The organism is Pseudomonas sp. VI4.1, assembly GCF_002029345.1.
Classification (GTDB): Bacteria; Pseudomonadota; Gammaproteobacteria; order Pseudomonadales; family Pseudomonadaceae; genus Aquipseudomonas.
Genome location: NZ_MULM01000178.1, coordinates 57,672 through 114,723, shown reverse-complemented (window position 1 = coordinate 114,723; position 57,052 = coordinate 57,672). Strand labels below are relative to the sequence as shown.

Genomic DNA, 57,052 nt, shown 5'->3' with positions numbered 1-57,052 from the left:
CGGCGGAGGCCATGCCGACGTCGAACTGCACCAGCGCCTGGTTGTAGATCAGGTAGGCGAGGTTGGTCGAGGCGTAGCCGGGGCCGCCATTGGTGGTGGTGAAGATTTCGGCGAACACCGAGAGCAGGAAGATGGTTTCGATCATCACCACCACCGCGATCGGGCGGGCCAGGTGCGGCAGGGTCAGGTGCCAGAAAATCGCGATCGGACCGGCCCCATCGAGGCGCGCGGCTTCCTTCTGCTCCTGGTCGAGGGACTGCATGGCGGTCATCAGGATCAGGATCGCAAAGGGCAGCCATTGCCACGACACAATGATGATGATCGACAGCAGCGGGTAATGCGCCAGCCAGTCCACCGGCTGCGCGCCGAACAGTTTCCAGACGTAGGCGAGAATCCCCGACACCGGGTGGAAGATCAGGTTCTTCCAGATCAGCGCACCGACGGTGGGCATGATGAAGAACGGCGAGATCAGCAGCACCCGCACGATGCCGCGGCCGAGAAACTCGCTGGCCTCCAGCAAGGCACTGATCAACACGCCGAACACCACGCTGATCAGCAGCACGCTGCCCACCAGCAACAGGGTGTTGGTGGCGCCGGGCATGAACCCGGAATCGCTGAGGAAGTAGCTGAAGTTTTCCAGGCCGACGAACTGGTTTTCACCGGGGTAGAGCAGGTTGTAGCGGATCAGCGAAAAATACACGGTCATGCCCAGCGGCACGATCATCCACAGCAGCAACAGCGCCACCGAGGGGCTGACCAGGAACCAGCCGGGGTTGGCCAAGCGGCTTTTACGCACGGGTTGGGGGAGGTCGATATGAGCTTTGGCAGTTGAAGTATTCATGGCGATAACACCGATTAATGCAGACCTGTGAAGATCAAACTGTGGGAGCGAGCTTGCTCGCGAAAGCGGTATTGCAGTCGCTGAAGATGCTTCGGATTTACCGGCCTCATCGCGAGCCAGCTCGCTCCTACAAGGGGGCGGGGGTTATTTGGGATAACCGGCGCGCTTCATTTCACGTTCGGTGGTTGACTGGGCGGCGGTCAGGGCCTGGTCGACCGTGGTCTGGCCGATCAGCGCCGCGGAGAACAATTTGCCGACCTGGGTGCCCACCGCCTGGAATTCAGGAATGGTCACCAACTGAATGCCGATGTACGGCACCGGTTTGGCGCTCGGCTTGCTCGGGTCCGCCGCTTTCAGCGATTCCAGGGTTACCCTGGCGAATGGCGCAGCCTGCAGATAGGCCTCGCTGTAGGTCGAGGCCCGGGTGCCTGGCGGCACGTTGGCGATGCCGTCTTTTTCCGCGACCAACGCCCCGTACTCCTTGGAAGTGGCCCAGGCGCTGAAGGTTTTTGCGGCGTCCTTGGCCTTGGAACTGGTGGGAATCGCCAGCGCCCAGGAGTACAACCAGGCCGAGCCCTTGTCGGTGGTTTCGTGCGGTGCGTAGGTGAAGCCGACCTGTTCGCTGACCTTGCTCTGGCTCTTGTCGGTGACGAAGGAGCCGGCCACGCTGGCATCGACCCAGATTGCGCACTTGCCGCTGTTGAACAGCGCCAGGTTTTCGTTGAAACCGTTACTCGAAGCACCCGGCGGGCCGGATTTCTTCATGGTGTCGACGTAGAAATTCAGCGCGTTCTTCCATTCCGGACCGGTGAATTCCGGCTTCCACTGCTCATCGAACCAGCGTGCACCATAAGCATTGGCGACGGTGCTGATGAGCGCCATGTTCTCGCCCCAGCCGGCCTTGCCGCGCAGGCAGATGCCGTACTGTTCCTTGTCCTTGTTGGTGAGCTTGCTGGCGAACTCGCCGATCTGGGTCCAGGTCGGGCGTTCGGGCATGGTCAACCCGGCGTCCTTGAACAGGTCGGTGCGGTAATAGGTGATGGAGCTTTCGGCGTAGAACGGTAGGGCATAAAGCGTGCCCTTGACTGACAGGCCTTCGCGCACCGAAGGGAATACATCGTCGAGGGCGTAGCTGGCCGGCAAGTCCTTCATTGGCTCCAGCCAACCCTTGGCGCCCCAGAGGGCCGCTTCGTACATGCCGATGGTCAACACGTCGAACTGGCCACCCTGGGTGGCGATGTCGGTGGTCAGGCGCTGGCGCAGGACGTTTTCTTCCAGTACCACCCAATTGAGCTTGATGTCCGGATGCTCGGCCTCGAAGGTTTTCGAGAGCTTTTGCATGCGGATCATGTCGCTGTTGTTGACGGTGGCGATGGTCAGGGTCTGGGCGCCGAGGCTGACGCTGCTGAGGGTCATGCAGGTGAGGGCTAGCAGAGCTTTTACAGAAGGTTGCATCGTGCACTCCTTTTCTGCACCCGGCGGGTTGCAGAAGGACAGTTATTGTTTTTGTGTCTTCCTGGGGCGGGAAGAATGTGCACTGATTACAGCCTTCAATTGATGGCGTGACAAATCATCCGTCGCACTTGGATTGATACTATTTTGCACTAGAGTCGAGAGGGAGAGGTGCTGGGGGCGGCTTTGCGGCGGTTGAATAGCATTGGATTTGTACAGGTTTCGAGGGCCCCTTCGCTGGCAAGCCAGCGCCTACAGGGGAATGCGATCCCCTGTAGGCGCTGCCGGAGGCGGCGATCTTTTGATCTTTCTTTACCCCAGATTCTGCTCGGTCAACCGCTGCACAGCCAACTTGCGGTAATGCGACGGTGTCATGCCTTTGAGCTGCTGAAACCGTCGATTGAAATTGGAAATATTGTTGAACCCCGACTCGAAACACACATCGGTCACCGGTTTGTCACCGTCGGCCAATAGCTCGCAGGATTTACTGATGCGCAGGCGATTGACGAATTCGATGAAGCAACGCCCGGTGGCTTGTTTGAACACCCGGCTGAAGTAGGTCGGCTTCATGCCCAGGTGCTCGGCCACTTCCTCCAGCGACAGATCCCGGGCGTAGTGGGCGAAGATGTAATCCACCGCCCGGTTGGTGCGATCGATGTTGTGTTCGTCGGCCAACTGCGGCGTCGTGGCGCCGGAGAGCGTTTGGTAATCGTCGCAGGCCGCCAGCAGCTCCAGCAGAATGAAAAAGTGTCCGAGCCGGGTCACGCCCTTCGTGTCGGCGATACGCTGCATCAGGCCCATCGCCTGGCGGATGGTGCGTTTGCAGCGGAATTCGATGCCGTACTGCGCACGCTCCAGCAGCGGTGCCAGGCTCTTGAGCTCGGCGAACACCAGATGGCCGCTGTCGAACAATTCATCGGTAAAGTTGACCAGCATGTCGCGCTTGGGCACGACTTCGTCTTCGGCGACCTGGCTGATCCAGTTGTGGGGCAGGTTGGGGCCGGTGAGGAACAGCGATTCCGGATAGAAGTTGCCGATATAGTCGCCGATGAACACCTTGCCGGAGCTGGCGACGATCAGGTGCAGTTCGTATTCCTTGTGAAAATGCCAACGCACCAGCGGGCAGGGGAAGCCATGCTGGCGATAGATGATGGACAACCCGTTGTGGTCGTCCATCAGCTCGTAGGAAGGGTCGGTAACTTTGGCAGTCCGGGTCATGTCAGCGTGCTTTGGTTGTTATCGCCCGCTGATCATGCCTCGTTCCAGCCCGTCAAGGCTACCCGGTGGTTCGCCCGGGCCGGCTATGTGCGATGCAAGGACTCGCCGTAAACCGCTTTCATGCTCGTGGCAATCCAGCAGTATTGGACAATCTCGGATTCATCAAAAAAATCAGTGCTGATGATGCTGCAGCGCGTGACCCAATCCCGGCTTTGGTGGAACCAGTCGTTGATGTAATGCTTGATGTCCTGAGGACCACCCAGAAAGCCATAACTGGTGGCCGACAAAGACCATAAACAGGGGGCGGAAGGTAGGCTTTGGAGTGTGCGGGAGATGTGCTTTTTCAGATCATCGGTATCCGTGAAGTGCTTGCCGCTCCACTTGTGCCATATGCGTGGCCAGAAGTAATGATCGTCCAGCTCTCGCAACAGCGGCGCGGCCAGCACCACCCTTCGTTTTGCACTCGCCTGTTTCAGTTCGCCCACCGTTAGCGTGGCATCCGCCGGCGGTATGATCCGCTCCCGGAGCTTGTCAATCAGTAAGTCATTGAGCTTTTTATAAGCGAAAGGCTTTTCACCGTCGCCTAGTTGGTGAAAATCGAGAACGATAAACTCATCCCGATTCTCATCGAGAAAGGTCGACACCGCATCGATCAGCTCCTCGAGGAGGCGATGGGACTGATAGCCATTGTGATGAAAGTAGAATATCGATTGGTCATGTCCTTCGGTGTAGCCGAGGCGGATATCGAAGGCTCGCGCGCCGTTGGCAAGTTGCCAGGCAAATGAATCGTTTTGACAGGTGGTCCAGTTGCCGATGACAACGTCGTAGTTTGGCGCCTTTTTGTCCATGCCCGAGTTGTGAGTACCGGGCCAGACGATATCGGACAGCTTCAGTCGGTTGATGTCGAGCGCCTTGCTCATCCAGGTTTTTTTATTCAGATTCCCTTCATTGGTCATTGTCGAGCCCTGTGGTGACTTCGCCCATCCATGGGGCGAAGTCGATCGATGGAAACCCGATCATAGAGGGCCGCGTCGGCAATACCAAACGCGTAACTATGTACAAAAATTATGTGACCTGACGGTTTTTCGCTTCAATCCATTGCGACATGTATTGAGTGCTCTTGTGCTGATGATGGCGCAGCATGCTACCGGTGAAGTTATCCCTTCTGATCGACGAGAGATGCTGCCGGCATTCGTTGATTCGGGCGATTAACGCAGGGCCATGACGGGTGCGCTGGTAACGACTGGCCAGCAGTTGCAACCCTTGCGCCTGTGCATCCAACCAGCGGGTCTTGTCTTTATAAAGTTGCACGGCGTTATCGGCGAACGCCTGGGCTGTCCGGGTCACCGCCCCTGGCCAGGGTTCCTCGCCGTGCATGGCTTCTGCGCCGATCGGCGTGGTGACATTCGGCGTACCGCAGAGCATGGCGTCAACGAGCTTGCCTTTAATGCCTGCCCCGAATCGCAACGGCGCCAGGCACACTCGCGCCGCCGACATGACCTGCAAGGCATCTTCTGCCCAGTTCATCACATGAAACCCCTGGGCGGCATTGTGCAGCGCAGTGGCTTTGGGCGGGGTATAGGCGCCGAAGATGTGCAACTGGGCACTCGGCAGCTGTTCGCGGATCAGCGGCCAAAGGCGGGTTTTCATCCAGAGCACCGCGTCCCAATTGGGTGCATGGCGAAAGTTGCCGATGCTGAGAAAGTGCGCCCGATCCTCGAAGGTCGCTGGCGGCGCACTCGGCAGGTCGACCATCAGCGGGCACCAATGCAACATGTTGCGCGGCACCGTGAATTGTTCCACCAGCAACTCGATTTCCACTTCGGAAATCATCAGGTTCAAGTCGCAACGATAAATCGCGGCGATCTCCCGTTTGGCCAGGTCGGTCTCGGCCATGAACTCGAACTCTGCACGCAGTGCCGGGGCGAACAGCTCACTGAAATCATCGGCGTCGTCACTCGCCTTCAGGCGCTCCTTGAGGCGTAGATGCCGGGCATCGCGCAGGCTTTGCAGGTCGGAGGTCTCAAGGACGCGCAAGGCATCCGGGCAGTGTTTTTCAACGCGCCAGCCAAATTGCTCTTCCATCATGAACCGGTCGAACAGCACCACATCGGGAGCCAGTTGGCTGATAAATGTGTCGAAACTGCTGTTGTTCAATTCGATCGGCACTTCACGAATGCCCAGCGCCGTCAGGTCTGCCCGGTGTTCGCCAGTGCCGGCGGGACTGCTGAAGGTGATGTCCCAGCCTTGCTCCAGGAACGACTCGAGAATTTGCATCATATGCCCGCCAGCCGCCGAAGAGCGGGGCTCGGGCCAGACGTAACCAATGACCAGGACGCTGGTTGCGCGGGGCTGACTCATGAATGGACATTCCTTGAAACGGGGGCAGGGGACGAAGTCGGGGGGCGATTAAACCACAGGCGATGGTAAACCCCGTTGCCCCCCCTCAGTGCAGATCAGGCGTTGTTGAGAATGCCTTTGACCTTGTCGCGCAGCTGGTCGATGGAGAACGGCTTGCCAATCACATGCATGCCCTCAGGCACCTCGATGCTTTCGGCATAGCCACTGGCGAACAGGATCGGCAGTTTGGGATGCAGCATCCGCGCCTGCGTGGCCAGTTCACGGCCATCCATCACCGGCAGGCCGACGTCGGTCATCATCAAGTCGATGTGCTGGTCTTCATCGTTGAGAAACTCCAGTGCCTGTTCGCTGCCATCGGCCTCGAGCACCTTGAACTCCAGTTCCTCCAGCACATCAACGATCAGCATGCGGACGATGGCATCGTCTTCGACGACAAGGATGATGGACGCATTGGAGGACATAGTGGGGTTCTCGAAGAGTGAAAGGGCGTTTGCCGTCGATCGAAATGGCCGGGCTCTAGCATGAGTAAGTGACGGATCCCGACAAGTTCCCGGCGCTGCTAAAAAAAGATAGTTACGTAAAGCCGGCAAGGATAACCGCTCCTTTGCGCTGGAGCAGCTGTTTGTAGGATTTTGCCGGAAAACCTGTCAGAAAGTTGGATCATCGTGGCGGTTTTGGGGCAAACTCCGTGGTTTTCAATAGATCGACAAGGCTTCCCCATGACCTCCGCGTCTTCGGTTGACGAGCAACGATTTCGTAAACTCCTGAGCCGCAACGTCAGCCTGCCGTTGGGTGTCGGCGTACTCAGTGCCGTGTTCTTCGTGTCACTGATCGCTTATCTGATGTCGGTGATCCAGTGGGTCGAGCACACCGACCGGGTGATCAATAACGCCAATGAATCGATAAAACTGACCGTCGATCTGGAGACCGGGATGCGCGGGTTCCTGCTCACCGGCGACGAGCAATTCCTCCAGCCCTACGAAACGGCGAAGCCACGGATCACAGTCGCCCTCGGGACCTTGCTCGAACTGACGGCGGATAACCCGGTGCAGACCGATCGCCTGCACCGGCTGCAGGCCTTGCAGGATGAATGGGCCGCTTACGCCACGACCATGATCGATTTGCAGCGCTCCCGCGGGGACTATCGCGGCGCGATCAAGGCCGGGCAGGGCAAACGCCTGACCGACGAGATCCGCAAACAATTCGAAGACGTGATCGACATGGAGCAGCAGTTGCGCACCGCGCGCAATGAGGAAGTACGGCGCACGACCATCTGGAGCATCAGCCTTTATATCGTGTTCATCGCCGGTATCAGTGCACTGCTGGCCTACATCGGCCGCCGGGATTTGCTCAACCTGGCCCAAAGCTACAGTGCCAACCTCGCCGCGCAACAGGCCAGCGCCCGTCGCCTGGAGCAGCAGGCCTGGCTGCGTAATGGCCAGACCGAACTGGCCGAGCAAGTGCTGGGGCAACTGTCACTCAATGTGCTCGGGCGTAACATTCTGCAGTTTTGCGCGCAGTACCTCGGTACGGCGGTGGCCGCTATTTATGTCCGTGAAGAGCACGGCGGTCTCAGGCGCGTTGCGTCTTATGGTTTCTCCCGGGAACAGGAAGCGCTTGAACAACAGATCCACAGTGGCGAAGGCATTGTCGGCCAGGTCGCGCAACAGGCTCGCCTGATCCGCCTCGACCACGTACCGAGTGGCTACTTCAAGGTCAGCTCCGGCCTTGGCGAAGGCTTGCCCCATAGCGTGCTGGTGGTGCCGACCAGTGACGATGACCGGGTCAATGGCGTGATCGAACTGGGTTTCCTGCGACCGCTCGACGACCGTGATGTCGAACTGCTTGAACTGATTGCCGGCAACATCGGCACCTCGATCGAAGCCGCGCGCTATCGTCAGCGTCTGCAGGAGGTGCTGGCTGAGACCCAGCAGCTCAACGAAGAGCTGCAGGTTCAGCAGGAAGAACTCAAGACCGCCAACGAAGAGTTGGAAGAGCAGTCGCGGATTCTCAAGGAGTCCCAGGCACACCTGGAAACCCAGCAGGTCGAGCTTGAACAAACCAATGAGCAACTCGCCGACCAGGCGCAGATCCTCGCCGATCAGCGCGACGCCATGGACCAGAAAAACACTGAGCTCAATCAGGCGCAGACCCAGCTCGAAGAGCGCGCCGAAGAGTTGCAGCGTTCGAGCAAGTACAAGTCCGAATTCCTCGCCAACATGTCCCATGAGTTGCGCACGCCGCTGAACAGTTCGTTGATCCTGGCCAAGTTGCTGGCGGAAAACCCCCAGGAAAACCTCAGCGCCGAGCAGGTCAAATTCGCCGAGTCGATCTACTCCGCCGGCAACGACTTGCTCAACCTGATCAACGATATTCTCGACATCTCCAAGGTCGAAGCCGGCAAACTCGAGGTGCGCCCGGAGAACACCAGCGTCGCGCGTCTGGTGGAGGGTTTGCGCGGGATGTTCCAGCCGCTGGCGGCAGACAAGAAACTGGACCTGCAAGTCGAATTGCAGCCGGGCGCGCCGACGATGATCTATACCGACCGCCAGCGCCTGGAGCAGGTCATCAAGAACCTGCTCTCCAACGCGGTGAAATTCACCGAAAAAGGCGCGGTCAGCCTGACAGTGGCCAACCAGCCTGGCGACGGTATCGCCTTTATCGTTCGCGACTCCGGGATCGGCATTGCCGCGGACCAGCAGGACAGTATTTTCGAAGCCTTCCGCCAGGCCGATGGCACCACCAACCGCCGCTACGGCGGCACTGGCCTGGGCCTGTCGATTTCCCGCGACCTGGCGGCGTTGCTCGGCGGCTCCATCAGCGTTACCAGCGAGCCGGGGCAGGGCAGTGTGTTTACCCTGGTCTTGCCCCGGCAATATGTTGAACCGGGGGATGAACCGGTCGAGCCGATGAAAGCCTCACCGGTGGCCATGACCCCGAGAGTCAAGCCCGCCGCGCCGGTGCCGCTGATCGCCGCCGTCGATATCCCGCGTTTCGACGACGATCGCGCAAAGGCGCCCTTCGCCACCCGATGTATCCTGGTGGTGGAGGATGAGCCGAACTTTGCGCACATCCTCTACGACCTGGCCCATGAGCTGGGTTATCAGTGCCTGGTGGCCCATGGGGCCGACGAAGGTTACGACCTGGCCAGGGAGTTCATCCCGGACGCCATCCTGCTGGACATGCGTCTGCCGGATCATTCCGGATTGACCGTCTTGCAACGACTGAAGGAACACGCGCAAACCCGGCACATTCCGGTGCATGTCATTTCTGTGGAAGATCGCGTCGAAGCCGCCATGCACATGGGCGCCATCGGGTATGCGGTCAAGCCGACCACCCGCGAAGAACTCAAGGACGTGTTTGCCCGCCTCGAAGCCAAGCTGACCCAGAAGGTCAAGCGTGTGCTGCTGGTTGAAGACGATGATGTGCAACGCGACAGCATTGCCCGGCTGATCGGCGACGATGACATCGAGATCACGGCCGTCGGCTTGGCGCAGGAAGCGCTGGGCCTGCTGCGCACCACGGTTTTCGACTGCATGATCATCGACCTGAAGCTGCCGGACATGCTCGGCAACGATCTGCTCAAGCGCATGTCCACCGAGGATATCTGCTCGTTCCCGCCGGTGATTGTCTACACCGGGCGCAACCTGACCCGGGACGAGGAAGCCGAACTGCGCAAGTATTCGCGCTCGATCATCATCAAGGGCGCGCGCTCGCCCGAGCGTCTACTGGATGAGGTCACACTCTTTCTGCACAAAGTCGAATCCGGGTTGTCCCATGAACGGCAGAGGATGCTCAAGACCGCGCGCAGCCGCGACAAAGTCTTCGAGGGCCGCAAAGTGCTGCTGGTGGACGACGATGTACGCAACATCTTCGCCCTGACCAGTGCGCTGGAACACAAGGGTGCGGTCGTGGTCATTGGCCGCAACGGCCGTGAGGCGATTGAACGCTTGAATGAAATCGAGGACATCGATCTGGTGTTGATGGATGTGATGATGCCGGAGATGGACGGCTTCGAAGCCACCAGCCTGATCCGCAAGGACCCGCGCTGGCGCAAGCTGCCGATCATTGCGGTGACGGCCAAGGCCATGAAGGACGATCAGGAGCGCTGTTTGCAGGCCGGCTCCAACGATTACCTGGCCAAGCCCATTGACCTGGATCGCCTGTTTTCGTTGATTCGCGTGTGGTTACCGAAGATGGAACGCATTTAGTGGAAAGCATTTATTCCGGGCAGCGAAATAGCGAAATCGAATTGCGCTTGCTGATCGAGGCGATTTACCTCAAGTACAGCTACGACTTTCGCGATTATTCCGGTGCGTCGATCAAGCGTCGCGTCCACCACGCGTTGGGCCAGTTCGAGTGCGCCACCATTTCGGCGTTGCAGGAGAAGGTGCTCCACGACCCGACAGCGTTCATGCAATTGCTGCAATTGCTGACGATTCCGGTCAGTGAAATGTTCCGCGATCCCTCGCACTTCCTTGCCATTCGCCAGGAAGTGGTCCCGCTGCTCAAGACCTATCCGTCGATCAAGATCTGGATCGCCGGTTGCAGTACCGGCGAAGAAGTCTATTCGATGGCGATACTGCTGCGCGAAGAAGGCTTGCTCGATCGCACCATCATCTATGCCACCGACATCAACCCGCGTTCGCTGGACAAAGCCAAGCAAGGGATTTTCTCCATGGAAAATGTCCGCGCCTACACTCATAACTACCAGCAGGCAGGTGGCCAGCGTTCCTTCGCCGACTACTACACGGCGGCCTACGGCTACGCCATTTTCGACAAGACGCTGTGTGACAACGTGACCTTCGCCGACCACAGCCTGGCAACCGACAGTGTCTTCTCAGAAACTCAATTAATTTCATGTCGTAATGTATTGATTTATTTTAATAAAAAACTTCAGGATCGCGCTTTCGGTTTGTTCCACGACTCCCTTTGCCATCGAGGATTTCTGGTGCTGGGCAGCAAGGAAACCCCGGAGTTCTCGGGCTACGGCAGCCAGTTCCAACCCCTGATCAAACAAGAACGGATCTACCGCAAATCATGAACAGCGCAAAGGAATTGCCTTGTATAGAAGCTATTGTGATCGGCGCCTCGGCAGGCGGCGTGGAGGCGTTGCTTACGCTCCTCGGCCCGCTGCGCAAAGGCTTCGGCCTGCCGATCATGGTGGTGCTGCACCTGCCTGAAACAGGACGCAGCCAGCTCGCCGAAGTCTTCGCGCGAAGGGTGTCCCTGCCGGTGCTGGAAGCCCGCGACAAGACGCGGGTCGAAGCCGGCACCCTGTATTTCGCCGGGCCTGGGTATCACTTGTCGGTCGAGCAGGACCGCAGCTTTTCCCTGAGCCTGGAAGACCGCGTGCATTATTCGCGGCCCGCGATCGATTACCTGTTCGAGTCGGCTGCCGATGCATATGGCCCGGCGCTGGCCGCGGTGTTGCTGACCGGCGCCAACCGCGACGGCGCGCGCGGCCTGGCCCAGGTCAAGCAGCGTGGCGGCCTGACCATCGTGCAGGATCCGGCCGAAGCCCAGGTCGCGATCATGCCCCTGGCCGCGCTGGATACCGTTGCGCCAGACCACATCCTTCCCCTGCGCGGCATCGGCCGTCTGCTTGTCGAGCTGGAACGAATAGCATGCTAAGTAACATCCAAGCCAAACTGCTGATCGTCGACGATCTTCCGGAAAACCTGTTGGCGCTCGAAGCGTTGATCAAGCGTGAAGACCGTATCGTCTACAAAGCCTTGTCCGCTGACGAAGCCTTGTCCCTGCTGCTGCAACACGAATTCGCCATGGCCATTCTCGACGTGCAGATGCCCGGCATGAACGGTTTCGAACTGGCCGAGCTGATGCGTGGCACGGAAAAGACCCGAAACATTCCTATCGTGTTTGTCAGCGCTGCCGGCCGCGAGCTGAATTACGCATTCAAGGGCTACGAAAGCGGTGCGGTGGACTTCCTCTACAAGCCGCTGGATATCCACGCGGTGAAGAGCAAGGTCAATGTGTTCGTCGAACTGTTCCGCCAGAGCAAGGCGATGAAACAACAGGTCGAAGCGCTGGAGCAAAGCCGGCGCGAACAGGAAGCGCTGCTTCAACAGTTACAGAGCACCCAGCTCGAACTGGAGCAGGCGGTGCGCATGCGCGATGATTTCATGTCGATCGTCGCTCATGAAGTCCGCACGCCGCTCAATGGGCTGATTCTCGAAACCCAGCTGCGCAAGATGCACCTGGCCCGGGATAACGCCGCCGCGTTCACCCTGGAAAAGATGCACGCGATGGTCGATCGCGACGAACGGCAGATCAAAAGCCTGATCCGACTGATCGAAGACATGCTTGATGTGTCGCGAATTCGCACCGGCAAACTGTCGATCCGGCCGACGCGCTTCGACTTGTCGGCGCTGGTTGGAGATTTGTTACAGAACTTTGCTCCGCAGATCGAAGCCGCCGAGTCCTCCGTCACCCTGCACGCCGGGCATCCGGTGGTGGGTAACTGGGACGAGTTTCGCATCGAACAGGTCATTTCCAATTTGTTGACCAACGCTTTACGTTACGGCGCCAAGAGTCCGATCACCGTGAGGGTGTACAGTGAGAGCGGCCAGGCGCTGGTCGAGGTGCAGGATCTGGGAATCGGTATTGGTGAAGAAAACCAGAAGCGCATTTTCCAGCAGTTCGAGCGGGTTTCGGCCAAGCACGCCGTCGCCGGGTTGGGCCTGGGGTTGTTTATTTCAGAACAGATTGTGACCGCCCATGGCGGTTCAATTACCGTCGAGAGCCGGATTGGCGAAGGCGCCTTGTTTCGCGTTTGTCTGCCGCTGTAGGAAAACAGCCAGTTAAACGCAACCTCTGATCGACCCCACGGTCGTATCAGCAGCTATTGACCGAACAAAGGCTTCCCATGAGTGAAGATGCACAAGACGTCGTACTGATCGTCGAAGATGACCCCTCGATATTGATGGTGCTATCGGCCTATCTGTCGGGTGAGGGCTACCGGGTATTGCAGGCCGAAAACGGCGAGCAGGCCTTTGAAATCCTGGCGAGCAAGCCGCATCTGGACATGATGATCACAGACTTCCGCCTGCCTGGCGGGATCTCGGGCGTACAGATCGCCGAACCCGCGGTGAAACTGCGACCGGAGCTGAAGGTGATTTTCATCAGCGGCTATCCGCAGGAAATCCGCGAGACCGACAGCCCGATCACGCGAAAGGCGCCAATCCTGGCCAAGCCGTTCGACCTGGATGTGTTGCAGGAGCTGATGCAGCAGATGCTGTCGTAGGAGCGAGCTCGCTCGCGATGGTCGTTAACGATAACGCGTGTTTGCTGGATGACACGCGGTGCTCTGGAATCCATCGCGAGCAAGCTCGCTCCTACAGGGGAGGGCATTCAGTTCTGGATCATCTCCCGCACCTTCGCCGTCAACAGGTCGAAGGTGAACGGCTTGGTGATCATCTGCATGCCCGGGTCCAGGAAGCCGCCACGCACCGCGGCGTGTTCGGCGTAGCCGGTGATGAATAGCACCTTGAGTTCAGGCCGGTATTGCCGGCCGATTTCTGCCAGCTGCCGGCCATTCATGCCGGGTAGGCCGACATCGCTGATCATCAGATCGATCCGTTGCGCCGAATCCAGAATCGGTACCGCACTGTCGGCATCACCGGCCTCGACAAACGCATAACCCAGGTCGCTCAACACGGTACTGACCAACACCCGCACCGCCGGGTCGTCTTCGACGATCAACACCGTTTCGCCGTGTTGCGCGAACGGAGCATGCTGGACGTCATTTAGAACGTCCCCGGGCAGGTCACCCCCGAACCGCGGCAGGAACAAACTCACCGTGGTGCCACTGCCCACTGCGCTCTGAATGGCGACGTGGCCGCGCGATTGTTTGCTGAAACCATAAATCATCGATAACCCGAGGCCTGTGCCCTGGCCGATCGGCTTGGTGGTAAAGAACGGGTCGAAGGCTCGGTTGATAGTGCTTTGCGGCATGCCACAGCCGGTGTCGGTGACGCTCAGCATCACGTAGTCGCCCGGGTCGAGGTTGCTGTGGGCTTGGGTGAAGCTTTGGTCCAGATGGCGATTGCGGGTCTTCACCACCAGTTGGCCACCACCGGGCATGGCGTCCCGTGCATTGATCACCAGGTTGAGCAGGGCACTTTCCAGTTGATTGGGGTCGGCTTCGGCCACCCACAGTTGCTCGCTCAGTTGCATGTCCAGCTGAATGCTTTCGTTGATACTGCGCTGCAGCAACTCGCCCATGGACACCACCAGGCTGTTCATCTGCACCGGTTTTGAATCCAGCGACTGGCGCCGGGAGAAGGCCAGCAGGCGATGGGTCAGGCCGGCCGCGCGGTTGGCCGAGGTCACCCCCAGGTCGATCAGGCTGTCCAGGTCGTCGGTGCGGCCACGGGCCAGGCGCCGGCGTAATAACTCCAGGCTGCCGATGATGCCGGTCAGCATGTTGTTGAAGTCATGGGCGATGCCGCCGGTGAGCTGGCCGACCGCTTCCATTTTCTGTGATTGGCGCAGGGCTTCTTCGTTGTGGCGCAGCTGTGCGGTGCGTTCCTCGACCTGCTGTTCAAGCGTTTCGAGGGTGTTCTGCAACCGCAACTCGCTTTGACTCAGATCGATCAGCCGATCCCTGGCTTCGTACTGTCGTCGCCGCCCGCGCAACGCGGTCGTCACCAGGCTGATCAGGGTCACGGGATGAAAAGGCCGTTCAAGAAAGGTGACATTGCCCAGTTGCGGACCGAATCGCGACGCGGGGTTCTGTTCCGGACCGCCATGATAGGTCAGCAACACAATCGGCAAGTCCGACCAGGCCGGCTGTTGCTCGATCAGGCCGAACAGCGGTTCAAGATCACTGCCCAGCAACGCCTCCGACGAGATCAGCAGCAAGCCTGCGCCTCGCGTCAACTCGCGGCAAAGGCCCCCCAGATCGCGCGTGATGACGCCGTCGTAACCCGCTTCATTGAGCATCATCAGGGCAATCTGGCTGTCGCGTCCCAGCGGCGCGAGAATGATCGCGCGCTCGGACATTGCTTCCAGGGACCGTCACCGGGCTCTCGTCCCCGAGCAACGGATTGCTCGCGCCCATATAAGTGGGCACCCCGCGCAGTACGCCCTGGAACGCGTCCAGCGGTTCGCCGATGGTCATGCCCAGGCCGCTGATGCGGTATTCACGAATGGTCGATTCATGGCTGCCAGTACGTTTCTTGATGATCGAAATCGCCCGGCGCACCTTGCCCAGTGCTTCAAAATAACGCAACAGGATCACCGTATCGGCCAGGTAGGTAATGTCCACGGGGGCCTGCATGTCGCCGACCAGTCCGTGCTGGGCGACGGTCATGAAAGTCGCGGCGCCCCGGCGATTGAGGTACAGCAGCAACTCGTGCATGTGCAGCACCAGGGCGTTTTCTTCCGGCATCGCCGCCTGATAGCCATTGATGCTGTCGATCACCACGGTCTTGATATCACGCTGGTCGACGCAACGACGAACCCGGTGCGAAAACTCGCCGGGGGACAATTCGGCTGCATCCACTTGTTCGATCAACAGGTTGCCGGTGTCTTGCAGGGCTTTTAAATCGATGCCCATGTTCTTCATGCGTTCGAACAGCAACCCCAGTTCTTCATCAAAAATGAACAACGCGGCTTTCTCGCCCCGGGCCACGGCCGCCGCGGCGAAGATCATCGAGATCAGCGATTTGCCGGTACCGGCCGGGCCGAGGATCAAGGTGCTGGACCCGGTCTCGATGCCGCCGCCGAGCAGGGCATCCATTTCCTTGATACCGCTGGTCAATTGCTGACGGGTGTACACGCCGCGATGCTCGGCGGCCACCAGCCGTGGGAACACGTGGACGCCATCGCCCATGATGGTGAAGTCGTGGAAGCCGCCACGGTATTTCTGGCCGCGATACTTGACCACGCGGATCCGCCGGCGCTCGGCGCCATAGTTGGGGGTCAGTTCTTCCAGGCGAATCACGCCGTGGGCGACACTGTGCACGGTCTTGTCGAGGGACTCGGTGGTCAGGTCGTCGAGCAACACCACCGTGGCGTCATAGCGCACGAAGTAGTGTTTGATCGCGAGGATCTGGCGCCGGTAGCGCAGGGAGCTTTGGGCCAGCAGGCGGATCTCGGACAGGCTGTCGAGTACCACGCGAGTCGGCTTGACCCGCTGGACCACTTCGAAAATCTGCTTGGTGGCTTCGCCCAGTTCCAGGTCGGAGGAGTACAGCAGGCTTTGCTGATGTTCGGCATTGAGCAGGCTTTCCGGGGGTGTCAGCTCGAAGATGTGGATGTTTTCATCCAGCTCCCAGCCATGGGACAACGCACCCTGGCGCAGTTCGCGCTCGGTTTCCGACAAGGTGATGTACAACGAGCGCTCGCCGGCTCGCGCGCCGGCCAACAGAAAATGCAGGGCGACCGTGGTTTTACCAGTGCCGGGTTCACCTTCGAGCAAAAACACATGGCCACGGGACAATCCGCCGGCCAGGATGTCATCCAGACCTTCGATGCCGGTGGCGGCTTTTGCACTGAACAACTCGTTAGATGTAGACAAAAAATGCCCTCTCAAGATCAGGGGAAACGAGGCAGCAGGCCTGAAGAGCCTGAATGGACTGCCTGATCACTTGACCTTTGGCCGCGACGAGCGTTCAACACTTTTTGCCGGGGTTGGCCACAGGATTTGGGTACGCCCCGATCCCCTGTAGGCGCTGGCTTGCCAGCGAAGGGGCCGTGTCAGTCGACATCGATGCCGGATGTCAGTCCGCTTTCGCTGGCAAGCCAGCTCCTGCATTGGATCTCTGCCGGACACGGGATTTGGGTACGCCCTAAAGCCCCTGCTGCAACGCCGGGTCGTCGGGATTGAGCTGTTCCAGTTGCGCCAGCAGTATCTGCACGTTCTGCAGTTGTCCGCTTTCCTTCCAGTAATTGATCAGCAGCACCCGGGCCCTGCGATCGGCTGGGTGGCGCTGGACGATTTCCTGCAGCTGTTTCTGCGCCGCTTCCAGCTCCAGTTCGCCGTGCAGCGTGGTGGCCAGGTCGTAGCGGTAATCCTTGTTGTCCGGCTCCAGCTCCACCGCCTTGGACAGGCCGAGCAGGGCGAACTCGCTTTGACCGTGATGCAGCAGCCAGAGCCCCAGGGCATGTTGCAGGTAGGCCGAATCGGGTTGCGCCTTCAACTGTTTGGCCAATAGCAGCCGGGCGGCTTCGCTCTGGCCCTGTTTGTCGAGCACTTCAATTTGCATCACCAGCGCGGGCAGGTTGCCGGGGGCAAGACGCAAGACGTTCTCCAGTGCCTGTTGCGCTTGTTGCAATTGGCCATTGTGCAGGTGCAGCCGAGCCAGTTGGTAGCGGTTGTCGGCGCTTTCGGGCTGACTTTTCAGGTCCTGCTCCCAGGCGTCGATGGCTTGCTCCAACGGCCCGAAATACAAACCGAGATCGTCTGGCGAAAGCCCCAGCAAGGCGTTCACGGCGGTGTAGCGCACGCGCTGATCGCTATCTTCGAGCAGCGGGCCCAGCAACAGGCTGCGCTGGCCGTTGGGCACCAGGGCGCTGATGCTGTCGATCGCCGCAACGCGCACGTCCGGCGATTCATGTTGCAAGTCCGCAGTCGCCAGTTTCAGCGCGACGGAGCTGGGGTAGTTGGGCAGTTCGGCATGCAGCCAGATACGTCGTTTCGGTGAAAGGTCCGGGCGTGCCAATTGCTGGTAGAGCACCCGCGCCGCACCTGGTTGACCCGCGCGCGCCTGGTCGAGCGCTTCGGTGTAGCCGCGCTTGATCGCTGCCGGCACCTCGGGTGCGGTGCTGCGCAGGAAAAACCAGGCAAGGCCGATGGCGAACAGGGCGCAGAGGCTGATGATCAGGTAGCGGCGGGACTGGGGCATGCAGGGATCCGGGAGCTGGAAAAAGCTGTCGCAGAGCCGCCAGCTTCGGTCAGGCGGGGCCGTGAGTCAAATCCTGACGCCAACATCCTGACTGAAACCTGTCGAGGCAACACAGCAATGACTACGCTTGCTGGAGACGACCCGACGGGCATTCCCATGCAAGCGCTGCTTTTATATTTCAAGGCGATGCTCAACCCCGGCCGCGGAGTGCTGTTGTTCGCCTTGCGGACGATCGCCGCCGGGCTGTTGACCCTGTACCTGGCCTTCCTGTTCGACCTCGACCAGCCCAAGTGGTCGATCATGGCCGTGGTCATCGTCAGCCAGCCATTGGGTGGCATGGCCCTGGCCCGCAGTTTCGGCCAGGTCATCGGCACCACGCTCGGAGCGGTCGTGGCGGTGTTGATCATGGGGATCTTTCCCCAGGCGCCGTTGCCTTTCATCCTCACCCTGGCCCTGTGGCTGGCGCTGTGTACCGCCGGCGGCACCTTGTATCGCTACACCAGTTCCCAGGCGTTTGTGTTGAGTGGCTACACGGCGGTGATCGTGGCGCTGCTGGCGGTGCCTGATCAGGCTGGCACCTTCATGCTGGCCGTGACCCGAGTGACCGAAACACTGTTGGCGGTGGCGTGCGTGTGCGTGGTCAGCCTGCTCACGGCACGACCGGAAGCCGTGGCCCGGGACTATTTCGCCCGGATCGATCAAGTGATCAAGCTGCTCGCGACCCATGCGGCCGCCGTCATTCGCACCGAAGAAAGCGAGGCCGACTTCCGCCAGCGGCAAATGACGCTGTTAGGCGAGATCAGTGCCCTTGAAGGGGTACGGCGGCATTTGTACTTCGATGCGCCACGCCTGCGCAGCGCCAATGGTCTGGTGCAGTTGCTCGGCAATCAATTGGTGCTGCTGACGTCACGGCTGATGGCATTGCGTCACCAGCGGGAGCTGTTGCTCGAACGCTGGAAAGGGGCGCTGCCCGTCGACTCCCAGCGCTTGCTGGCCGAAGAACTGGTGTTCCTGGACGAAGTGGCCCGGCAGGGGCGCTCGTTATCGGCCGAGGCTCGCCACTCTTTCGCCGCGCTGCAAAAACGCTTCGATGAACTGGCCTACCGGTCTGAACGACTGACCGAGACGATGCCGGCCACGTTGCGCTCCCTGGCGTGGTCGCTGCGTTGGGAACAGGCACGGATGTTGGAGCAGCTGAATCAGATTCTGGACCTGAGCGACGCGATTCAGGAGGGGCGTGAAGCCAGTTGCGTGTTCCGCGGCCAGGACAATCCATTGCACCTGGATTTCACCCTGGCGGCGATGAACGCGACGCGGGCTTTTTGCGCGCTGGTGGTGGCCGGTCTGATCTGGATCGAGACCGCCTGGGACGGGGCGAGGGGCGGGATGATCGTGGTAGGGGTCCTGTGTTCCTTGATGGCGACTTTTCCGCGGCCGTTGCTGGCCGCCCAGAGTTTTGCCAGAGGGCTGGCCCTGGCGCTGGTGGTATCGGCGCTCTATCAGTTCATGCTGGTGCCCATGATCAGTGACTTCGAGCTGCTGGCCTTGCTGTTGGCACCGTTGTTGTATGCCGTCGCGGTGGGATTGGCCAGTCCGGCCACCACGGGCACGGGCATTGGTCTTGGCCTGTTGACGTTTCTGTTGCTGGGGCCGCAAAACACAGGGACAGGCCAGAACACCGCGATCCTGTGGTTCGAATTTGCCGGCGCCTATGTCTACGCCGTCACGCTGGCGTTGGGTGTCTACGTCCTGATCTTCCCGTTCAGGCCCGATGTGCGGATGCGCCGGCTGTTCACCGAGAACCGCGAGCAGGTCTACGCTTTGCTGAAGACGCCAGCCACCGGCGAGCAGCAATTTGCCTTTGAGAGTCGCATGGTCGATCGCCTGACCATGATGTTGGGACTGCTGCCGGCGACCCGTGACAAACAGTCCGGCGCGTTGTTCGAAGTCAGCCTCGGGTGCATGGCACTGGGTGTCGCCTTGAACCAGCTCAGGCAACAGGGGCAAAGCAACACGCTGCTCAGTACCGATCAGCAGCAGCGTTTGCTGGCAGCCGTGCGTGCAATGGGACGATGGGTCGCCGGACGCCCCGGAATAGACCTTGGGCAGTTGCTGGACACCTTGCGTGTCCTGGGCGATGAAATGGACGAACTGCATACAGACGTGCATGAGCACCTGTGGTCGGTATTCAGGATGCGCGTGGCGCTGCTGATCGTGGTGTCGTTTCTGCAGCGATACCTCGACTATTTTCAACCCTCGGAGGTGGAAGGAGTACCCGCCCTTGCCCATTGATCTGGAAGTAGGTGGCGTCTACTTGCCACCGATCGCCCAGGCCTTGCTGCTGGCCTTGCCGATTTTCCTGCTGTTGGACTGGACCTTGCGTCGCCTGGGCGTGCTGCGTTTCGTCTGGCATGAAGCCTTGTTCGAAGGCGCGTTGTACGCCTGCGTTTGCGCGACGCTGATTCTGCTGATGGGAGCCTGACGCATTGAAGAAGATTATGCCCCGACTGGTGACGGCGGCGGTGGTAGTGCTGGCCTTTGTGCTCGGCTGGTTCGCCTGGGAACATTACACCCGCGCGCCCTGGACCCGGGATGCGCGGGTGCGCGCCGATGTGGTGACGTTATCGGCGGACGTCGCGGGTCGCATCGTCAGCCTCGCGGTCCACGACAATCAACATGTACAGAAGGGGCAGTTACTGCTGGAGATCGACCCGGCGCGCTACGTCCTGGCGGTGGAGCACGCCAGGCGCTCGGTGGAAGTGGCGAAGGCGGCGCTGGGTCAATCCGAAGCGACGATAGTCTCCAGCGGCGCACTGCTCAGGCAGCGCCAGAGCGAAGAGCGCCGGCGTCGCACCCTCAAGGAACGCGCCGCCATCTCTGGCGAGGAATGGGAGAAATCCAGCACGGACGTGGCCGTGGCGCAGGCCGAGTTGCTGCGCAACCAGGCCATCCTGGGTCTGGCCCAGGCCAACGTGCAACTGGCCATCGCGGCATTGACCCAGGCGGAACTGGATTTGCAGCGCACCCGGGTCGAAGCGCCTGTCACCGGGTACGTCACCAACCTGCTGACCCGCCAGGGCGACTATGCCAGCGCCGGCGGGGCGCTGTTGGCGCTGGTGGACAGCGACTCGTTTTATGTCAGTGGCTACTTTGAAGAAACCAAGTTGCCGCGGATCGAGGAGGGCGACCGGGTCCGGATCGAATTGATGAGCGGGGAAACCTTCGGCGGCACGGTGAAAAGCATTGCCTTCGCCATCGCCGACAGGGAAAACCTGCCCGGCGGCCGCCTGCTGGCCAACATCAATCCCAGCTACACCTGGGTCAAACTGGCGCAGCGGGTGCCGGTGCGGATACAGATCGATGCCGACTATGCGGGCAAACACCGCCTGCGCGCCGGAACCACGGCCACTGTCACTGTCCAGGAACACCAACAATAACGCGGCCACCCACGCCCCCCTGTAGGAGCTGGCTTGCCAGCGAAGGCGCCCTCAAGGTCAACGCAAAACTACGAGGTTGATGCAAGATTCAGGATCGATGCAAGACTTCGAGGTTGATGCAAGATTCAAGATCGATGCAAGACTTCGAGGTTGATGCAAGATTCAAGGGCCTCTTCGCTGGCAAGCCAGCTCCTACAGGGGGGGTATGGGCAAATTTTGGGCAAAAAAAACCCCGCGACCGAATGAGGCGCGGGGCAAAAAATCTGGTTGGTTGCGGCCAACCAAAGGAGCTCGTTGAAACCTTACTGGCTGGCGACCGTCTCCGGTTGCCAGCCACCGCCCAGTGCCTTGTAGATCGCGACAATGCCGCGATACAGATCGACTTCGGCCTGGGCCTGGGTATCTTCCGCGGCCAGGCGCTCACGCTGGGCATCGAGCAGGACGAGGAAGTCCGCCGTGCCTTCGCGGTAGCGGATTTGTGCGAGGTCGGCCGCGGCGCGGCTTGATTCACTCTGGCGAATCAGCGAAATCAGGCGTTGCTGGCGCTTGCCGTAGTCGCTGAAGGCGTTTTCCGATTCTTCCAGGGCCAGCAGCACTTGCTGTTCGTAAGTGGCCAGGGCGCCTTCGGCTTCGGCATCGGCGCCGGCGCAAACGGGCGCGCACGCTGCCCAGGTCGAACGCCGCCCAGGTGATGCTCGGGCCCAGCGCCCAGGCGTTGGCCGCCGAGGAACCGATCTGCGAGCCGCGCCCGGCGGTGAAACCGAGGAAGCCGCTGAGGCTGACCCGCGGGAACAAGTCAGCCTTGGCCACGCCGATACGGGCCGTGGCGGAAGCCAGCTTGCGTTCGGCACCTGGAGAATGTCCGGACGACGTTGCACAGTTCACCCGGATCGCCGATTGGCAGGGCCTTGGCAATCGCCGGCAGGTCCTTGGGACTGAGGTCCACCGTCAATTTGTCCGGCCGCTCACCCAGCAGGGTGGCAATGCGGTTTTTCTGCCGGACCTGTTCCGCCTGCAGTTGCGGCACGCTGGCTTCCACAGACGCCAGGCGCGCATCGGCACGGACCACATCGAGCTGATCGCCGACGCCGGCATCACGCAGGCTTTCGGTGATCTTGCGCGATTCCTGCTGGTTGTTCAGGTTAGCCAGGGCAATTTTTTCGCGCAGTTGCGCACCGCGCAGTTGACCGTAGGCGTCCACCAGTTCGGCAATCATGCTGACTTGCAGCTGATACAGGTCGGCTTCGGCAGCCTGTTGTTCGGCGTCACTGGATTCCAGATTGCGCTGGATGCGCCCGAACAGGTCCAGCTCCCAGGCCATGTCCAGCCCCAGGTCATAGCGCTCGCTGTTGACCCGGTCGGTGGTCTGGCCCGGAATCTGCCCCTTGCCCAGGTTACTGCTGGCGCGGCTGGTGATGGTCGGCATTGCGTCATTGCTGGCGTCGTCGCGGATCGCCCGTGCCGCTTTCCAGCGGGCGAAGGCGACTCGCAGATCACGGTTGCCTTGCAGCGATTGCGTCACCAACCGGTTGAGGGTCGGGTCTTCGAATTGCTGCCACCAGATGCCTTCGAAACGGGCGCGGTCGAAGTTCTTCTGCCCGGCGGCGCCATCGGTAGCGTGAGTGATGTTGGCCGGCTCGGTGGCCGGGGTCTGGTAGTCCGGGCCGACCGCACAGGCAGTCAGGGCCAGCACCAGCAGGCTCGGCAGAAAGGCTTTCAGGCTCATTGTTGCGCCTCCAGTTTCAGGGCTCTGGCCGCTTTGCGCTGCTCGCCGCGCTCGACGAAATTACGGATCAACACGTAGAACACCGGCGTCAGCAACAGACCGAAGAAGGTCACCCCGAGCATCCCGGAGAACACCGCCACACCCATGGCGTGACGCATTTCGGCACCGGCGCCGCTGGAGAACACCAGGGGCACAACCCCCATGATGAACGCGAAGGAGGTCATCAGGATCGGCCGCAGACGCAGGCGGCACGCTTCGAGCACCGCCGCCAGCGGGCTCATGCCTTCGTCCTGCTGTTTGTCCTTGGCGAACTCGACGATCAGGATCGCGTTCTTGCAGGCAAGTCCCACCAAAACAATCAAGCCGATCTGGGTGAAGATGTTGTTATCGCCTCCCGAAGCAATCACCCCGGTGATGGCCGACAGCAGGGTCATCGGCACGATCAGGATCACCGCCAGTGGCAGGCTCCAGCTTTCGTACTGTGCCGCGAGCACCAGGAACGCCAGCAATACGCAGAGCGGGAACACGAACAGCGCGGTGTTGCCGGACAGAATCTGCTGGTAGGTCAGGTCGGTCCATTCGTAGGTCATGCCGTTCGGCAGTTCTTCCTTGAGCAATTTCTCGATGGCTTTTTCGGCCTGGCCGGAGCTGTAGCCGGGAGCTGCCGCACCGTTGATTTCAGCGGTGATGAAGCCGTTGTAGTGCATCACGCGGTCCGGGCCCGAGGTGTCGCTGACCTTGATGAAGGTCGCCAGCGGGATCATCTCGCCTTTGTTGTTACGCACTTTCAGCTGACCGATCTGGTCGGGTTCGAGACGGAACTGCTGCTCGGCCTGAACGTTGACCTGGTAGGTACGACCGAAGCGGTTGAAGTCGTTGGCATACAGCGAACCCAGGTAGATCTGCAGGGTGTCGAAGATGTCGCTGACGGCCACGCCGTGGGTCTTGGCCTTTTCCCGGTCGATCGCCGCATCGACTTGTGGCACGTTCACCGTATAGCTGGTGAACAGGCCGGCCAGTTCCGGCACGTTGTGGCTTTTGTTGATGATGTTCATGGTTTCTTTGTACAGCTCGTCGTAGCCCAGGTTACCCCGGTCTTCGATCTGCAGACGGAAACCACCGATGGTGCCCAGGCCCTGTACCGGCGGCGGTGGGAAGATCGCCATGTAGGCTTCCTGAATCCCGGCGAACTGGCCGTTCAACGCACCGGCAATCGCCCCGGCGGACATGCTCGGGTCTTTGCGCTCGTCGAACGGTTTCAGGGTGACGAACACGATGCCGGCATTAGGGCTGTTGGTGAACCCGTTGATCGACAGGCCAGGGAAGGCCACCGCACTTTCCACGCCAGGCTGTTTCAGGGCCAGGTCGGACATGCGCTTGATCACGTCTTCGGTGCGATCCAGGCTCGAGGCGTCCGGCAGTTGCGCGAAGGCCACCAGGTACTGCTTGTCCTGGCCGGGGACGAAACCGGTCGGGGTGTTGGCGAAACCGAAGAACGTCAGCACCATCAGGCCTGCGTACACCAGCAGGGCGATGCCGCTGCTGCGGATGACCCGGCCTACCGCGCCGACATAACTGTGGCTGGCCTTGTCGAAGAAGCGGTTGAACGGACGGAACAACCAGCCACCGAAGATCTTGTCGAGGACCCTGGAGAAGCGATCTTTCGGCGCGTCATGGCTCTTGAGCAATACCGCAGCCAGGGCTGGCGACAGGGTCAGCGAGTTGAAGGCCGAGATCACGGTCGAGATCGCAATGGTCAAGGCGAACTGTTTATAGAACTGCCCGGTCAAGCCGGAGATGAAGGCCGCCGGGATGAACACTGCACACAACACCAGCGCCGTCGCTATGATCGGACCGGTCACTTCGCGCATCGCACGCTTGGTGGCTTCAACCGGGGTTAATCCGAGCCCGATGTTTCGCTCGACGTTCTCCACCACCACGATCGCATCGTCGACCACGATACCGATCGCCAGTACCAGTCCGAACAACGACAAGGCGTTCAACGAGAAGCCGAACAGGTGCATCACGGCAAAGGTACCGATCAGCGAAACGGGCACCGCCACCAACGGAATGATCGAGGCGCGCCAGGTCTGCAGGAACAGAATCACCACCAGCACCACGAGGATCAGCGCTTCGAACAGGGTGTGAACCACCGCCTCGATGGAGCCGCGCACGAAGATCGTCGGGTCATAGACGATGCTGAAGTCCATGCCTTCCGGGAAGCTCTTCTTCAGCTCCGCCATCTTGTCGCGCACTTCGTTGGAAATTTCGATCGCGTTGGAGCCAGGGCGCTGGAAGATCGGGATCGCCACCGCCGGCTGGTTGTTCAACAAGGAACGCAGGGCGTACTGGCTGGAGCCCAGCTCAACGCGAGCGATGTCCTTCAGCCGCGTGATTTCACCGTTGTCGCCGGAGCGAATGATGATGTTCTCGAACTCTTCCTCACTGACCAAGCGGCCCTGGGTGTTGACCGACAGCTGGAACGCCGTGGCATTCGGTGCAGGCGGGGCACCCAGGGCACCGGCCGCCACTTGCCGGTTCTGCTCGCGAATCGCGGTCACCACATCGGTGGCGGTCAGATTGCGCGAAGCGGTCTTGTTCGGATCCAGCCACACCCGCAGCGAGTAGTCGCCCATGCCGAACAGCTGCACGTCACCGACACCGCCCAGGCGCGCCAGCTCGTCCTTGATGTTGAGCAAGGCGTAGTTGGACAGGTAGAGCATGTCGTAGCGTTTGTCCGGCGAGGTCAAGTGCACCACCATGGTCAGGTCGGGCGATGCCTTGTCGACGGTGATACCGATGCGCGTCACTTCCTCGGGCAGTTTCGGCTCGGTCCGGGTCACGCGGTTCTGCACCTGCACCTGCGCATTATCCAGGTCAGTGCCCAGGGCGAAGGTGATGGTCAGGGTGATCTTGCCGTCGGCGGTGGACTGCGAGGACATGTACAGCATGTTCTCGACGCCGGTGATGGCTTGCTCCAGGGGAGCGGCCACGGTTTCACCGATGACTTTAGGGTTGGCGCCCGGGAAGTTGGCGCGGACCACCACGGTCGGAGGCACCACTTCCGGGTATTCGCTGATCGGTAACTGGAACAGCGAGATGGCGCCGGCGATCAGGATCAGCAGCGACAGCACCGCTGCGAAGATCGGCCGTGAAATGAAGAATTGGGAAAAATTCATCGTCGAGTTCCCTTAACCGCGTGGTGTCGCTGCAGCCACTTTCACAACCGCACCCGACGCGACCTTGGCAGGTGCGACTTGGGGCAGGTTGCTGGCTTCCAGCGCTTGTCGTTGTTGAGCCAGAGCGGCGAGGGTTTCCTGGCTGGCCATCGGGATCACTTCAGGGGTGACCGGCGAACCAGGACGTACACGTTGCAGGCCTTTGACGATGACGGTGTCATCCTTGCTCAGGCCGTTGCGCACGATGCGCAGGCCTTCGATCTTCGGACCCAGCTCGACCGAGCGATACACCGTCTTGTTGTCGGCATCCATCACCAGCACGAACTTCTTGCCCAGGTCGGTGCCGACCGCTTCGTCATTGATCAGCACGGCGGAGTAGGTGCCGCTGCCGACCAGTTTCAAGCGTGCATACAGGCCAGGGGTGTAGGCGCCGTCGCTGTTGTCGAACACGGCGCGACCGCGGATGGTGCCGGTCTTCGGGTTGACCTGGTTGTCGACGAAGTTCATCACGCCCTGGTGGGGGTTGCCGTCTTCGTTGGACAGGCCGAGGTAAACCGGGGTGGTGGCGCCACGTTTACCCTGGCGGGCGAGGGCGGTGTACTTGAGGAACACGCGCACGTCGGCGTCGAAGTAGGCGTAGACCTTGTCGGTGGACACCACACTGGTCAGCGCGGTGGTATCGGCGGTCACCAGGTTGCCCGCGGTGATTTCCGCACGGCTGACGCGACCGCTGATGGGTGCGGTGACGCGGGTGAAGCTCAGGTTCAATTTCGCCAGATCCAGCTGCGCCTGGAGGGCGCCGACAGCGGCCCGGGCTTCCTGGGCAGCGCTGGTGCGCGAATCGGCCAACTCGGCGGAAATCGCATTGCTGGTGCGCAAGCGCTCACCGCGCTGGGCTTCGTTTTCGCTGCGGTTGGCGTTGGCGCGGGATTGGGCAACCAGGGCCTCGAGTCGGCGGACCTCAGCCTGGAACGGACGCGGGTCGATCTGGAACAGCAGGTCGCCTTTCTTGACCAAGGCGCCTTCGGTGAAAGCGACTTCATCGATCTGGCCGGAGACTCGAGGCCGGATCTCCACGGTTTCCGGGGCTTCGAGGCGCCCGGTGAATTCGTCCCACTCGTTGACCGGTTGTTCCAGCACCTTGGCCACACTGACCTTGGCCGCGGGCAGCGTGGCGGCCGTGTCCGGAGCCTTGCCGCAGGCGCTCATCACCAACATGGCCAACAAGGCCAAGGGGAAGCGCAAATGTTTGAGTGATTGTTCCATGGATGCATCCGCCAATGTATTGAGAATGGACGGATGATGCTCGGCGAGGTGGTATCTCACGAATCGAATGAAGCAAAGGTAACTATCATTCGGAATGATATAAACGGGAAGTGAGCCCTCTAGTCTGCGGCTTTCGTTAGGGGGCTATCAATGAGACTGATGACAATTCAGTGTTGCGGGGAATGCAAAGGACGGGCTTGCCCGCGAATAGGCCATCAGCCCCAACACAAAATCCGGATCAGGCCAGACTATCCGGATCCCCCAAAAACATTTTGACTTGGCTCCAGGGCGGTATATTCAGACCGAAAAAATATCTTGATGCCTCCCTTTCGCCCCCTTCAGCGCAAGTGCACGTAGGTACCCGGCGCAGCCTCAGCCGCAGCATAAGCCCTGTTGCCCAGTTTACGGGGAGCCTTTTTATGAGCGCCCGAGCGTGCCTGCAGCCAGGCCAGCCAATGGGGCCACCAGGAGCCTGCCTGTTGACTGGCAGTTTCCATCCACTCCTGAGCCTCGACTGGCAGCTCGCTGCCGGTCATGAAGCGCGCCTTGGGGTTGCCCGGCGGGTTGAGGACGCTCTGGATATGCCCGCTGTTGGACGCCACGAACTCGCCCTGACCACCAAACAGATGCATGGAGCGGTAGCAGGCGTCCCACGGAGTGATATGGTCGGTCAGGCCTGCAACGCAGTAGAAATCACTGGTGACCTGACCGAGGTCTATCGGTGTGCCGCAGACCTCCAAAGCACCGGCGCGGGCGAGCGGATTGGTCTGGTACATGTCAATGAATTCGCCGTGCAGCGTGGCCGGCAGGTTGGTTGTGTCGTTGTTCCAGTAGAGGACATCGAATGCCGGCGGCTCGTTGCCAAGCAGGTAGTTGTTGATCCAGTAATTCCAGATCAAGTCATTGGGGCGCATCCAGGCGAAGACTTTGGCCAGCTCGCGACCTTTCAGCACGCCAGCCTGAGAGGAACGGCGCTTGGCGGCCACTAGCGACTTCTCGTCGGCGAACAGCCCGACCTGGGTGTCGGGGCGTATGTCCAACATACTGACCGCCAGGGTAAAGGCATTGACCTTTTTCTCGTCCAGGGCAGCGTAGTGGCCCAACAGCGAGGACAGGGTGCAGCCACCGGAGCAGGCTCCGAAGGTGTTCAGGTCGGCGCTGCGGGTGATCGCAAGAACCGCGTCGATCGCTTCCTTCAGGGCTTCTACGTAGCTGGACAACCCCCATTCACGCTGTGCCTTGCCCGGATTGCGCCAACTGACAGCGAAGGTCTGGATACCGCTGTCGAGGAGAAAACGGATCAGGCTCTTCTCCGGCGTCAGATCAAACAGGTAGAACTTGTTGATCTGTGGCGGTACCACCAGCAATGGACGCGCCTGCACCTGCTCAGTACGGGGCTTGTACTGGATCAGCTCCAGCAACTCATTGCGAAACACCACCGCACCTTCGGTGATGCCCAGATTGTGGCCCACCTCGAAAGCCGTCTTGTCCACCTGGCTCGGCATGCCGCCGTTTTCGATCAGGTCCCGGATCAGCTGCGAGAAACCATCCAGAATGCTCTTGCCGCCGGTTTCAAAGAAGCGCTTGAGCGCTGCCGGGTTGGCCAGGGTGTTGGTCGGCGCCATCGCCTCGGTCAGCAGGCCAATGACGAACTGACCACGATGAGCATCCTGCTCGCTAAGGTTGCTGGTGCTGATCCAGTCGTTCATCTCCTGACACCAGGCCAGGTAAGTCTTCATGTAGCGACGGTATAGCGGGTTGCGCTGCCAGGTCTGCTCGTCGAAACGTTTGTCTGCCGTCGCTGGCTTGAGCTGCGAGCGGTCGAGCAGGATATTTTTCAGCTCGACGCCAAATGCCGCCATATGCCGAGCGCTATGCACGGGTTGCTTCAACACTTGTCGCAGGACCATGCGGGCGGTGCCGAGCAGATCGCGCCGCCGAGGACCGAACACCGGATTCAGGCTCAACGTGTGCATTGCAGATTGCTGGGAGAGGTCTTTATTTTTCTTGTTCATCATGACACCCGGTAAGGCACCCAAGTCGGGCGCCCGGAAGTTGTATGGCTGCGGGCAAGCGGCCGGGCAAGCCGCAGACAGGCAGGGCTCGCCACGCAGATCTCGAGAAGTTTATAGACGGGGGGGCGGCCAGCATTTCATTGGGCGACAACGCTTTTTCAATTCATGACAATCCAGGACCTTTGATCCGGGATTGTGCACGGCGTTGCCTGAATACTAAGCGGGCCGCGGTGCTTCAACAGGCGGGGTGCCGTCGTGAAACATCGTCTTCAGTTGAGCACGCAGTTCCGGTGAGTCGGTGTGCTTGTGAACACTGACTGCATGCTGTGCGGCGGCCTCGAGCAGTTCGCTTTCAGAGTCAGCGGACAGTGCGACTGAGCACTGGGTATCGCTCGGAAACTCGCGGCAGTCGATGTATTTACGCGCCATGATAGGTTCCTCCCTACGACGAAGGCAGGCCGTGGCCTGCGTGAACGATCGCTCGCAGCGTCAGCCCATGCATCAGACATGATTGCGTGTCACATCGGGTGCGCCGACCCTTGAAGTATAGGCCCACCGGATGTCAGTGTAGTTGTGCCAGGCATGAAAATGGTCGTGCGCAAACTGGGAGCAGATCACTCATGGTCACGGTGCTGAAGCATCAGGGGTGCCAGCCGTAATATCCGGCGATCGCCGCCAGGACGAACCCGAGTTGCGCCCCCCGGTTAGCCCACTTCTTCCAGTCGATGCCCGCAAGGGCTTTTCTGAAATTCATCGCGCTTGCTCCAAGGTGTCGGGAGAGCCTGAGCCCTGAGTTTTACAGGGTTCTCAGATCTTACGGCCCCGGCTGCTCGAGACTATCCGGATCCCCGAAGAACATTTAAATATGGCTCTAGATCGCGTGTTTCAGCACGAAAAAATCAAGATGTACCCCCAAACGTACCCCCAGTCGCGTCTCGTGCGCGAGCGATCGCGAATGGGGATTTCTGACGAATTCAATGATGGCGTTTGGCGGCCTTCAGTGTAGCGCCACATTGAAGTTGAGGGGAGGGTGCAGACGCTTACCCGGAAAGGCCCCGCGGCTCGGCCAAGGTTAATGCAGTGCTCTACTTCAGGGTTCTCGACCCGCAAAAGGCGATCAGCTGAGCGTGAACGGCGGGCCGCGCCTTCTCGTCACCAGACTTGACGGTCATCCCGTCCGGTCCATTGGGGTTGGTTGGATCGGAGCAGAGGCAGTCCTCGGATGACAGACTTATTACAAAATACGCATATACATTTCTCTAAATGATTCTGAAGCATTCTGACTGAGTAAGAACCCTGATTACCCTTAAAATTAAAGGCTTTGAGGTAATTATGTTCACCAAAATCTGGCTTTTTCCGAATTATTGCGCCGCAGGGGCTTTACCTTGTATGTGTAAAATCATATATTCGTTAAACCGTATATGAGCTGAGACATTCACAAATGACCAGCAAAGCCCGTGTCCTGTTCGTCTGTACCGCTAACGCTGTCCGCTCTCAGCTGGCCCAAGCGCTGCTGAGGCATACTGATTCGGAGCATTTCGAGGCGTTCAGCGCCGGCACTGTTCCAACTCAGGTCGATCCGCGTACCTTTGACGTACTCTCTCACCTTGGGGTGAGTACCGAAGGATTGCGTAGCAAGTCGATCGGTGAATTCCGAGGTGAGCGTTTCGACTACGTCATCACCTTGTGTGATAAAGCGGCAGCGGAATGCCAGTCGTTACCTGGTGCCGGCGAGGCATTGGCCTGGAGTTTTGAAGACCCGGCCACCAGCACCAAACCCGACGCCTTCCGCCACACGCTTCACGAAATTCATGAGCGCATCAAGATGTTCGTTTTGGTGAAAACCAAACACTGAGAATCGATATGACTGACCATCTGACACCGACCACTGTTTTCAAATGCCTGGCTGACGACACTCGGGTGCGCACGATGATGCTCATCACCCGTGAGGGAGAGCTGTGTGTTTGCGAGCTGACCTGCGCGTTGAACGAGAGTCAGCCAAAAATCTCCAGGCACCTGGCGCAGTTGCGCACTTGTGGCCTGCTTTCGGACCGTCGGCAAGGCCAATGGGTTTATTACCGACTGCACCCGAATCTCCCCGATTGGGTTCATCAAGTACTGAGCACTACGCTGGAAAGCAATAAGCACTGGTTAAGCCCTGATGCCAAACGCCTTGATGAAATGGGGGACCGCCCTGAACGTGCAGCCGTGTGCTGTGAAAGCAAAATCGCCTGATTTCGCCTTCGACTACGAGATCGCTCGATGAAAATCCTGTTCCTCTGCACTGCCAATAGCTGTCGCAGCCTACCCACGCACCACCGCACTGGCTTTCACCGCCGCAAGTAATAACTTTGAACTGGCGATTGCCGTAGCCATTGCCATCTTCGGCCTGGCTTCTCCGGTTGCTTTCGCCACGGTGATTGGCCCGTTGGTAGAAGTGCCGGTTCTGATTTCGCTGGTCGGTGTGGCCCTCTGGCTGAAACGCCGCTGGTTCGATATCCAAGAGCGCCATTGCGCAGGACAAAGACTATGTTTGATGACCACATGCCCCAACTCGATACCGAACTGGTTGATCTCCCCTCGGCAGACAAACTCGGTATCGAAAAGACCTCCATCCACAAACCGCGCATTCTGCTGTTGTACGGATCGACCCGTGAGCGCTCCTTCAGTCGCTTGCTGGTAGAGGAGGCCGCTCGACTGCTGGAGCACTTGGGCGCCGAGACGCGGATTTTCAATCCGTCGAGTTTACCGCTGCCAGATGACGCACCCGACGATCATCCGCGCGTGAAGGAACTACGTGACTTGGTGTTGTGGTCCGAGGGACAGGTCTGGTGCTCTCCAGAACGTCACGGAAACATGAGCGCAGTGTTCAAAGCGCAGATCGACTGGGTACCACTCGCCATGGGCGCGGTACGCCCGACCCAGGGTAAAACCCTCGCGGTGATGCAGGTGTGCGGCGGCTCGCAGTCGTTCAACGTGGTCAATCAGCTGCGGGTGTTAGGACGCTGGATGCGCATGTTCACCATCCCCAACCAATCCTCTGTACCGAAGGCCTATATGGAATTCGACGACAACGGCCGGATGAAACCTTCCCCGTTCTACGACCGCGTCGTTGATGTGATGGAAGAGTTGGTGAAGTTCACGCTGCTGCTTCGCGACCGGCAGGACTATCTGGTGGATCGTTATTCCGAGCGCAAGGAATCGGCGGAAGAACTCATGAAACGTGTGAATCAGCGCTCCATCTGAGGATTTTTAACCGTGCAACAACACCCCTATTCAGTACTGCCCCTGGCACAGTTCAATGGTCAATTGATCTTCACCCCGTGTCCAGGCACGAAGGGCACCACGCCTTTCGAGGCGTTGCAAACCCTTCAGGATGCGGGCGCATCGGCGTTGCTGACGCTGATGCCGACCGAGGAGTTGCTTCAGAACGAGATCGACCTGCTGCCCGAAGAATGCCAAATGCTTGGCATCGAGTGGTTCCACCTGCCCGTTGAAGACGATCAAGCGCCTGGCGAAGCATTCAAAGCCGCATGGGAACAGCATTATCCGCGTCTCCAGCAGCTGCTGATCGATGGGAAAACCATCGCCATCCATTGCAAGGGCGGTTCGGGCCGTACCGGTTTGGTCGCCGCCCAACTGTTGATCGAAAGCGGTGTGCCATTCAGCGATGCCATCCGCGATGTTCAAACGTTGCGTCCACGCGCCATTCAGCATCCTGCCCATATCGAATACATCGGCCAGTTCGACAATCAGTCGAACGCCCACTGACAACAGAGACAGAGCACAACAACATGACTATCAAAGTTGGTATCAATGGTTTTGGCCGGATCGGTCGCCTCGCTCTGCGCGCCGCCTGGAGCTGGCCGGAATTCGAGTTCGTGCAGATCAACGATCCGGCAGGTGACGCGGCGACTCATGCACACTTGATCAACTTCGACTCGGTGCATGGTCGATGGAATTATCAGGCCGACTCCGATGGTGACAGCATCGTCATCGACGGCAAACGCATCAAGGTAACGGCCAACAAGGCGATTGCCGACACAGATTGGTCGGGCTGCGATCTGGTCATTGAGGCCAGCGGCAAGATGAAGACCGTCGCTGTGCTTCAGGCTTACCTCGACCAAGGCGTGAAGCGCGTAGTGGTCAGCGCCCCGGTGAAGGAAAAAGGCGCGCTGAACATCGTCATGGGCGTCAACCATCAGCTGTTCAAACCGGCTGATCATCGCATCGTCACCGCTGCTTCTTGCACCACAAACTGTCTGGCGCCGGTGGTGAAAGTGATCCACGAAAAGCTGGGCATTCGTCACGGCTCAATCACCACCATCCACGACCTGACCAACACCCAAAGCATCCTCGATCAACCGCACAAGGATCTGCGTCGGGCGCGTGCTTCCGGCATGAGTCTGATTCCGACCAGCACCGGCTCGGCCACCGCGATTGCGGAAATCTTCCCAGAGCTGCGTGGACGCCTGAATGGTCACGCCGTACGGGTGCCGCTAGCCAACGCTTCGCTGACTGACTGTGTCTTCGAGGTCGAGCGCGCCACGACCGTCGAAGAAGTGAATCAACTCCTCAAGCACGCTTCCGAGAACGAGCTGAAAGACATTCTCGGCTTCGAGGAACGTCCGCTGGTGTCCATTGACTACCGTACCGACCCGCGTTCATCGATCATCGATGCGCTGTCGACCATGGTCATCAACGGCACCCAGGTCAAACTCTATGCCTGGTACGACAACGAATGGGGCTACGCCAACCGCACCGTCGAGCTGGCCAAAATGGTCGGTCTGGCAGTCTAAGGAGCGGTCATGAAAGCGTTGTCAGCCCTCGCTCCGGAAGTGCGGCAGTACCTGCTCGTGACGGGCAACTACTGGGCCTTCACCCTCACCGACGGTGCTTTGCGCATGTTGGTGGTGCTGCACTTTCACGCGTTGGGCTACAGCCCACTGCAAATCGCGGCCTTGTTTCTGTTCTACGAGCTTTTTGGCGTGATCACTAACTTGGTGGGTGGCTACCTCGGCGCTCGGTTGGGTCTGAACCGCACCATGAACATCGGGCTGGGCATGCAGGTCGCGGCGTTGTTGATGCTGACAGTGCCCTCGGCCTTGTTGACCATCCCATGGGTGATGGGGGCTCAGGCGTTGTCCGGGATCGCCAAAGACCTGAACAAGATGAGTGCCAAAAGCTCCATCAAGCTCCTGGTCCCCGATGGGCAGCAGGGCAAGCTCTACCAGTGGGTGGCGATCCTCACCGGCTCGAAGAACGCACTCAAGGGCGTCGGCTTCTTTCTTGGCGGAGCCTTGCTGGCATTGATCGGCTTCAAAGGCGCATTGCTGGCCATGGCGGGTGTTCTGGCGCTGATCTGGATCAGCAGCTTGATCCTGCTGAAGAAAGACCTGGGCAAAGCGAAAGCCAAGCCCAAATTTCGCGACATCCTGTCCAAGAGCCGGGCGATCAACATCCTATCGGCTGCACGGATGTTTCTGTTCGGCGCCCGCGACGTCTGGTTCGTGGTGGCCTTGCCGGTGTACCTGAGTAGTGTCTTCGGTTGGGACTTCTGGAAGGTTGGCGGCTTCCTGGCGGCCTGGGTGATCGGCTACGGCATCGTGCAGTCCTTCGCACCCAACATCACCGGCAAGAAACGTGGGCACGTACCGGATGGTCGAGCGGCGTTTCTGTGGGCGCTGGCACTGGCGGGTCTGCCAGCGGCCATTGCGCTCGGGCTCAACACCGGGCTGTCGCCACAGGTGGTGCTGCTCGGCGGATTGATGGTCTTTGGTGCGCTGTTCGCGGTGAACTCGTCGTTGCACAGCTACTTGATCGTGTCCTACGCCAAGGAAGATGGCGTGTCGCTGGATGTGGGTTTTTATTACATGTCGAACGCCATGGGGCGGTTAATCGGCACAGTGCTTTCCGGCTGGGTTTATCAGGTGTATGGGCTGCAAGCTTGCTTGTGGATATCGAGCGCATTCGTTCTGCTCGCAGCACTGATTTCTATCGGGCTGCCGAGGCATGCCGAGGCGATATGAAACCGTCAGACAGGATGCGGTGAACGTCATCGCGCCACTCGCGTGTGGGGAGAGTTGGCAATGCCTGAATCAGCGCAATAACCAGGTGGATGCATCCTTGGTGGTGAAAGAGGGCGGCGACTGCCCAGCCAACAGCGAAGGATGGCTGAAGGACATCCTCCTTCAGCGCATCAACGAGTGCATGGAGAGTGTCCAGCTTTACGCGACTCCAGAGGATGTCAAGCAAGGTTCCCCTCAACTGTCGGCGGTATACACCAAGGTCGATTGCAGACCGTCTCAGGTGGACTGATCGGCCAAAAAGGCCACGATCCCACTGACTGTGCTCCGTGCTGTTCGTGTTACACCGATCAGCGTGGCAGAAGCCGAACCTGTCCACTCGCCATAACCAACCAACCACAGCCTCGGCTCTTTGATCGAGTGGGTGCCTTCGACCTCAACGCGGCCCTCGGTGTTGAGTACCCCCAGTGAATCCAGATGCTGAAGGGCTGGCCGAAATCCGGTGCACCAAATCACCGCGTCCACCGCAACCTCGGTTCCATCGACCCAAATAACCCCATTACGGGTAAAGCTTTCGAAAGGGCGTACCGATTTGAGCACGTTGCGCTCTCGGGCTTCGACAACGGGCGCAACCATGACGATATCGCCCAGCCCCCCCACCGGCTGCTCAATGACGCGCCCCTCCAGCTGGGCTTTCCAGCGCTCGGTTGCACGCTCGAACAATACCCGCCCATCCACATCGTCAGGCAAGAACATCGGTTCTACCGGGGTTACCCACGTGGTCTCAGCGACCGTTGAAACTTCGGCAAGAATTTGTGCCCCTGAGTTACCTCCACCCACCACCAACACTTTCTTGCCCGCGAACGGCTGCGCTTCGACATAGTTCGCGGAATGCAGTTGCTGACCTTTGAATAGCTCTGCATTGGGGTAGTGAGGTACGTAGGGATTGCTCCAGGTGCCTGTAGCGCTGACAACTACCTGGGTGTCCCAATGCTTGTCGTCAGAACGTACTCGTAGGCCAGACTCCGTACGCTCAACAGAAGTGACCTGTACAGGGCGCTCGACCGGGAATTGGTAGCGCTGTTCGTACTGGTTGAGGTACTCGATCACATGATTGCGTGAAGGGTAGCCATCTTGCGTGGGCGGCATCTTCCAGCCAGGGATCGAACTCCAAGTGGCGGGAGAGAATAGACGTAGCGAGTTCCAGCCATGTCGCCAGGCACCACCGGGCTCTTCCTCTGCGTCGAGGATGACGAACGAAAGAGGTGTGCGGCGCAGGAAATACGCTACAGCCAAGGCTGATTGACCCCCACCGATAATAACTACGTCTGGTTGAGCGCTGAGCGAATCAGTCATCGGACGAACCTTGGATCGATGCAGGACGGGTCCAGTATAGCGACTCAATTTTGGCGCCAACTGATCCAGCTCATATTGAGTGGGGACTCGTCTACGGGGAATGCAATCCCTGGCTAGAGCTTGGAAAGCTGGCACTCACAACAAAGCCCCCCGCGATATGGCTTGCATAGGCGGGGGGACTTGGTTAAATGCACTCGTGAAAAAGCGCCACGCCAGTACAAGACGACTGTTCTTACGTACTAAACCTGCGCGTCTTGAAGCTGATCCTCTCTTTAAACTCCTCCACCTTCCCGATACGACGGATACTCGCCCATGTTCCTTTGTAATAGGGCACCACGTTGCGATCGGTCCATGGGGTAGTCAAATCACCCATCACACCGTTGAAGTGACCGAACTGCATGAAGGTTTGATTTCGTTTGATGTCGGGCTCCAGATAGGCCAACGCATAGGACGAACCGTAATCGTTGAACACCTCGACCACGTCTCCAGACTCAATCGACAGCGCTTGTGCATCGTCTGGGTTGATTTCCAGATAAGCCATCGGCACACGCCGCTGAACAAAATCGTTGTATTGGTCGTGGTAGAGCGTTTGCCACACTTCATTGATGCGCCCATTGTTGACCCAGAACGGGTGTTTCTCCTTCTGTTCCGCCACCGGTTTCGGCAGCCCGGGCCATGTTGCTGGCTTGAACTCTCTTTTCCGTCCGGGGTGTCGAACTTGTAATCGGTGTAGAGCATCTCGGTACCGATCAACTTACCGTCTCGATATTCCTTGGTGGGTAACTGGACACCATTGTTGCCCATGGCTTTCAGCCGTTCGTAGGTGACGAGATTGCCCGTGGTTCCGCCCTGACTGTCGATTGGGCCGGCACCGGGTTGGCCGGCCATACGGAAGCCGTCATTGAAGGCGTCCTCCTCGCTACTCCAGTCGAACCCTGCAAAACGCGCCGCCATGTCCTGTTTTCCTTCGTCCGTATACATCCGCCGAAGGGTGTTAGCGATAGCCGCTGCAATTAGGCAATCGGCTTTCGCCGAACCGGGGGGATCCATGAATTTTTGTGAAAGGCGCATCCGGCGCTCGCCATTCATCGAGGTGAGGTTCATTTCGCCTGGATGGGTCGCCGGAAGCATCACATGGGCGGCCTCTGCCAGCTTGGTAGGGTAGAGGTTGATGTTGGCGAAAAAGAGGCCTCCTTGGGCCGTTTTGGCTTTGGCAATATCATTGCGCAGTCGAAATCCAGCCCTGAATATCCGCAACAGTCGGAATCTTCCCGCTGCTTACAACCTTCTCGTTGATCACCAGAGCCGGCGTGGCGAGGATGTCATAAGTCACCATCTTGCCCATGTCGGTGATCTTTTCGAATTCGGCCTGGATATTTAGATTCTGCGTGGCTTGACGGGCTACGGCCTCCAGTTTTTTGCAGTTGGCGCACCCTGAACCGAGGATTTTGATGTTCAGCATTGGAAGCTCCCTGGTGTGTAAGTCAGCTTGCTGTTTGTTTACGTTGATAACGGCTCAACTGGTAAATTGCACCGGTTATGGCCAGCGAAGCCGCCATTCCTGCACCAAGGGTAAGCCAGCCGGTGCCATCGACCCAGGCACCATAGAGCAGACCTGCCACGATGCTGAACGAAGCGACTAACCCAACATAGGCAGCGGTCTTCTTCCGACCAATCACAGCCGCCACCATGAGCATGCTCTGCAAGCTAAGTTCAGGATCCGCCATCAGGTAGGCCAAGAGCGGGCCAGGATGCATACCTAGATCAAGGAACATGCGGGCGACGGGCACTTCGACCAAGGTTGGGAAGTACATGAACACGCCGAACCCTACTGCTATGGCATTGGCGGGCAATGTGTTGCTGCCTGCAAGGCTTTCAATCCACTCGGGTTGAATAACCTGGCGAACCATACCGACGATGAATACACCCACCACCAGCACAACAAATATCTGCTTGACGAAGCGCCAGGCTTCCCAGAGCCAGCCTTGCCAGTCTTCGGCTGGCAGTTTTCGGGCAAAGTACCAAACAGACAGTATGGTCAATGCGACCCCGAATAAACGACCCGTGAAGGTGAAGGCTAATGTGCCAGGTTCTGGCGTCAGGCGCATCGAGGCGATCAGCAAAGTACTAGCGGTCAGACCCAGCGCAACCCATGTCCAGCCATTGGCACCTTCGGTGATGTTATCCAGACCACGCTTGGCCGTGGCGGCAATCATCAGGAGCAGGATGATGAGTACAGACCCTTGGAAGCTCACGCCTTCTTCCCCTTTGCTGACGTCATATGGAACCCAGTCAAACAGGGTGTCCTGCCACGCTTGGGCCCAAAAAAGCGGGACTTTGATACTGATCAGGTCTGCAGTCAGGGGCCACAGTTTCAAGGTGCCCACAATCAGCAAGGCCAGCAAAGATAGAAGTACACCCAGTGCGGGCCCGGAAACGCTGGCCTTCTCTGCGAACAGGGCATCCGCCTGTGCGTCGTGGGTCAGGTCGTCTTTCCAGAATAGGGTAGCCATCAGCAAGCCAACACCGATGCCAAAGACCAGGCAGAGGATCAAACGGGCGATTGCAAACTCCGCTCCCAGAATGCTGCCGGTATAGGCGAGTGCCATGATATTTCCTGCCGGAGCAAAAAACAGAAAGGTGATCGCCGGGCCGATACCCGCGCCTTTGCGGTAGACGCCCGCGAATAAAGGAACAATCGTGCATGAGCAGACGGCAATCAGTGATCCCGCCAGTGCCGCCGCCGGGAAGGAAACGTAGACAGGTGCATGTCGACCTAGCCAGTGAGTGATGCTGGCTTTAGGAATTAGTGCTGCCATGGCCCCGGCAACGAAAAACGCTGGCAACAGGCAAAGCAGGACGTGGGCCGCCAAGTAGGAAGCCAGACTGCCAGCTCCACCATTGATTAACTTAAGTACGAGGTCCATGGCGACCCTTGGAATATTGTCATTAGAGGTTAGGTTTGCTAAACCGCCACGGGCACCTTCAGGTACCCGCTAGTGTGCAACGGTTGTCGCTCAGCAACGATTACAGGTTTTGATGCCTAGCAACGTATAGACAGGGCAGAAACGGAAAATGCCAGTGGCCAGCGGCACTAGACCGATCCAACCCCACACGCCGATCACACCGGACAGACTGAGGCCAATGAGAAGCAGACCGGCGACAATGCGCAGGCTCCGGTCGATGGTTCCAATGTTTGCTTTCATGTCAATCATCCCGATCAATGGTTGCGCCGGGTCTCCAGCGCCGTAAACAACAACATGCCGGCCAGCATGGCCAACATGAACACGATCACTTGCCAGCGCCCTGTCAGCAGAATGGCCACTGCGGGGCCAGGGCAGATGCCCGCTATTCCCCAGCCGATGCCGAACAACAGGCTCCCGCCAATCAAGCGCGGGTCCAACTCCCGTTTGATCGGTAGCTGCATTGGCCTTCCCAACAGCGAACTGGACTGTTGGCGCGCCCAGGTTAAAGGGCCAACGGCTATGCCAATGGCCCCGATCATGACCAACGCCAGGGAAGGGTCCCAAGCACCGGTTAAATCCAGGAAAGCGAGTACTTTGCTCGGGTTGGCCATACCTGCCAGAAGCAGACCCAAGCCGAACAGCAAGCCTGCAATGAATGCACTCAGTTTGATCATGTTCACCCCCCCAATAGATGACGCAAGACAAACACCGTGGCGAAACCACTGAACATGAAACACGCCGTGGCGACCATCGATCGCGGCGAAAGGCGTGATAGGCCGCACACGCCATGTCCACTTGTGCAACCTGAGCCGTAACGGGTGCCGATGCCCACCAATAAGCCGGCGGCAGTAAGTCCGAGCCAGCCACTCTGGAACTCAATCAGGGGCAGGGTGGCAAACAGTCCCCATAACAGCGGTGCGATGAGCAGGCCCAGAAGAAACAGCGCTTTCTCAAGCGCTCCCTCGCTCCGGCGCTGTAAAAGACTGCCAATCAGACCGCTGATGCCTGCGATACGCCCGTTGGCGACGACGAATAGACTGGCCGCCAGGCCAATCAATGCGCCGCCTGCAAGGGATGACCAGGGAGTGAAGTTGAGCCAGTCGACATTCATGATGCTTCTGCGAAGCGAAATTGTTGATACAGCGTTTGAGTTACCACCTTTGTTGCGGGGCTGCTGATGCGATAGAAAAGCTGCTTTCCATCGCAGCGGGTGTCGATCAGTCCTTCGCTACGAAAAGCCAATCGTTCCATGCCGCGGTGACCAGGTATTGGTAGTCGGTCGTTCGGGACGATGCCATTCTCATGTTTAGCCGCCGCTCGAACCGGATGGCTAACTTTAGTCAGTTGAGTGTCCATTCCTCATCCTCCCGTCACCTGTTTTATTGTTACGCGCTTCATCGATCGTCAGATTTTTTCTGGGGAAACTACCCACACGCTGCAGGGCAACTTGTACAGCAGATGTTCCACCGTGCTGCCAATCAACCGCTCCATGCCGCGGTGTCCAACACGTCCCATGACAATCACATCGATGTCATAGGCCCCGGCGTAGCTGGAAAGCACTTTGGTCGGATTGCCCATGATCATGTGCTGGCGCTCTGGCGGAATACCGTTGCGCTCAGAAAGGTCACGAAACGCATCAGCCTGCGCGTCGAACAGTGTTTTGGCTTTTCCCGAGGAGAAAAACGCCGAGCCATTACTGAAACCGAATTCGTCCGCAGTGATGCTGGAGAGGTCATGGGCGTAGATCACGTCCAGTTCTGCATTACAGGTGCTCGCCAGTTTGGAGGCCTCACGCAAAATTCTGTCGTTGAAGCCTTTGTATTGGTCATCAGAATGAAACGGGTCGACTGCGGCGACGATCTTGCGCGGCAAGACATTGTGCAAATGACTGACAAAATGCAGGGGCACCGGACATTCGCGCAGCAGGTGGATATCCAGTGGCGTATACATCAGGCGTGACAGCAGCGATTCGTGTTCCAGGGCCTTGATCAATACGTCCATCGGCTGTTCTTTGAGATGAATCAGGATCTCCTGCAACGGCCGCTCTACCCAGACGACTTCAGTGGTGACATGCACACCGATCTTGCGCAAGGGGCGGGCCTGGTCTTCGAGCCACTGGCGATGACGCTCGACATAGCCCAGTCGCATCTGCTCCAGCGCCTGTTCGTTGACCATTGCGGCAGTCGCCAGCCCTTCAAGATAATCGAACGCCACGATGTGCAGGGCAGCACCCGAAGCTTTGGCCAACGTGGCGGCACGGTCGAAGGCGGGGCTGTTTTCCATCAGCGGCGAGACGACCAGCATGAAACGTGATTGATCAGTCATGACAAATCTCCGGTAGGTGATCGTGCAATCGCTCGCGCCACTGACTGCGGCGTTATTGGGCAGTTAAGCCTTGCCCTAAGTCTGCCGCTGTTCAGGGCATCGGGTTTGATCTTTGTCAAAGGGAGGAGAAAGGATGGTGTTGCCCGACGCGCGGTTGTCCGTGCATCGTCCAGTGACGCAATTGTTGAGCATTATCAATCTTTCGTCTGGCTCCCCGGAGCAGTCTTTGGACTTGTGCAGAACTTTGGCTTACATAAGTAAAGGAGGCATCGGCATGGCAACCATGAGAGCGGCGGTTTTCGGTGAAAAGAACCGGATCGTCCTGGAGGACAAACCCGTCCCTGAAGTCGGACCGCTGGCCGGTGCGGGGCGCAGTTCAAGCAGATGACGATCCCATGAACGGAGCCATTGGGCTGACAGGTGCAGCCGCGGCGCTGGGGATTGGCATGCTCATCGGTCTTGAACGCGAACGGCACATGGGTCAGGGTGAGAGCCGCGCATGTGCCGGTTTGCGGACGTTCGCCATTACGGCGTTGCTGGGTTATGGGGCGATGCAGGTCGGTGGCGGGTTGCTGGTGGGCATCGTGGCCATCGCTCTGGGATTGCTCGTCACCGTGGCTTATTGGCGAAGCCTGAGCGACGACCCCGGGGTGACCAGCGAAGTGGCATTGTTGACGGTGTTGGTGCTGGGGGCGTTGTGTGCCACAAACCCCGAGCTGGCGATTGCTGTCGGCGTGGTGATGGCAGGGCTGCTGGCCTATCGGGAGAAGCTTCACCACTTTGCCCGCAGTCAATTGACTGATGCGGAATTAGGCGACGGCCTCACCCTCCTGACGGCTGCGCTGGTCGTGTTGCCCTTGGCGCCGGACCGCTTTATTGGCCCCTACGCTGCCATCAATCTGCGCACCATTTGCAGCCTGACGGTATTGCTGATGGCGGTGGGCGCCATTGGGCATATTGCCGTCCGTACCCTGGGAACCCGGTACGGATATGCCATTAGCGCCATTGCCTCCGGGTTCGCTTCCAGCACAGTGACGATCGCAGCCATGGGCCATCTCGTCGCCCGGCAGCCCGACAATATCAAGGTCTTGAGCGCGGCTGCGATCCTGTCCAATATGGCTACCGTTACGCAGGTTGGCCTGATCCTGGGGGCGGTCGACCCCGGTTTGCTGCGCCATATGTGGGGGCCTTTGATGTCCGGAGCCGCCGCCACTGCGTTGTATGGTTTGTGTTTGATGTTTCCCAAGACTGCAACCGGGGCCAACCAGCCGATCAAGGTTGGCGGTGCGTTCAACCTCAAGCTGGCGCTGATCGTCACACTGATGATGACCGGCATCACCTTTGTTTCGTCTGTGATGCTCGGCCACTTCGGCCAGGTGGGGGTGATGCTGACGGCCACGTTCAGCGGTTTTGCCGATGCGCACGCCTCTACGGCGTCGATTGCCTCGCTGGCCAAATCCGGTCATTTACCCTTCGATGCCATTGTCGGGCCTGTGCTGATTGCGGTCAGCAGCAACTCCGTCAGCAAATGCGTGGTGGCATGGGTCAGCGGCGGGCGCCGCTTCGCCGCTTACGTGATCCCGGGCCAGGTGTTGTTGACCCTGGCGTTGTGGGCGGGGATGGTGCTGTTCTGAAGGATGTCGCGCGCGCAACTGATAAAAATCAAGTGGGCGGAACCTCCTGCATCGGGCGCCGTGCAGTGTGCTGGCGATAAAGCCGGGAAGACTGCTGCAACCCTGAGGGCTTGACCGCCCCGCGATGGGGGGCTGTTGGCCGGAACATCGCGGGGCGACGTTCTACAGGTTAAGACGATGGATGACCTGATGGCTGTCGTCTGGATCATTGTGCGTCTCGAATCCTAGCGCCTTGGCCAGGTCGCGCATGGGGGCATTGCTGGACGAGTCCACTGAATACATTTGGTGAAAGCCGTTTTTGCGGGCTGCCTTGATCAGATGCTCCATCAGTAATGTGCCCAAACCCAGGTGCGTCCATTCATCGGCGACCGTTACGGCACATTCACACTCTTGCTCGCGGGTGGCCGCGTATCGGCTGACGCCGATCTCGATGAGTTGCCCGTTGTCATGGACCAGGGCGATATAGGCCACGCGTTGCCGGTTATCAGTGTCCATCAATTGCTTGAGCATGCTGTCGCTGGGCTCGTTGATCTGCGCCAGAAAGCGCATGTGCCGCGACTCGGGGGACAGGCGCTTGATAAACGTGTATTCACGCTCGCGATCTTTTTCCGCCAGCGGCCGGATCAGCACATGGCGGCCGTCTTTGAGTGCTTCAATCCAGTATTGTCCGGTGACTGCGGCGTAAGCGGCAGCGGCCCGATCATTGTGGTCTTTGACGTTGAGCATGGGGGGATCCTCCATCCGGGTTTGAAAGTTCGACGCGTGGCGACAAACCCCGCGGTTGATTCCTTTCTACACTGCTGTCGATGCTTGAATCTGATCTGGATCAGACAGCGGTGCCGCCGGCATTGATTTGCTGGTGCTTGATGTAAATCAAACTGCACGAAGTGATGAAGCGCAGCCTTGAACCATGCCGGCAGTAAATAACCGGAATCGAATGGAGGTGTGTGATGGAGCAATATCAACGTTTTCTGCTGATCGCTGACCCAACCCTGCATCAGTCTCCTGCCCAGTTGCGTGCCGTCGCATTGGCCAAGGCAGCCGGGGCCGTACTGGATGTGCGGGCCTTTGTCGAACCGGTGCCGATGGTTCATTTATGGCAAGAACAAGTCGACGATGCAGAGCAGCAGCGCTATTTGCATCGCTACCGCCGCTGGGAGGCCGAAGAGTTCGATCGGCTCAGCGACCTGGGGCTGGAGGTAACGGTCAAAGCCGTCTTCACCACCCATCCGCTGCTGGACATTTTGAAGACGGTCGAAGATTTGAAGCCCGACCTGTTGATCAAGGATGCAACCCTTGAACCTGTACTCAAGCGGGTGTTCATTACCCCGCTTGACTGTCACTTGTTGCGTGAATGCCCGATCCCTGTGCATCTGGTCAACCAAGCCCCTTACAGCTTGCCGCACCGAATCGTGGCGGCAGTCGACCCGTTCGATCCGGCAACACAAATCAGCGGTTTGAACGACACCATCATCCAGACCGCCAATGCCCTGGCGCTGCAATGCGACGCGCCATTACACCTACTGTACGCCTATGATTTATCGCCTGCCTTCAACAGCGATGCACCTCTGGCCGGGGGCGGTTGGGGTGTGGATTTCAGCGAGGAGCTGCGTCAATCCTTGCACCAGGCGTTTATTACACTGGCTGAGCGTTACGGGGTGCCTGCGGAGCGACGGCATTTCGTCATGGGATTACCGGTGCCGGTGATCAGCGAGTTCGTCGAGCAATACCTGGCCGATGTAGTGGTGATGGGCACCGTGCATCGGGTGGGGATCGACCGGCTGCTCGGCAGCAATACGGAACGGGCGCTGTACTCTGTGCCGGGCAGCATTCTGGCGGTCAAGTCACGTGTCAGGGAATGAGTACTATCGTGCCGTTGAACTGACCGGCCGCAACCTGTTCCTGTATCAGGTGCCCTGCAGCGTCCTGGCGGTTTGAATCAAGTCTGTACCAGGCTTGACGGCGGACCGTCAGTTCGACAGTTGAGTCTGATACGAGTCAGAAAAGGGATTATTTGCGCTTCCAGTACTTCTGCATTTCCAGAAACAGGAAGGATGCTGTCCATGTAATGAGCACTAGCCCGGTAAGGGCTTCTAGACCGGTCAAGTATTTCAGGTTGCCCACAGGTGAAATATCGCCGAAGCCGATCGTCGTGTACGTTGTAAAGGAAAAGTAGACGCAGTCCATCAGCGAACCGTCGAAGTTGCCCGTCAGGCCGCCCCATTTCCCGGAGTGCACCATCAGGTAATAAACCAGCGCGAAGCACCAGACCTCTATCGCATGTGCGAAAAGGGCGCCAAATACCCCAGCCACGATTCTGAAGCGACTCCACAGCTTGAGCCGGGGTAGCCAATCATTCAGGCGTAACAGGCATTCATAGTGGATCACTACGGTGATGATGACCACCAGCGTATTGATCAGCGTGACTGCCAGCATGGCAAATCTCCAGCGAAAAGGGAGGCAGCGGATCAGTGTATTTCTACGCCAAGAAGCCGGAAAATCGTTGAGCTGAATCAACAAGGGTCTTACTAAACCGAACGTCAGTCGTGCCATTTACGATAGCTGCTGATTAGTTGATAAAAGTCAGATCCCCCACGGCGTAACACCCAATAATCGAGCTACGGTTTTTCCAGTCGCACCCAGTCTGGCGGGACGATTATAAAGACGCACTTGTCCTTTGCATTGCCGGATATTTTTGCTGGTTGCGGACATGAGCACGATCGCAGTCAGCAAGTCGACGTAACAAGCGTTTGACTCAAGGCCCCTGACGGGGAGTTGGGCTTGGTAGGTTTCAGGGCGAGGTATGTGATGCTCAAGCTCAAACGCATTCTATTGATAGCCCCCAGCGAAATGACCCTGACCCCGGCGTTTGCGCGTGCACATGCCTTGGCTTGTGCAACCGGTGCCTTATTGCACATTGTCGCGTTCGATTATGTTCAGGTTCTGGCAATAGCCGGTCTGCTGGACCACGATGCGATGTCCCAGGCTCGAGAAGGTTATTTGCAGGTGCACCGTCATTGGCTGGAGCAGCAGGCGCGATTTTACCGATGTGGCGGCATGCAGGTGACCACCGAAGTGGTCTGGGCCAAGTCGAGCCTGAACAACCTGCTTGAGTACGTGAATGACTTTCTTCCGGACCTGGTCATCAAGGATACCCATTACGTGCCGGCACTTGACCGTGCCTTTCACCGGCCTCTGGACTGGCGACTGCTGCGCGAGTGTCCGACTCACCTGCACTTGGTGACCAATGCCAAAAATCCAAAACCAATGACAATTCTTGCGGCGATCGATCTGTCCCATCTGGAAGAGCTGACGCACGGTTTAAATGACCGAATACTCGATCTGGCCTCGACTCTGGCGACCAGCTGCGGTGCCGCGCTGCACCTACTTAATGTCTGTCGTTGGTCACAGATAAGCGAGGCGCCGATGAGTGTGCCGACAGGCAGTCTTGATGACAGTTTGAGAGACGCGATTGAAGATGCTCAGCAAGAGGCTTTCGATGTGCTTGCTGAACGCTATTGCATCAACAATACACGCCGGCACTCACTGACGGGCATCCCCCACAAGGTCATCGGGCTTTTCGCTCAACAAAATGCCTTCGACATCGTTGTGCTGGGCACGATTTATCACCATGGGCCTGACCGGTTTATCGGCGATACCGCTGAGGGCGTGTTAAACCGGGCACCGTGCAGTTTGGTGATCGTCAAGCCATAGCCTTGCCCGATTGAACGAGTCGCCGTCGAACCTGAAGTTGATAAAAATCAACTGCCCTCGAGCCAAAAGGAGCGATCAATAGTGCTCCTCTGAATGCTCAAGGAAAATGGCCATGCGAATCACATTTCTAGGTGCCGCGGGCACGGTTACGGGCAGCAAGTACTTGCTGGAACATCGCAACCAACATGTGCTGATCGATTGCGGACTGTTCCAGGGATACAAGCAACTGCGACTGCACAATCGGGACCCGTTCCAGCTTCCGGTGAGCGAACTCGATGCCATTGTCCTGACCCATGCCCATCTCGACCACAGCGGATACTTGCCCGTATTGGTGCGCAATGGTTATCGCGGCCCGGTGTACGCCACGCCCGCCACCTGTGAGTTGGTGAAAATCCTGCTGTTGGACAGTGGCCGCTTGCAAGAAGAAGAGGCTGAGTTCGCCAATCGGCACGGCTTCTCAAAGCACAGCCCGGCGTTGCCGCTTTACACTGAACAAGATGCCGAGCGAGCACTGAAACTGTTGCGGCCGGTGGAGTTGCACCACAAGGTGCAAATCGCCGCGGACATGACCATCCTGCTTCGTGGCGCCGGGCATATTCTGGGTGCCGCTACGGTGCAGGTGAATGCCGATGGCCTGGTCCTGATGTTTTCAGGGGATTTGGGGCGGCCGGACGATCCTTTGATGTTCGCTCCAGAACCCGTCGAGCAGGCGGATTACCTGTTGGTGGAGTCGACCTATGGTGATCGTCAACATCCGAGCGAGGCGCCACAGGCGCAGTTGGCCGAGGTCATCACCCGCACGGCGCTGCGCCGAGGGATTACCCTCGTGCCATCCTTCGCGGTTGGGCGCGCTCAACTGCTGATGTATCACCTGTATCAGTTGAAGCGCAAACGGGCAATTCCCGATATTCCAATCTACCTCAACAGCCCCATGGCCACCGATGTCACGCTTTTGTACCAGCGTTTTCGCAGCGAGCACAGATTATCGCTGGAGGAGTGCGAAGGCATGTGCCATGTGGCGCAATTCGTACGCACCGTCGATGACTCGAGAGAACTTGATCAGCAACGCACCCCAGCGGTGATCATAGCTGCCAGCGGCATGGCGACAGGAGGGCGAGTGGTCCATCACCTCAAGGCACTGGCTCCCAATCCAATTAACACGCTGCTTATGCCTGGCTTCCAGGCCGGTGGCACCCGTGGCGCGCAAATTGTTGCGGGAGCGCCTTCAGTGCGTATCCATGGCAAAGACGTGCCGATCCGCGCCGAGGTGGTACCGATGCAAACACTGTCCGCACACGCCGACGCCGATGAAATCATGCAGTGGCTGCGCGGGTTCAAGCAGCCGCCAAAACATACATTTGTCGTCCACGGGGAGCCTAACGCGTCGGATGTGCTGCGCCGACGCATCAGCCAGGAGTTGGGGTGGTCGGTTTCGGTGCCGGAGTATCGCGATAGCGTTGAACTTTCCAGCATTGATCTCACTGCAAGCTCATCCCGGTAACAAAAAAAGCCACCGCCGTTTGAGGCATGGTTCCTTGCAGGTCAAGAAGGCTGACCCAGTTGCATCTGGGTTGATCCAGATCAAACGGCATTTTTCGGTCGGCTCCATTGTTTTGATAAAGATGGCGAGAGATCCAGTCATGATAAACAACAAGCTTTTCGGCGGGTATCACGCGGTTCAGGACTGGAGCAGAGTTGCGGTGCACAGGTACCTGCACTGGACGGGCACAGGTTCCTGGAGGCGGGAGGCGACCATCCTGCTGTCGGTCTTGGTGGCGCTGATGGCCGGATATATCACGGTGTTTCACTTCGCCTCTCACGCGGTGCAGGACTTGGTAGACACGTGCACAGCGCGTTTAGAGATCGAGCTTGAGAATGCCGATACAGATCCCCTCACAACAGCCCTGGCTCGGCCTTTGTGTGAATGTGTGGCACATTCCTTCCTCGACAAAAACGGTATTGTGCGTCTGGCCATGGTCAACATGCGCATGCTTGATTCGATGGCTCTTGAACCCGTGACGGAAAAGGACGAGGAGGCCTGCATCAGCGCCCTGTGGCTGCCCAATGTCGAACTGGCCAAGCGCCTGACCCCTTGAAGGAGGGGGGCGCTAGCACTTGCCCGCGATCTGTTCCAACGCATTCTTGGGTGCCATAGGGGTCATGGCTTCAGGCTTTTTAGGCAGCGAGATGCCCAGTTACTGTTGCAGGTTGGCTGGCTCGGTCAGGCGGAGGGCATCTAGCGCCGTGACCCATTCTTCGTTGGTGGGCTCGACCACCACCTTGACTCGGCTGGCCGGGGTCGAGATCACTGAAGCATTGGCCTGGTTCGCCGTTTCGTTCAGTTCGACGCCCAGATACTGCAGGCCAGCGCACATACGAGCGCGAATCGCCGCGTTGTGTTCGCCAATACCTGCGGTGAACACCAGCATGTCCAGACCACCCAGTGCCGCGACATGGGCACCGGCTTCGTGGATGAAGCGGCGCAGGTACAACGCAAGGGCCATGGCCGCGCGAGGCTCAGTGGTTTCGACTTTGAGCAATTGGCGCGGGTCGCTGGAAATGCCGGAAACTCCCAGCAGGCCAGACTCGTGATACAGAATATGGCTGACCCGCTCGAGGCTCAGCTTCCAGATTTCCATCAGGAAAATCACTGCGCCAGGGTCCAGCGACCGCAGCGGGACCCCATCATCAAACCGTCCAGCGCTGAGAAACCCATGGTGGTGGCGACGCTTTTCAAGTCCCGCATGCCGCACAGGCTGGCACCGCTGCCCAGGTGCGCGACAGCGTCGGCCGCGCGCCTGATCGCCATAGCGCTCGGCCAGCGCAATGGATTGGTAGCAATAGGAAAGCCCGTGAAACCCGTAACGACGCAAGCCGCTTTCCCAGGCCGACCAAGGCAGCGGCAGGATTTTCTCCACGTCTGGCAGGGTCTGGTGGAAGGCGGTATCGAAACACACCACTTGTGGCAGGTCGGGGCGGGTTTGCAGCAGCGTTTCGATGGCCTCCAACGCGATGGGCTGATGCAGAGGGGCTAGCGGGATGTAGCTTTTAAGGTCGGCCAGCACCTGCGTGTCGATCAATACCGGTTTTGAGTATTTAATCCCTCCATGCACGACGCGATGGGCGATGGCCCTGATCGAACGGCCGACCAGTTGAGTTCGCAGCCGCTCACGAATGTACGCAAGGGCATCGTGATAAGGATGCTTTTCATCGAGGGTCAGTGGCTGATCGTCGCCGCCGTTTTCGCTGACCACCGGGTTTGGCCCCGTGATGCCGTCGACCTTTGCGCGCCACAGTGTTGTGCGAGCCAAAGGGCTGCAGGTGGCGTCGAACAGGGCGAACTTGATGCTCGACGACCCCGCATTGAGGACCAGAATCACTTCTCCGTTATCTGTGTCGTTCATGGCGGGGTTACCCGATAGTGATGGGCGACCAGCGCGGCGATGGCACAGGACGCGATGCGCGATTCGACGGAGTCGGCGCGGCTGGTCAGGACAATCGGCACTTTGGCGCCGAGCACGATACCCGCGCTGGCGGCACCGCCCAGGTATTCCAGTTGCTTGACGAGCATATTGCCGCTTTCCAGATCAGGCACTACGAGAATGTCGGCTTTACCGGAAACAGCAGAGTGAATGCCCTTGATACGCGCCGCCGCCTGGGAGATGGCGTTGTCGAACGCCAGCGGCCCGTCAAGGACCGCGCCAGTGATCTGGCCGCGATCAGCCATCTTGCACAGCGCTGCGGCATCAAGGGTGGCGGGCATGTTGGCATTCACCGTTTCCACGGCAGCGAGGATCGCCACATGGGGATTACTGACGCCGAGGATATGCGCCAGATCGATGGCGTTACGCACGATGTCCATTTTGTCGACCAGGGCCGGCGCGATGTTGATCGCTGCATCGGTGATGATGAAGGGGCGCGGATAAAAAGGCGTCTGCATCACGAAACAGTGGGTGATCCGCCGCTTGGTACGCAATAGGGCCGCCGACGGCACCACGGCGGACATCAACTCGTCGGTGTGCAGGCTGCCTTTCATCAGGGCTTCGACTTGACCGTCACGGGCCATTTGCGCACCACGCAGGGCGGCAGCGTGGCTGTGGGGCACGTCTTCGATGGTGAGGCCGCAAAGGTCGTGGCCGCCCTTGGCCGCCAACGCTTCGAGTTTGGCTCTTGGGCCAATCAGGATCGGGTCGATCAACCCTGCATTGCGGGCATCAAGGACCGCCTTGATACTCACGTCGTCGCAAGGATGTACCACCGCAACGCGGATCGGCTCCAGCGTCTGGCAGGCTTGCAACAAACGATTCAGACCGTCGGCGCTGTGGCGCAGTTCTATGCCCGGCAGGCTGGCTCGACGCACATCGATATGCTCGCCGGCCGCGTGGACCAGGGATTCACCTTCCAGCACTACCACGCCTTCCTGATTGATGCCGGTACAGGCCAGTGTGAGCAGATAACGCGCTACGTCGCGAGCAGTAACCGTCACCGAGACCGTCAGGGTGTCACCGATGCGTACCGGGGCAAGGAACTTGAGGGTTTGCCCCAAGGGCACCGAACCGGGGCCTGGCAACCGCGTACCAATCAACGCCGAAATCAACGCGCCCCCCCACATGCCATGGGCGAAAACAGTGTTGAAGTGGGTGGTGGCGGCAAATTCAGGATCGACGTACAGCGGGTTCACATCGCCGGAAACCAGTGCGAACAGCTGAATGTCTTGAGCTGTCAGGGTGCGCTCCAGAGAGGCCGACTCGCCGATGATGATTTCCTCGAACGATCGATTATGTATTCGCTCCAGATCGTCGGCGTTTACAGGAACAGAACGGGTCATGGGTTTGATCCTGAGTAGGATTGCGGATGGCGTCGGCTACATCATTCAACGCTCAATCGGCGTATGTGACCAGAACCGGCAGCCATTGCGGGCAGCGAGGTCTTGGTACCGGCGATACTTTTCGTCCAGGTACACCCTCTGTATACATCAAAAAGGGGGCTGAAACTCCCCGCTATTGCTGCTCAAAGGGCGCTCATTGATCTAAATCAACACATGCAGACGGCATCAAGCGATAAAGCTCTATATCAAGTAGAAGCGGCCGACCACCGGGCCTGGCTCCAACAGTGTGAATGCTGTGTTGAGTTTCATCTTTTTCAACTTCAGGCACTCCCCATGGTCTCTGATCGGCGGCTTCATCTGCTCAGACGGTATCGAATGCTCCATTTTCAGCCAGCAGGGTGGCTATCAGGGCGGTGCTGTCGAGTACGTGAACGTGCTGCGCCACGCACTCGGGGGGCAGACGAAAGGCGGGCACGCTGTCAGAGATCGCAATGTGCTCGAAAAGCGGCTGGTCGAACAGCTGGCTGCCCGCAGTGAACAAACCATGGGTCGCCGCTGCAAACAATCGGGTGGCTCCACCCTTTTGACAGGCGAGGCCGGCATGCTTCAGCGTTTCACCGGTACTGATCAGGTCGTCGAAAACAATGGCTGTCTTCCCCGATACGTCGCCAACCAAGAGGGTGCCCGTCAGCGTCGCGTGAGCACGGTGCTTTTCCATCAGCGCACTGCCCACTGAGCGTCCCAGTTGTCGTTCGAGGGCCTGACGAAACTGTTCGGCGCGCTTGGCACCCCCGGAGTCCGGGGACACCGCCACCACGTCGGCGTCACCGACGAACCTGGCGAAATGCTCGGCGAATAACTCTATGCACTGCAAGTTCCAGGTCGGAATGCGAAAGGCATTGTCGAACGCTGCTGGGTTATGCACTTCAAGGGCAACCAGACGATCAACGTGGCAGGCTTCAAACAGGGTCGCCAGGTAGCGGGTGATCGTTGGGTCTTGAGGTTGGCTGCGACGATCTTTGCGTCCGTAACAGAGGTAGGGTGTTACGACCAGCACATGGCGAGCGCCGGCATCCTTGAGTGCTCCGCAAAAGAACAACAGGCGACACAACTTATCGTTAGCGCTCTGCCGGTCATCCCCATACAAAGAATGGAACACCACGACCTCGCGACCGTTAACCGTCGTGAGCGGTCGGCATTTATGCTCGCCATCTTCATAGTTGCGTTCTTCATGAAGAGCCAGTTGGCAGCCAAGCCGCTGCGCGACGCGGGTTGCATAGTGCTCACTGCCTTGCAGGGCAAAAAGAAGCGGGCGGTCAGTGAGCATGCATGGGCTCCTTTGAGGCTTGTCGAACAGTTGCGCCGTCATCGGGCAGCACCCTGACGTAACACTTCAATACAGAACTCCATTTCGTAGGGCTGGACGTTGCATTCGACGATGTCATGGGCGGCCACTTGCAGATGCACGCCGATAATGTCGGCATGGATCGTCTGCTGACAGACATGCCGGTCAACCAGTACCGCAGTGTAGACCCGACGAGCGCCCAGTTGCGCCAAATAGGCACAGGTGCGCAGGAGGGAATGGCCCTCGAAATAGCCGTCTCCAGTGGAAACCGATGGACCGCAAAAAAGTGCGGTGCCACTGCCAACGTAATCCCGCTCGGCTCGGCCCTATTGATATTGATCAAGTACGGAGAAATGAAATTTCAATCCATGAGCGGCGTTAGTCCATTGATCGGTCTTGCGCAGGGATTTGATATAAATCAACGCCAGGGCGACATCAACGGAGGACTCTGAATCAAACGCTGGCGTCTGATCCGGCGCGTCGAGTTCCACCTGTCTGGAGTCAGATCATGAGCCAATATCAACGCTTGTTACTCATCATCAACCCGGCCCTGCGCCATTCCCCAGCGATAAACCATGCGGCGGCCCTGGCCAAGGCCAGCGGCGCGAGCTTGCATATCGCTGCGTTTATAAGGCCGTTGAAGATACTGTCACTGCTTGAGGAAGACGAGCAGGAAAAGGCCCTGGAAAGCTATCGTCAGGACCATCGCGACTGGCTGAAGAACCAGGCAGCCAAACTCCTGTACGCCTGTGATCTTTCGGGGTTCTATCTGGCCGACATGGGGGGGCTGGCGCTTTCAGACATCACCAAAGAGTTACGCATAACCGAGGAGCAATCGTTCATCAAATTGGCCAGCCGGTACGGCGTACCTTCTGATCGTCGTCACTTTATTCTCGGTCCCCCGGTCTCGGCGCTGAGCGATTTTGCCAACGAGCAGCAAGTGGATGTGATCGTGATGGGCAGAGTCCAGTACCACGGTCTGGAGAAGCTGCTGGGCAGCACGACCGAACACATTCTGTACCAGGTGCCTTGCAGCGTTCTGGCGGTCTAGAACGCTGCAAGGCGATGTGTAACGTAACCTCGGCCGTCATCGCCGATGGAGACTCTCCATGACTCAAAGTCCCTCATTGCACACCACTTTGCAGGACCGCTCCGAAGCCGGTCGTCGTCTGGTGGAACCCTTGCTCAAATACGCGCATCGAAACGATGTCATCGTCCTGGCCTTGCCCCGTGGCGGCGTGCCGGTTGCCTATCAAGTGGTCAAGGCCCTGGGCGTGCGCCTGGACCTGATGCTGGTGCGCAAACTGGGTGTGCCGTCCAACCCGGAGTTCGCCATGGGCGCCATTGCCAGTGGCGGTGTCCAGATCCGAAATGAACAAGCGCTGCGGGCTCACCCGATTTCCCCGGCCGCATTTGAGACGGTGGTCGAGCGCGAAACACGGGAATTGCAGCGGCGCGAGCAGCTTTACCGGGGCGCCCGGCCACCCTTGCAGCTCAAGGATCAGGTAGTGATCCTGGTCGATGACGGCCTCGCGACGGGCGCCTCGATGATGGCGGCAATCCGCGCGGTGCGCATGCAAGCACCTGCTCGCATCGTCGTTGCCGTGCCGGTTGCGCCACTGGAAACGGTGGAGACGCTGAGCTTCGAAGTCGATGAGGTGATCTGCCCACTCATGCCTGAATGGATGATGTCGATCGGTTATTGGTACTTGCACTTCCCCCAGACCTCGGATGAAGAAGTGAATGATTTGTTGCAGCGGGCCTGGCTGCGAGAAGCCGCCAGCGATTCCTCCTCTCAGGAGCCTCTCGATGATTGAGCCTCAATCTCGACAGCTGGACTTGCGAGACGTTGAGTTATCCGCCGATTTACGGCTGCCGCTCCATGCTGACGGTCTGGTGATCTTCGTACATGGCAGCGGCAGTGGCCGTTTGAGCCCGCGTAATCAGTTTGTCGCGCAGTTGCTGGCCAGACGGGGGCTGGGTTCGCTGTTGTTCGACCTGCTTACGGAGCCAGAGCAACGCCTGGATAACCTCACCGGCGAGCTACGGTTCGATATCGACTTGCTTGCCGGGCGGCTGGTGGAGGTGATCGATTGGGTAGGCCGGGACGCGGATTTGCGCTCGCTGCAAATCGGTCTGTTCGGTGCCAGCACCGGTGCGGCTGCGGCGCTGTTGGCCGCCGCCGCGCGTGCGAACGTGGTTCAAGCAGTGGTCAGCCGAGGAGGGCGAACCGACATGGCGGGAGCGGCGCTGTCGCAAGTCAGGGCGCCTACCTTGCAGATAGTCGGCGCACGGGATCTGGTGGTGCTCGAATTGAATCAGCGAAGCAGTCATGCCTTGCGCTGCGAGCAGCGTCTGGACGTGGTGGCGGGCGCTACGCATCTTTTCGAAGAGCCCGGAACCCTTGAAGAAGTCGCCAGGCTGGCTGGCGACTGGTTTGAAACCCATCTGCAAGGTCGCCATCCATAGGCATGGTGAGCCTTGAACCATTCACACGCCAAACGGAAAGGTTTCGCGGATGGAAGCAATCGCCCCCGCTTGCTGAGCGGGCTCAAGTCATTTTTACGCAATGGCGGCAGCGGGGTGATCTGAAAGATCAATGCCGATCGAAGTCTCGGGCCAAAAGGGCGGGCAGGATGATTACAGGTACAGGAGGTGAACGACCTTGCGGGTTTCGAAGGGATCGTCGCGCGTCTCGAAGCCCAGGGATCTGGCCAGGGCGCGCATGGGCGCATTGCTGGATTCGTCAACCGCGTAAATGTGGTGGAAAGCATTCTTGCGCGCGGCCGTGATCAAATGTTCCATCAGTAGCGTACCCAATCCCAGCTGCTTCCATTCTTCGGCGACTGTCACGGTACATTCACATTTGTGCTCGTCCGTGGCGCCATAGCGGCTGACGCCAATCTCGATCAGTTGGCCATCCTTGTGAACCAGTGCGATGTACGCCATGCGCTGTTTGCTATCGATGTCCAACCTGGGGCCAGCCATGGCTTTTTGAGGTTCGTTGACCCGCGAGAGAAAGCGCATGTGCCGGGACTCGGGGGACAGACGTTTGATGAAGGCGTATTCACGCTCGCGGTCTTTATCCGTCAACTGCCGGATCAACACGTGACCGCCATCCTGAAGGGTTTCGATCCAGTATTGGCCTTTGACTTTGTCACAGGCTTCAGCAGCCCGATAATGATGATTTTTGACAGTGAACATCGGGCGATCCTCCGTCCGGTATCAAGGGTGGGCGCGCAGTGATGAACGACGCGGTTCACTTGTTTCTACACTGTTGGCCTCTGGCGAACATGATCTGGATCAGAACTGAACGCCGCAAACAGGATGCCTGGACCGGTAGCCGTACCCTGTGTTCGCTGCCACCGCCAGCGTGAGCAGCCTGATCGCGGCGCTGGTCAATCATCCAATACTTGCGGCGAAACCACCCAGACGCTGCACGGCATTTCTTTATCTTGCGTCCGGCCCTGAAACGGGGCTTGATCTTTGTCAA

At 58.9% G+C, this 57,052-nt stretch carries 50 protein-coding genes and 6 pseudogenes (1 of these 56 running past the window's edge); 24 read left to right on the top strand and 32 right to left on the bottom strand.

Annotated elements, in window-relative coordinates:
• From BZ163_RS27340 to BZ163_RS27315, 6 genes are all read right to left on the bottom strand, one after another.
• Positions 1-841, bottom strand: the 5' portion of a protein-coding gene (locus BZ163_RS27340; RefSeq protein WP_128873486.1) for a carbohydrate ABC transporter permease. Its footprint begins 86 nt before the window's first position; the window shows 841 of its 927 coding nt (coding positions 1-841); it begins with the start codon at positions 839-841; its stop codon lies beyond the left edge, outside the window.
• A gap of 144 nt (positions 842-985) precedes the next feature.
• The gene (locus BZ163_RS27335) at positions 986-2,296 is read right to left on the bottom strand and encodes a sugar ABC transporter substrate-binding protein (protein WP_128873485.1); all 1,311 of its coding nucleotides are present in this window, start codon (positions 2,294-2,296) and stop codon (positions 986-988) included.
• Positions 2,297-2,605: 309 nt separating this feature from the next.
• Positions 2,606-3,511, bottom strand: coding sequence for an AraC family transcriptional regulator (locus tag BZ163_RS27330; protein WP_128873484.1), 906 nt, complete (start codon positions 3,509-3,511; stop codon positions 2,606-2,608).
• A gap of 83 nt (positions 3,512-3,594) precedes the next feature.
• On the bottom strand, positions 3,595-4,467 hold the full coding sequence (locus BZ163_RS27325) for a phospholipase (protein WP_128873483.1): 873 nt from the start codon (positions 4,465-4,467) through the stop codon (positions 3,595-3,597).
• A gap of 109 nt (positions 4,468-4,576) precedes the next feature.
• Entirely contained in the window at positions 4,577-5,872 is a 1,296-nt protein-coding gene (locus BZ163_RS27320) for a glycosyltransferase (protein WP_128873482.1), read from the bottom strand.
• Between the two features lie 95 nt (positions 5,873-5,967).
• A complete protein-coding gene (locus tag BZ163_RS27315; RefSeq protein ID WP_128873481.1) occupies positions 5,968-6,333 on the bottom strand; it encodes a response regulator in 366 nt (121 codons plus the stop codon).
• Positions 6,334-6,591: 258 nt separating this feature from the next.
• Between BZ163_RS27315 and BZ163_RS27310 the strand changes: the two genes are divergently transcribed.
• From BZ163_RS27310 to BZ163_RS27290, 5 genes are all read left to right on the top strand, one after another.
• Positions 6,592-10,083 carry a response regulator gene (locus BZ163_RS27310; protein ID WP_128873480.1) on the top strand — a complete coding sequence of 1,164 codons (3,492 nt, stop codon included), beginning with the start codon at positions 6,592-6,594 and terminating at the stop codon, positions 10,081-10,083.
• Positions 10,083-10,916 (top strand): protein-glutamate O-methyltransferase CheR, encoded by an 834-nt coding sequence (locus tag BZ163_RS27305; RefSeq protein WP_128873479.1) that lies wholly within the window; start codon positions 10,083-10,085, stop codon positions 10,914-10,916. The genes BZ163_RS27310 and BZ163_RS27305 overlap by 1 nt, the downstream gene beginning before the upstream one ends.
• Positions 10,913-11,506, top strand: a complete 594-nt coding sequence (locus BZ163_RS27300) for a chemotaxis protein CheB (RefSeq protein WP_128873478.1) — start codon at positions 10,913-10,915, stop codon at positions 11,504-11,506. The genes BZ163_RS27305 and BZ163_RS27300 overlap by 4 nt, the downstream gene beginning before the upstream one ends.
• A complete protein-coding gene (locus BZ163_RS27295; RefSeq protein WP_128873477.1) occupies positions 11,500-12,681 on the top strand; it encodes a hybrid sensor histidine kinase/response regulator in 1,182 nt (393 codons plus the stop codon). Before BZ163_RS27300 ends, BZ163_RS27295 begins: the two co-directional genes overlap by 7 nt.
• Positions 12,682-12,758: 77 nt before the next feature.
• Positions 12,759-13,136 carry a response regulator gene (locus BZ163_RS27290; RefSeq protein ID WP_128873476.1) on the top strand — a complete coding sequence of 126 codons (378 nt, stop codon included), beginning with the start codon at positions 12,759-12,761 and terminating at the stop codon, positions 13,134-13,136.
• A gap of 107 nt (positions 13,137-13,243) precedes the next feature.
• Here BZ163_RS27290 and BZ163_RS27285 read toward each other — a convergent pair whose 3' ends face one another.
• The 3 genes from BZ163_RS27285 to BZ163_RS27275 all read right to left on the bottom strand — a co-directional run bounded on the left by BZ163_RS27285 (position 13,244) and on the right by BZ163_RS27275 (position 17,742).
• Positions 13,244-14,896 (bottom strand): response regulator, encoded by a 1,653-nt coding sequence (locus BZ163_RS27285; protein ID WP_128873475.1) that lies wholly within the window; start codon positions 14,894-14,896, stop codon positions 13,244-13,246.
• Positions 14,826-16,415, bottom strand: a complete 1,590-nt coding sequence (locus BZ163_RS27280; protein ID WP_256579149.1) for an ATPase domain-containing protein — start codon at positions 16,413-16,415, stop codon at positions 14,826-14,828. The genes BZ163_RS27285 and BZ163_RS27280 overlap by 71 nt, the downstream gene beginning before the upstream one ends.
• Before the next feature lie 271 nt (positions 16,416-16,686).
• The gene (locus BZ163_RS27275) at positions 16,687-17,742 is read right to left on the bottom strand and encodes a HEAT repeat domain-containing protein (protein WP_128873474.1); all 1,056 of its coding nucleotides are present in this window, start codon (positions 17,740-17,742) and stop codon (positions 16,687-16,689) included.
• 156 nt (positions 17,743-17,898) lie between these two features.
• On the opposite strand from BZ163_RS27275, the gene BZ163_RS27270 reads away from it, so the two are divergent.
• The 3 genes from BZ163_RS27270 to BZ163_RS27260 are packed head-to-tail and all read left to right on the top strand — an operon-like array spanning position 17,899 to position 21,179.
• Entirely contained in the window at positions 17,899-20,034 is a 2,136-nt protein-coding gene (locus tag BZ163_RS27270) for an FUSC family protein (protein ID WP_128873518.1), read from the top strand.
• Positions 20,024-20,224 (top strand): DUF1656 domain-containing protein, encoded by a 201-nt coding sequence (locus tag BZ163_RS27265; protein WP_128873473.1) that lies wholly within the window; start codon positions 20,024-20,026, stop codon positions 20,222-20,224. Before BZ163_RS27270 ends, BZ163_RS27265 begins: the two co-directional genes overlap by 11 nt.
• A 4-nt stretch (positions 20,225-20,228) precedes the next feature.
• Complete coding sequence (locus tag BZ163_RS27260) at positions 20,229-21,179, top strand: HlyD family secretion protein (protein WP_128873472.1); 951 nt, start codon at positions 20,229-20,231, stop codon at positions 21,177-21,179.
• A 302-nt stretch (positions 21,180-21,481) separates the two neighbouring features.
• On the opposite strand, the pseudogene BZ163_RS27255 reads toward BZ163_RS27260, so the two are convergent.
• From BZ163_RS27255 to BZ163_RS27235, 5 genes and pseudogenes are all read right to left on the bottom strand, one after another.
• Positions 21,482-22,905, bottom strand: a pseudogene (locus BZ163_RS27255) (efflux transporter outer membrane subunit).
• On the bottom strand, positions 22,902-26,084 hold the full coding sequence (locus tag BZ163_RS27250; RefSeq protein WP_128873471.1) for an efflux RND transporter permease subunit: 3,183 nt from the start codon (positions 26,082-26,084) through the stop codon (positions 22,902-22,904). Before BZ163_RS27250 ends, BZ163_RS27255 begins: the two are co-directional and overlap by 4 nt.
• Before the next feature lie 12 nt (positions 26,085-26,096).
• A complete protein-coding gene (mexE, locus tag BZ163_RS27245) occupies positions 26,097-27,350 on the bottom strand; it encodes a multidrug efflux RND transporter periplasmic adaptor subunit MexE (protein ID WP_128873470.1) in 1,254 nt (417 codons plus the stop codon).
• A 338-nt stretch (positions 27,351-27,688) separates the two neighbouring features.
• Complete coding sequence (gene phaC, locus BZ163_RS27240) at positions 27,689-29,368, bottom strand: class II poly(R)-hydroxyalkanoic acid synthase (RefSeq protein ID WP_128873517.1); 1,680 nt, start codon at positions 29,366-29,368, stop codon at positions 27,689-27,691.
• Between the two features lie 213 nt (positions 29,369-29,581).
• Positions 29,582-29,794 (bottom strand): DUF1059 domain-containing protein, encoded by a 213-nt coding sequence (locus BZ163_RS27235; RefSeq protein WP_128873469.1) that lies wholly within the window; start codon positions 29,792-29,794, stop codon positions 29,582-29,584.
• Between the two features lie 1,012 nt (positions 29,795-30,806).
• Between BZ163_RS27235 and BZ163_RS27230 the strand changes: the two genes are divergently transcribed.
• The 8 genes and pseudogenes from BZ163_RS27230 to BZ163_RS27195 all read left to right on the top strand — a co-directional run bounded on the left by BZ163_RS27230 (position 30,807) and on the right by BZ163_RS27195 (position 35,683).
• Positions 30,807-31,220: an arsenate reductase ArsC gene (locus BZ163_RS27230; RefSeq protein ID WP_128873468.1), complete on the top strand. Its 414-nt coding sequence runs from the start codon at positions 30,807-30,809 to the stop codon at positions 31,218-31,220.
• A gap of 8 nt (positions 31,221-31,228) precedes the next feature.
• Positions 31,229-31,600, top strand: a complete 372-nt coding sequence (locus tag BZ163_RS27225) for a metalloregulator ArsR/SmtB family transcription factor (RefSeq protein WP_128873467.1) — start codon at positions 31,229-31,231, stop codon at positions 31,598-31,600.
• Between the two features lie 70 nt (positions 31,601-31,670).
• Positions 31,671-31,859, top strand: a pseudogene (locus tag BZ163_RS27220) (arsenic resistance protein); the annotation flags it as partial.
• A gap of 35 nt (positions 31,860-31,894) precedes the next feature.
• Positions 31,895-32,611, top strand: a complete 717-nt coding sequence (gene arsH, locus BZ163_RS27215) for an arsenical resistance protein ArsH (protein ID WP_128873466.1) — start codon at positions 31,895-31,897, stop codon at positions 32,609-32,611.
• Positions 32,612-32,623: 12 nt separating this feature from the next.
• Positions 32,624-33,136 carry a cyclin-dependent kinase inhibitor 3 family protein gene (locus BZ163_RS27210; protein WP_128873465.1) on the top strand — a complete coding sequence of 171 codons (513 nt, stop codon included), beginning with the start codon at positions 32,624-32,626 and terminating at the stop codon, positions 33,134-33,136.
• A 23-nt stretch (positions 33,137-33,159) separates the two neighbouring features.
• The gene (locus BZ163_RS27205) at positions 33,160-34,164 is read left to right on the top strand and encodes an ArsJ-associated glyceraldehyde-3-phosphate dehydrogenase (protein ID WP_128873464.1); all 1,005 of its coding nucleotides are present in this window, start codon (positions 33,160-33,162) and stop codon (positions 34,162-34,164) included.
• Between the two features lie 9 nt (positions 34,165-34,173).
• Positions 34,174-35,394 (top strand): organoarsenical effux MFS transporter ArsJ, encoded by a 1,221-nt coding sequence (gene arsJ, locus BZ163_RS27200; protein WP_128873463.1) that lies wholly within the window; start codon positions 34,174-34,176, stop codon positions 35,392-35,394.
• A 19-nt stretch (positions 35,395-35,413) separates the two neighbouring features.
• Positions 35,414-35,683: a hypothetical protein gene (locus tag BZ163_RS27195; protein ID WP_128873462.1), complete on the top strand. Its 270-nt coding sequence runs from the start codon at positions 35,414-35,416 to the stop codon at positions 35,681-35,683.
• Here the strand turns inward: BZ163_RS27195 and BZ163_RS27190 are convergent.
• The 10 genes and pseudogenes from BZ163_RS27190 to BZ163_RS27150 form a co-directional block, all read right to left on the bottom strand.
• Positions 35,671-36,747 carry an ArsO family NAD(P)H-dependent flavin-containing monooxygenase gene (locus BZ163_RS27190; protein ID WP_128873461.1) on the bottom strand — a complete coding sequence of 359 codons (1,077 nt, stop codon included), beginning with the start codon at positions 36,745-36,747 and terminating at the stop codon, positions 35,671-35,673. The two genes, BZ163_RS27195 and BZ163_RS27190, sit on opposite strands and share 13 nt — an antisense overlap.
• A 232-nt stretch (positions 36,748-36,979) precedes the next feature.
• Positions 36,980-37,402 carry a molybdopterin dinucleotide binding domain-containing protein gene (locus BZ163_RS36050; RefSeq protein WP_256579148.1) on the bottom strand — a complete coding sequence of 141 codons (423 nt, stop codon included), beginning with the start codon at positions 37,400-37,402 and terminating at the stop codon, positions 36,980-36,982.
• Positions 37,403-37,800: 398 nt separating this feature from the next.
• A pseudogene (locus BZ163_RS36045) lies at positions 37,801-37,878 on the bottom strand (hypothetical protein); the annotation flags it as partial.
• 88 nt (positions 37,879-37,966) lie between these two features.
• Positions 37,967-38,209, bottom strand: a complete 243-nt coding sequence (locus tag BZ163_RS27180) for a thioredoxin family protein (protein WP_128873460.1) — start codon at positions 38,207-38,209, stop codon at positions 37,967-37,969.
• Positions 38,210-38,231: 22 nt separating this feature from the next.
• A complete protein-coding gene (locus tag BZ163_RS27175; protein WP_128873459.1) occupies positions 38,232-39,674 on the bottom strand; it encodes a permease in 1,443 nt (480 codons plus the stop codon).
• A 90-nt stretch (positions 39,675-39,764) separates the two neighbouring features.
• Entirely contained in the window at positions 39,765-39,953 is a 189-nt protein-coding gene (locus BZ163_RS27170; RefSeq protein ID WP_047229595.1) for a DUF2892 domain-containing protein, read from the bottom strand.
• 14 nt (positions 39,954-39,967) lie between these two features.
• Positions 39,968-40,387, bottom strand: coding sequence for a DUF6691 family protein (locus BZ163_RS27165; RefSeq protein WP_128873458.1), 420 nt, complete (start codon positions 40,385-40,387; stop codon positions 39,968-39,970).
• Between the two features lie 2 nt (positions 40,388-40,389).
• Positions 40,390-40,824 carry a YeeE/YedE family protein gene (locus BZ163_RS27160; RefSeq protein WP_128873457.1) on the bottom strand — a complete coding sequence of 145 codons (435 nt, stop codon included), beginning with the start codon at positions 40,822-40,824 and terminating at the stop codon, positions 40,390-40,392.
• Positions 40,821-41,069: a hypothetical protein gene (locus tag BZ163_RS35070; RefSeq protein WP_178110511.1), complete on the bottom strand. Its 249-nt coding sequence runs from the start codon at positions 41,067-41,069 to the stop codon at positions 40,821-40,823. The genes BZ163_RS27160 and BZ163_RS35070 overlap by 4 nt, the downstream gene beginning before the upstream one ends.
• A 48-nt stretch (positions 41,070-41,117) precedes the next feature.
• The gene (locus tag BZ163_RS27150; RefSeq protein ID WP_128873456.1) at positions 41,118-42,038 is read right to left on the bottom strand and encodes a universal stress protein; all 921 of its coding nucleotides are present in this window, start codon (positions 42,036-42,038) and stop codon (positions 41,118-41,120) included.
• 395 nt (positions 42,039-42,433) lie between these two features.
• Here BZ163_RS27150 and BZ163_RS27145 point away from each other — a divergent pair, with 395 nt between their 5' ends.
• Entirely contained in the window at positions 42,434-43,672 is a 1,239-nt protein-coding gene (locus BZ163_RS27145) for a DUF4010 domain-containing protein (protein ID WP_128873455.1), read from the top strand.
• A 162-nt stretch (positions 43,673-43,834) separates the two neighbouring features.
• Here BZ163_RS27145 and BZ163_RS27140 read toward each other — a convergent pair whose 3' ends face one another.
• Positions 43,835-44,398 (bottom strand): GNAT family N-acetyltransferase, encoded by a 564-nt coding sequence (locus BZ163_RS27140; RefSeq protein WP_128873454.1) that lies wholly within the window; start codon positions 44,396-44,398, stop codon positions 43,835-43,837.
• A gap of 224 nt (positions 44,399-44,622) precedes the next feature.
• Between BZ163_RS27140 and BZ163_RS27135 the strand changes: the two genes are divergently transcribed.
• A complete protein-coding gene (locus BZ163_RS27135) occupies positions 44,623-45,534 on the top strand; it encodes a universal stress protein (RefSeq protein ID WP_128873453.1) in 912 nt (303 codons plus the stop codon).
• 148 nt (positions 45,535-45,682) lie between these two features.
• On the opposite strand, the gene BZ163_RS27130 is transcribed toward BZ163_RS27135, so the two are convergent.
• Positions 45,683-46,108, bottom strand: coding sequence for a potassium channel family protein (locus BZ163_RS27130; RefSeq protein ID WP_128873452.1), 426 nt, complete (start codon positions 46,106-46,108; stop codon positions 45,683-45,685).
• 372 nt (positions 46,109-46,480) lie between these two features.
• Between BZ163_RS27130 and BZ163_RS27125 the strand changes: the two genes are divergently transcribed.
• The 3 genes from BZ163_RS27125 (at position 46,481) to BZ163_RS27115 (ending at position 49,482) form a co-directional block, all read left to right on the top strand.
• Complete coding sequence (locus BZ163_RS27125; protein ID WP_128873451.1) at positions 46,481-47,386, top strand: universal stress protein; 906 nt, start codon at positions 46,481-46,483, stop codon at positions 47,384-47,386.
• Positions 47,387-47,498: 112 nt separating this feature from the next.
• Positions 47,499-48,887, top strand: coding sequence for an MBL fold metallo-hydrolase RNA specificity domain-containing protein (locus BZ163_RS27120; RefSeq protein WP_128873516.1), 1,389 nt, complete (start codon positions 47,499-47,501; stop codon positions 48,885-48,887).
• Between the two features lie 34 nt (positions 48,888-48,921).
• On the top strand, positions 48,922-49,482 hold the full coding sequence (locus BZ163_RS27115; RefSeq protein ID WP_256579145.1) for a hypothetical protein: 561 nt from the start codon (positions 48,922-48,924) through the stop codon (positions 49,480-49,482).
• Between the two features lie 99 nt (positions 49,483-49,581).
• Here the strand turns inward: BZ163_RS27115 and BZ163_RS36040 are convergent.
• From BZ163_RS36040 to BZ163_RS36030, 5 genes and pseudogenes are all read right to left on the bottom strand, one after another.
• A pseudogene (locus tag BZ163_RS36040) lies at positions 49,582-50,132 on the bottom strand (hypothetical protein).
• A gap of 76 nt (positions 50,133-50,208) precedes the next feature.
• Positions 50,209-50,790: pseudogene (locus tag BZ163_RS36035) on the bottom strand (acetate kinase); the annotation flags it as partial.
• Positions 50,787-52,214, bottom strand: a complete 1,428-nt coding sequence (locus tag BZ163_RS27105; RefSeq protein ID WP_128873450.1) for a bifunctional enoyl-CoA hydratase/phosphate acetyltransferase — start codon at positions 52,212-52,214, stop codon at positions 50,787-50,789. The pseudogene BZ163_RS36035 and the gene BZ163_RS27105, both read right to left, overlap by 4 nt.
• A 361-nt stretch (positions 52,215-52,575) precedes the next feature.
• Complete coding sequence (locus tag BZ163_RS27095) at positions 52,576-53,541, bottom strand: ribose-phosphate pyrophosphokinase (protein ID WP_128873449.1); 966 nt, start codon at positions 53,539-53,541, stop codon at positions 52,576-52,578.
• A gap of 38 nt (positions 53,542-53,579) precedes the next feature.
• Positions 53,580-53,816: pseudogene (locus tag BZ163_RS36030) on the bottom strand (phosphoribosyltransferase); the annotation flags it as partial.
• Positions 53,817-54,067: 251 nt separating this feature from the next.
• On the opposite strand from BZ163_RS36030, the gene BZ163_RS27085 reads away from it, so the two are divergent.
• The 3 genes from BZ163_RS27085 to BZ163_RS35060 are packed head-to-tail and all read left to right on the top strand — an operon-like array spanning position 54,068 to position 56,028.
• The gene (locus BZ163_RS27085; protein WP_128873448.1) at positions 54,068-54,610 is read left to right on the top strand and encodes a universal stress protein; all 543 of its coding nucleotides are present in this window, start codon (positions 54,068-54,070) and stop codon (positions 54,608-54,610) included.
• Between the two features lie 58 nt (positions 54,611-54,668).
• Positions 54,669-55,376, top strand: coding sequence for a phosphoribosyltransferase (locus BZ163_RS35065; protein ID WP_128873447.1), 708 nt, complete (start codon positions 54,669-54,671; stop codon positions 55,374-55,376).
• A complete protein-coding gene (locus tag BZ163_RS35060; RefSeq protein ID WP_128873446.1) occupies positions 55,369-56,028 on the top strand; it encodes a dienelactone hydrolase family protein in 660 nt (219 codons plus the stop codon). The genes BZ163_RS35065 and BZ163_RS35060 overlap by 8 nt, the downstream gene beginning before the upstream one ends.
• A 171-nt stretch (positions 56,029-56,199) precedes the next feature.
• Here BZ163_RS35060 and BZ163_RS27070 read toward each other — a convergent pair whose 3' ends face one another.
• Complete coding sequence (locus BZ163_RS27070) at positions 56,200-56,763, bottom strand: GNAT family N-acetyltransferase (protein ID WP_128873445.1); 564 nt, start codon at positions 56,761-56,763, stop codon at positions 56,200-56,202.
• Positions 56,764-57,052: the final 289 nt, after the last annotated feature.

Bases quoted from the DNA above. Each gene is read 5' to 3' on its own strand.
- BZ163_RS27335 (WP_128873485.1), bottom strand. From the start codon at position 2,296: ATGCAACCTTCTGTAAAAGCTCTGCTAGCCCTCACCTGCATGACCCTC.
- BZ163_RS27330 (WP_128873484.1), bottom strand. From the start codon at position 3,511: ATGACCCGGACTGCCAAAGTTACCGACCCTTCCTACGAGCTGATGGAC.
- BZ163_RS27325 (WP_128873483.1), bottom strand. From the start codon at position 4,467: ATGACCAATGAAGGGAATCTGAATAAAAAAACCTGGATGAGCAAGGCG.
- BZ163_RS27320 (WP_128873482.1), bottom strand. From the start codon at position 5,872: ATGAGTCAGCCCCGCGCAACCAGCGTCCTGGTCATTGGTTACGTCTGG.
- BZ163_RS27315 (WP_128873481.1), bottom strand. From the start codon at position 6,333: ATGTCCTCCAATGCGTCCATCATCCTTGTCGTCGAAGACGATGCCATC.
- BZ163_RS27310 (WP_128873480.1), top strand. From the start codon at position 6,592: ATGACCTCCGCGTCTTCGGTTGACGAGCAACGATTTCGTAAACTCCTG.
- BZ163_RS27300 (WP_128873478.1), top strand. From the start codon at position 10,913: ATGAACAGCGCAAAGGAATTGCCTTGTATAGAAGCTATTGTGATCGGC.
- BZ163_RS27295 (WP_128873477.1), top strand. From the start codon at position 11,500: ATGCTAAGTAACATCCAAGCCAAACTGCTGATCGTCGACGATCTTCCG.
- BZ163_RS27290 (WP_128873476.1), top strand. From the start codon at position 12,759: ATGAGTGAAGATGCACAAGACGTCGTACTGATCGTCGAAGATGACCCC.
- BZ163_RS27285 (WP_128873475.1), bottom strand. From the start codon at position 14,896: ATGTCCGAGCGCGCGATCATTCTCGCGCCGCTGGGACGCGACAGCCAG.
- BZ163_RS27275 (WP_128873474.1), bottom strand. From the start codon at position 17,742: ATGCCCCAGTCCCGCCGCTACCTGATCATCAGCCTCTGCGCCCTGTTC.
- BZ163_RS27270 (WP_128873518.1), top strand. From the start codon at position 17,899: ATGCAAGCGCTGCTTTTATATTTCAAGGCGATGCTCAACCCCGGCCGC.
- BZ163_RS27250 (WP_128873471.1), bottom strand. From the start codon at position 26,084: ATGAATTTTTCCCAATTCTTCATTTCACGGCCGATCTTCGCAGCGGTG.
- mexE (WP_128873470.1), bottom strand. From the start codon at position 27,350: ATGGAACAATCACTCAAACATTTGCGCTTCCCCTTGGCCTTGTTGGCC.
- phaC (WP_128873517.1), bottom strand. From the start codon at position 29,368: ATGATGAACAAGAAAAATAAAGACCTCTCCCAGCAATCTGCAATGCAC.
- BZ163_RS27235 (WP_128873469.1), bottom strand. From the start codon at position 29,794: ATGGCGCGTAAATACATCGACTGCCGCGAGTTTCCGAGCGATACCCAG.
- BZ163_RS27230 (WP_128873468.1), top strand. From the start codon at position 30,807: ATGACCAGCAAAGCCCGTGTCCTGTTCGTCTGTACCGCTAACGCTGTC.
- BZ163_RS27225 (WP_128873467.1), top strand. From the start codon at position 31,229: ATGACTGACCATCTGACACCGACCACTGTTTTCAAATGCCTGGCTGAC.
- arsH (WP_128873466.1), top strand. From the start codon at position 31,895: ATGTTTGATGACCACATGCCCCAACTCGATACCGAACTGGTTGATCTC.
- BZ163_RS27205 (WP_128873464.1), top strand. From the start codon at position 33,160: ATGACTATCAAAGTTGGTATCAATGGTTTTGGCCGGATCGGTCGCCTC.
- arsJ (WP_128873463.1), top strand. From the start codon at position 34,174: ATGAAAGCGTTGTCAGCCCTCGCTCCGGAAGTGCGGCAGTACCTGCTC.
- BZ163_RS27190 (WP_128873461.1), bottom strand. From the start codon at position 36,747: ATGACTGATTCGCTCAGCGCTCAACCAGACGTAGTTATTATCGGTGGG.
- BZ163_RS27180 (WP_128873460.1), bottom strand. From the start codon at position 38,209: ATGCTGAACATCAAAATCCTCGGTTCAGGGTGCGCCAACTGCAAAAAA.
- BZ163_RS27175 (WP_128873459.1), bottom strand. From the start codon at position 39,674: ATGGACCTCGTACTTAAGTTAATCAATGGTGGAGCTGGCAGTCTGGCT.
- BZ163_RS27170 (WP_047229595.1), bottom strand. From the start codon at position 39,953: ATGAAAGCAAACATTGGAACCATCGACCGGAGCCTGCGCATTGTCGCC.
- BZ163_RS27165 (WP_128873458.1), bottom strand. From the start codon at position 40,387: ATGATCAAACTGAGTGCATTCATTGCAGGCTTGCTGTTCGGCTTGGGT.
- BZ163_RS27160 (WP_128873457.1), bottom strand. From the start codon at position 40,824: ATGAATGTCGACTGGCTCAACTTCACTCCCTGGTCATCCCTTGCAGGC.
- BZ163_RS35070 (WP_178110511.1), bottom strand. From the start codon at position 41,069: ATGGACACTCAACTGACTAAAGTTAGCCATCCGGTTCGAGCGGCGGCT.
- BZ163_RS27150 (WP_128873456.1), bottom strand. From the start codon at position 42,038: ATGACTGATCAATCACGTTTCATGCTGGTCGTCTCGCCGCTGATGGAA.
- BZ163_RS27145 (WP_128873455.1), top strand. From the start codon at position 42,434: ATGAACGGAGCCATTGGGCTGACAGGTGCAGCCGCGGCGCTGGGGATT.
- BZ163_RS27140 (WP_128873454.1), bottom strand. From the start codon at position 44,398: ATGCTCAACGTCAAAGACCACAATGATCGGGCCGCTGCCGCTTACGCC.
- BZ163_RS27135 (WP_128873453.1), top strand. From the start codon at position 44,623: ATGGAGCAATATCAACGTTTTCTGCTGATCGCTGACCCAACCCTGCAT.
- BZ163_RS27130 (WP_128873452.1), bottom strand. From the start codon at position 46,108: ATGCTGGCAGTCACGCTGATCAATACGCTGGTGGTCATCATCACCGTA.
- BZ163_RS27125 (WP_128873451.1), top strand. From the start codon at position 46,481: ATGCTCAAGCTCAAACGCATTCTATTGATAGCCCCCAGCGAAATGACC.
- BZ163_RS27120 (WP_128873516.1), top strand. From the start codon at position 47,499: ATGCGAATCACATTTCTAGGTGCCGCGGGCACGGTTACGGGCAGCAAG.
- BZ163_RS27105 (WP_128873450.1), bottom strand. From the start codon at position 52,214: ATGACCCGTTCTGTTCCTGTAAACGCCGACGATCTGGAGCGAATACAT.
- BZ163_RS27095 (WP_128873449.1), bottom strand. From the start codon at position 53,541: ATGCTCACTGACCGCCCGCTTCTTTTTGCCCTGCAAGGCAGTGAGCAC.
- BZ163_RS27085 (WP_128873448.1), top strand. From the start codon at position 54,068: ATGAGCCAATATCAACGCTTGTTACTCATCATCAACCCGGCCCTGCGC.
- BZ163_RS35065 (WP_128873447.1), top strand. From the start codon at position 54,669: ATGACTCAAAGTCCCTCATTGCACACCACTTTGCAGGACCGCTCCGAA.
- BZ163_RS35060 (WP_128873446.1), top strand. From the start codon at position 55,369: ATGATTGAGCCTCAATCTCGACAGCTGGACTTGCGAGACGTTGAGTTA.
- BZ163_RS27070 (WP_128873445.1), bottom strand. From the start codon at position 56,763: ATGTTCACTGTCAAAAATCATCATTATCGGGCTGCTGAAGCCTGTGAC.